Raw genomic sequence first — 57,671 nt, forward strand, 5'->3', positions numbered from 1 at the left:
ACCCATCGGGGAAAGGGTTCCTCGACCATCGGGGAAACGGGCTCCTCGACAGTCGGGGGCTCCTCGACCAGCGGGGGCCTACTGTGCGATCAGCTTGTTGACGGTGCGGTTCAGGAAGTTCGGGATGAACTTGGCGGCGTTGTTGAGGAACAGCGTCTGGGTGCCGACGGAGTAGCTGGTGCGGTGCAGCAGGCGATCGATGCGATTCGGGTTCACCGACTCGTAGACCTTCTCGGCAACCTCCTCGGGCGTGATGCGCACCCCGAGGGTCGTGGTCGACTTGGCGTCGTTGTCGGCGAGGGCGGTCTTGGCCCACAGCGGCCAGATGCCGACGACGCGGATGTCCTCGTGCTCCCACTCGAGTTCGAGGGCTTCGGTGAGGCCGGCGACGTAGAACTTGGTGGCCGAATAGGTGGCGATGCCGGGCTGGCCGTAGATCGCCGACGCCGAGGCGATGTTGACCAGGTGCGCGCCCGGCGTCCTCTTCAGGTACGGGTAGGCGGCCTGCGCGCCGAGGGTCACGCCCAGGGCGTCGATGTCGATCTGCGCGCGGATCGCCTCGGGGGTGATCTCGTCGAGGCGTCCGGCGACGAGGATGCCGGCGTTGTTGTCGAGGACGTCCAGGGTGCCGCCGCTGTGTTCGGTGAATGCGGCGAGTGCGTCAGCCCACTGTTGTGGTTCGCGGACGTCGAGGACGCCGGTGATGAAGTCGGGGTGATCGGCGGACACCTTGTCGAGTGCTTCTGGGTTCACGTCGTAGACGCCAACGGTCCATCCTTCGCGCTCGAATCGCTCGGCCGTCGCCAGTCCGATGCCCGACGCACCGCCGGTGATGAAGATGGAAGACATGTGCACTCCTCGGTGTGACCTGCGCAAACGTGGTACCACTCAGAACTTACTGGTGAGTATAGTAGCGAAGCTGTTTACCAGGTCACACGGGACTGCTATCTTGACAACAAGCGTTGATATGACATCAGCCGTTGTCATAGAAAGACCCGACCGAGACGGAGGCACCGCGACATGACCGCCGCAATGGACCGCACAGCTCCTCACACCCCCACTGACGACGACGGAGTCGTCGTCAGCATGCACGACCAGGGAACCGACGAGGTGTCGACGCGCCTGCTCGCGTCGGCGGCCCGGCTGTCGCGCAATGCGATGACCGAGATCGACTGGTCTCTGCCCATGGACCCGACGAAGTACGGCTGCAGCCCGGAATGGTCGTCGCTCTACGGCACCGCCTACTGGGACGAACTGACCGAGGAGCAGCGCATCTCGGTCACCCGCCACGAGTTCGCGTCGATCATGAACATCGGCATCTGGTTCGAGATGATCCTGCAGGAAATGGTCGTCCGCGATCAGTACCTCGGCGCCTACCACAGCCCCGAGTTCCAGTTCGCGCTCACCGAGATCGCCGACGAGTGCCGCCACTCGATCATGTTCGCCAAGGCGAGTGAGAAGATGGTCGGCACCTCCTACAAGCCGACCAAGTGGGTCGGTCGGCTCGGCAGGTTCTTCAAGGGCACCGCCAAGAACGAGGTCGCCTACGCCGGCATCCTCGTCGCCGAAGAGGTCCTCGACGTCTTCCAGCGTGGCTGCATGCGCGACGAGCGGGTGCTCCCGTTCATCCGTACCGTCAACGAGATCCACGTTCTCGAGGAATCGCGGCACATGAAGTTCGCGCGCGAAGAGGTGCGTGAGTCGATGCGGGGCATCAGCTGGGCCCGCCGCCAGTTCAGTGCGCTGTACGTGTCGGTTGCCGCGTACATGATCGTGTCGAGCCTGGTCCAGCGCAAGGCATTCGAGGACGCCGGACTCGACGCCGACCGTGCCGTGGAGGAGATGAACCACAACTCGCACTTCCAGTCGATGATCCGCAGCAGCTGCGCGCATCTGATGGAGTTCCTCGACGAGGTGGGCCTGCTGACCCGCCCGGCGATGCACTACTACCGGAAAGTGCACATGCTCTGATGTTTGTCATCACCCAATCCTGTTGCAGCGACGCAGCATGCGTGTCGGTCTGTCCGGTCAACTGCATCCACCCGACTCCTGAGGAGCGGGGCTTCGGGACCTCCGACATCCTGCACATCGACCCGCAGGCCTGCATCGACTGTGGTGCCTGCGCCGACGCCTGCCCGGTGGACGCGATCTTCCCCGCCGACAAGCTCGGCACCCGCGACAAGGTCTTCGTCGAGATCAACGCCGACTACTACAAGAACAACCCGGACGTGACCTCGGGGTGGTCGGACGTGGTCTACCCGGAGATCCCGAAACTCCCTGCGGGACTGCGGGTTGCGCTCGTCGGCACCGGACCGTCGGGTGGATACGCCCTGCGGACCCTGCTCGACCGGACCGAGGCGGACGTGACCGTCATCGACAAGCTGCCCACCCCGGGCGGTCTCGTGCGTGCCGGTGTGGCCCCCGACCATCCGGGTACCAAGGGCGTGTTGGGCGGCTTCGACCTGCTCTACCGCGATCCCCGCGTCATGATGGCCACCAACGTCGAGGTGGGGGAGGCGCCGGGGCAGATCACCCCCGCCGAACTCGCCGACCATTTCGACGCCGTGTTCTACGCCGTCGGCGCGAGTGAGTCACGGCGCCTGGGGATTCCGGGTGAGGAGCTTGCCGGCTCGACGTCGGCGACCGAACTCGTTGCGTGGTACAACGCGGTGCCCGGCGCTGACGCCGCACCCCCGATCCGTCGCGATCACACCGCGACCGGCCGGGCCGTCATCGTCGGCACCGGCAACGTCGCTCTCGACGTCGCCCGTATCCTCATCTCGCCGCCGGAGTTGTTGGCCACCACCGACATCGCCGACCGTGCGCTGCGCATCCTCGAGGAGCAGAACGTCCACGAGGTCGTCGTGCTCGGCCGTCGTGATCAGGCGTCGGCGGCCTACACCTCGGCCGAATACCGTGCGTTGTCGACGATTCCGGGTGTGGAGGTCGTCGTCCACGACGATCCCGACGCCGAATTGCCGGACTTCACCGGTCCCGCCGACCCGCAGCACCGTCGCATCGTGTTCCTCTTCCACTCCGCCCCGGAGCGCATCCTCGGCCAGACGCAGGTCGAGGCCGTCGACGTCCGAACCGGATCGCACACCCGTCGCATCGCTGCCGATCTCGCGGTGCGCTCCGTCGGGTATCGGTCGGTGCCGATCGCTGGACTGCCCTTCGACGACGCGCGTGGCGTGTTCCCCAACGACGAGGGCCGGATGCTCGATGAGCACGGGCAGGTCATCCCGGGCGTGTATGTCCTGGGGTGGGCCAAGCGCGGCCCGAGTGGTGGTATCGGTGCCAACAAGATGTGCGCGCAACGCACCGTGGAGGACTTCATCGACGACGCCGTCGCGGGTGTCCTGCCCCGATCCGGGCGCGCGGCCGAGGAGTTCGGAGCGTTGTTGCGCAAGCGAACCCGCCACGTCATCGGCTACCGCGGCATGCGCGCCATCGACCGCATCGAACGGCGCCGCGGCGAGGAGCAGGGCCGCCCGCGCGTGAAGTTCACCCGTATCCCCGACATGGTCGGCGCGGCGGGATGGCGCAAACGATGACCGCGGCAATCGAATCCCCGCGGCCGGTCTGGTATCGCCGATCCCTGCTCGCGGTGTTCATCGCGTCGTTCTTCACCCAGAATGCGATTGCGCTGCCGTATGTGGCGCGCAACGGGGCGTCGTCGGCGAAGGACTTCTTCGTCGGGGACATCCTCAAGACCACCCCGGGCCGGTTCGCGATGGTCGATCTCGGCTACGTCGTGCTGGGCTTTCACCTCTGGGCGTTCGCCGAGGCGCGACGGCTGAGCATCCTGCGGTGGTGGATCGCCTCGGTGGTACTGACCTTCGGCGTCGGCATCGCCACCGCGATCCCGTTCTTCCTGCTGGCCCGCGACCGGGCCCTGTCCCTAGGAGACGGTAGCCCGCTGCGAGAGCGGTGCAGCGGGGCCAATGGGTCAGTCAGCTGACGTGCGCGTACCGAATCCTTGCATATTCCTGGTGAATTCAAGTGATTTGTTGTCCGCGAAAGTGTCGGGTGAGAATGCCGGGTCGGTCATCACACCCCAAGCTCGACGGCGTTGCATCGCGAGGTTTCCGGCGTCGTAGAGAGGGAAGACGATGGCTTCACGGTAGAGCTTGGCCAGCGGAAAGCGGCGGTCGAGTGCGTTGACGCCGACCACGCGCATGCAGTCGTAGACCACGCTTTGCATCAGGTCGCCGCAGTAGGTCTTGTTCATTCCGGCGATGGCATGGCCTTGCCCGGGATGGGTGTCCATGTAGTGGGCGGTCTTCCAGCTGAAGTATCGGCCGGCTTCGATGCGGGCTGCGATTTCGGTGAGAAGGTTGCCCACTGCTTGATGATGGATGATGGGCGCGGTCCCGCCGCCGGTGTAGGTCCTCGCCCACTTGAGTGTGAAGTCGTATGCGCTGCGCGCTACGGCCACTGCGGCGATACTCGCGATGGGTGCCGACCAAGTGAAGTTGCGATGTATGAGCAGGTCTCCCTGGGTGCCGGTCAGCATGTTCTCTTCGGGGATATGAGCGTCGCGAAAGGTCATGGTGACGTTCTGGCATGTGCGATGAGCCATCTTGTCGATGACCTCGTAAGTGATGCCTGCGGTGCCGCGCTCGACGACGAAGGCACCGAGTGCGTCGACGGCGCCGCGGGTGGTATCGGTGCGTGCGACACACACATTGATGTCGGCACCTCGAAGGTCCCATCCTCCGGCGTTGGCGGGCCAGTGTTTCTCGCCGTTCACCACAAACTCGCCACGGCGTGGTTTGTGTTCAGCGAGAAGTTGTATGCCTGCCATGGGATTCGGATGGTCGAAGTTGGCGGTGCCGCCGCGTTCGCTGACGACCCAGCCGGCGAGGAAAGTGCCGGTCGTGTCCTCGGTGGCCTTGGTAATCCAGCGTTCGCGTTGTTCTTCGGTACCGAGCCACAAGATCGGCATGAGCGAGAGTCCGTTGACGAGCAGAATCGTGGGGAATCCTGGGTCGGCGGCGCAGAGTTCTTCGATCGCGATGAGGAAATCGACGTTACTTGCGCCACCACCGCCGTACTGGCGAGGCAGAAACATTGTGGTGAAGCCGTTCTCTGCGGCGAGCCGATAAATCGGCTGCATCGCGCGGAACGCCTCATGCGGATCGCCGATCGCGTCGGCGCGCTCGGCAGCAGGACGCAGCACGTCGATGGCGAATTCGCGCGCACGCGCTTTCAGCCGCTGTTGCTTCTGTGTCAGGTCGAACCCGATAGCCACTTACTACCTCCGAAGGAAGCCAGCACAACACGGACGGAAGCTAGCCGAGCAGACGGGCCGGGGAGCAGGCCCGATGACGCCTCGGTCAAGCGGTCATGCGACCGGGGGTCCACTGTGCGTCATGCCGAGTGCTCCCAGCAAGCCGTAATCATTGGTGGCGATATCTGCCAGCGTGGCTTGATCGAGGACCTCGAAATACGCATCGAGAGCTTGGGCGAAGACATTTCGAGCCCCGCACACCCCGGCGATCCGGCAGTAGCGGACCGGTCCGAGGCACTCCACAACGGCGAAGTCGGACTCCATGATTCGCATGATCTGACCCACCGTGATCGTGGACGGATCTCGCACCAGATGCACTCCGCCGCCCCGGCCGCGCGTCGTCTCCACAATGTCGGCCCCGGCCAACTTCTGTACCACCTTGTCCAGGTGGTTGCGCGAAATACGGTGAGCCGCTGCGATTTCGGCGACTGATCCGCGCTGTTCCGGCGCGACACGCAGGTACAGCAGCACCCTCAGGGCGTAGTCGGCGTGGCTCGTGTGCTTCATGGTGGCCTCCAGCGGCAACGTGTTCACCGATCGTACCGGCCTTCAACGGTTGCCGCGGTTCGCGCGAGTGAGGGTGTGGCCGCATCTGTTACGGACTGATCGAGCCACACCCTCGTCCGCGTCAGCCGGCGATGGTGCCGATGCTTTCGTGGTGCTTGTCGAACTGCACGTATTCGTCCTCCATGATGGCGCGCGGGTTGAAGGCGGGATCTGCGATGATGCCGTGGACACGTCGACGCTGCATGCCCATGTTGCCGCCGTCGTAGATCGGCAGGACCGCGGCTTCGCGCAACAGTTTTCCGAATCCGTTCTTCGTCTCCAGGCTGTTGACGCCCACGATCTGCATGCATTTGTAGACGCAGTCGAACATCAGCTCGGTGACCTGGATCTTGTTCATGGCCCCGACCAGCTCCGCATGCTGTTCGTGCTTGTCGAGGTAGTCGGCAGCCCGCCACGAGAATGAACGTGCCATCTCGATCTTCGATGCCACGTCACCGAGCACGTAGCCGACGTTCTGGAAGCCGATGATCGGCTTGAGTCCACCTGCGGTGTTCGTCTTGGCCCAGTTCAGAGCGGTTTCGTATGCGGCGCGGGCCATTCCGACGGCCGCGATGGCTGCCACCGGACCGGACCAGGCGAAGTTGCGGTTGATGACCAGATCGCCGTTCCCCGCCGCGCCGGGCAGAAGATTGGCGGCGGGGATTCGCGCATTGTCGAAGACGATCTCGGCGTTGGAGGCGAGTCGATGGCCGATCTTGTCGAGATGACGGTAGCTGACACCCGGTGTGTTGCGCTCGAGGATCAGGGCGGACAAACCCTCGGTTCCGCCCTTCTCCGAATCGGTGCGGACGATGAGTGTCCCGGCATTGGTGCCCTGTTCGTCCCATCCGGCAGAAGACGGCCAGTACTTGCGGCCGTTGACAAGGTAGTCGTCACCGTCGCGCACCGCGGTGAGCCCCACCCCGGCCGGTCGCGGCAGCTGGATATCGAAGTTCGCTGTGCCGGCGGGGTTGCCGGGCGGCTCGCTGGCTGTCCACCCGCCGAGGTACTCGCCGGTCGGATCGGATGTCGCCGCAGTGAGGAACTTCTCCTTCTGTTCATCGCTGCCGTACCAGGCAATCGGCATCAGTCCCAATCCGTTACACAGCACCGTGCAGGCGAAGCCGGGATCGACTACGCAGATCTCTTCTGCGGCGATGACCAGGTCAACGCAGGACACGCCGCCTCCGCCGTACTCGGTGGGCAGCATGCACATGGCAATCCCGGCCCGATAGGCCTCGATGTACGCAGGCTTGGTCAGTTGAAATCCCTTGAGCGGATCGGGCTCCGCGTCGGCTTCGACGATGACGGGTGCCAGTACGTTCTCGGCGAATTCGCGAACCTCGTGCTGCAGTTTGCGCTGCTCCGAGGACATTGTGAAGTTGATGGACATTGGGTGTCTCCAGTTCTTCAGGGTTTTCACAGACGACCACTGCTTGGCCCCGTTGCTCGAGCTGCGATCGACCATGAGAATCCCAAACCGGTATGTCAGATACCGGTTTGGTTCTGTTACCTGCGGGATACCGCTCATTGCTGATTCCTCACCGTGCCGCCGGCCGACTGTGAGATCCGCACCGGTCGTGCTCGACAGTGTCCAGATCTTGAACACAGCCGTGGCTGCGATCTTCCTAGCCCGAGACCTCCCGGCCGCCAGGTCGGGACGTGAGCGCCTGACAACGCCCTCGTAACACGGCAGCAAGTCGTATTTCACGCGGCGTCGGGATAGTGGCCCCATGGCCAGTACCCCGCACTTCCTTCAGGGCGTCTTCGCGTTCACCGGCTCCGGACTCGCCAAGCCCGCGCCGATCGATCCGGGGCTGTCGTATGTGGTGCCCTCCGGACTGACCGCGCAGCCGTTGTACTTTCGCGGCGGCAACAGCTCCGGCGAACTGATCTCGGTGACCCTCATGCGTGACGGCGCGCCGATGCGGATCTTCCCGATGGGCGCACGGGGTGCGGTCAACGTGCCGCTGCGGGTGGTGCAGGACGTCGACCCGGATTCAACCCTCGAACTGCTGCTCGCCGCACCCGAGGGATGCATGGGCGAGGTCGTCATCGACTTCGGCATGGTGCTCATCTGATGGCGGACCAGGTGCCGGGGGATGAGGGTGCGGTCGCGACGCGTCGCCTCGTCGTCGTCGGCAACGGCATGGCCGGCGCTCGTACGGTCGAGGAGATCCTGGCACGCGGCGGCGGTGAGCAGTTCTCGCTCACCATGATCGGCGACGAGCCGTACGGCAACTACAACCGGATCATGCTGTCGCACGTGCTCGCCGGGGAGAGCACCGTCGATGACGACGACCTCATGCTGAACCCGATGTCGTGGTACGCCGACAACGGCGTCATCCTGCATGCCGGCGACCGCGCGGTCGCGGTGGATCGCTTCGCCAAGACCGTCACCTGCGAGAGCGGCATGGTCATCGGCTTCGACGTACTGATCATCGCGACCGGATCGCACACATTTTTCCCGAACATGGACGGACTACGCGAACCCGACGGCCGGTTGGCGCGAGGGGTTTTCGGATTCCGCACGATCGCCGACACCAACGGCATGCTGCAGATGGCCTCCTCGCGCGATCACCTGCACGCGGTGGTCATCGGCGGTGGGCTCCTCGGGCTCGAGGCCGCCCACGGCCTGAGCGCCCAGGGCGTCGCGGTGGACGTGGTGCACTCACCCGGACACCTGATGAACCAGCAACTCGACGAACGCGGCGGAAAAGTTTTGCGCAACACCATCGAAGCGCTCGGGGTGGGCGTGCACACCGGCAAACGCACCACCGCCGTCCTGCGCACCGACACCGGAACCGTTGCGGGCGTGCAGTTCACCGATGGTGACACCCTGCCCGCCGACATGATCGTGGTGACCGCGGGTATTCGCGCCAACGTCGAACTGGCGCGCCGTGCCGGTTTGGTCGTCGAACGCGGGATCGTCGTCGACGACCAGATGCGTTGTGAGGATGAGGCATTCATCTACGCCGTCGGTGAGTGCGCGCAGCACCGCAGCGAGGTGTACGGGCTGGTCGCACCGCTGTGGGAGCAGGCGGCGGTCCTCGCCGATGTACTCACCGGCGCCGATCCGCGTGCGGAGTACCACGGTTCGCGTCTGACCACCAAGCTAAAGGTGGCGGGCGTGGACGTCGCGGCGATGGGTGTCAAGGGCCCGGAACGTGAGGACGACGAGTTCGTCCAGTTCTACGAACCGCGCAACGGCATCTACAAGTCGGTGGTGGTGCGCGATGACAAACTCATCGGCGCGATGCTCCTCGGCGACGTGTCCAAGGTCGGCTTCCTCACCCAGGCCTTCGACGAGAAGGTACCGCTACCCGCCGAACGCATCTCGATGCTGTTCGACATGGGAACACCCAGTGCGGCAACAGGTGCCGCGGAGCTGTCCGACGACGCGCAGGTGTGCAACTGCAACGGCGTCACCAAGGGTGATCTCGTGGCGTGCGTCCGCGGCGGTGCCACCAGCGTCGCCGAGGTGTGTGCGGCCACCCGCGCAGGCAAGGGGTGCGGCTCGTGCAAGGGGCTCGTCGCCGACGTCGTCGAGGTCGCGGCCGGTGACGCATTGACCTCCGATGCCTCCGCCGACTGGTACGTCCCGTGCATCCCGTTGGCGAAACCCGAACTGATCGAGGCGATCCGGCGCCAGGATCTGCGGTCGGTCAGCGCGGTGTTCGCCGCGCTCGCACCCGACGGGGAAGACGCGACGGCGAAAATGCCGTTGGCGTCGTTGCTGCGGGTGGTGTGGGGAGCCGACTGGCAGCGTGAACCGGGCGCGCTTTTCGTCAACGACAGGGTGCACGCGAACATCCAACGCGACGGCACGTTCTCGGTGGTGCCGCAGATGAAGGGCGGGGTCACCTCTCCGCAACAGCTGCGCCGGATCGCCGATGTCGCAGAGAAATACGACATTCCGATGATCAAGGCGACCGGCGGGCAACGGCTCGATCTGCTGGGCGTCACCAAGGAAGACCTCCCCAAGGTGTGGGCCGATCTCGGCATGCCGTCGGGCTATGCCTACGGCAAAAGCTTCCGGACAGTGAAAACCTGTGTGGGCACCGACTACTGCCGGTTCGGCCTCGGTGACTCGACGGCGCTGGGGATCGCCATCGAGTCGCGATATCAGGGACTGGAATCGCCGGCCAAGCTCAAACTGGCGGTCACCGGATGCCCCCGCAACTGTGCGGAGGCACTGTGCAAGGACTTCGGGGTGGTGGCCATCGGCAACGGACTCTGGGAGATCTACGTCGGCGGCGCGGCCGGCGCGCACATTCGCAAGGGTGATCTGCTGGCGACCGCCGACTCCCCGGAGGAGGTGATCCGGCTGTGCGGCAACTTCATTCAGTACTACCGGGAAAATGCCAAGTGGCTCGAACGCACCTATGCGTGGGTGCCGCGGATCGGGATCGACGAACTGCGCGCGATCCTCGTCGATGATCGCGACGGCCTCGTCGCGGGTTTGCAGGAACGTATCGACGAGGCCGTCGCCGGCTACGTCGACCCGTGGCTCGACCGCGAAGAGCCGAAGTCACCCGCCCAGTTCTCCTCCGCCCTGCCGTTGTTGCCGCTGCCGCAGGTGCCGGTCCGGTGACCGCGGTCGAGCGCCGAGGCCCCGAGCCCGTCAGTCCCGAGTCCGTCAGCTCCGAGTCCGTCACCGCAGAACCGGTGGAGATCGGCGAGATGGCCGACCTCGCACTCGGGGAAGGTCGCGCATATGTGCTCGGCGACAAGCAGATAGCGGTGTTCCGGATGACCGACGGCACGCTGCGCGCCACCTCTGCGGTCTGCCCGCACAAGGGCGGCCCGCTCGCCGACGGACAGTTCGACCTCGGCACCATCGTCTGCCCGCTCCACCAGTACGCGTTCGGCTTCGCCGACGGTGCATGCACCACAGCGGGGATCGGTACGATCGAGGTCTATCGTGCCCAGGATCGAGACGGACGCATCGTGGTGTGGGTGTAGCGGCGACCCGCCGTCCCGCGTCAGCCTTTCGCCACGTCCTGCGCAGCCACCTCGGGCATCGCCTCTTCTTCGGCCTGCACCTCGGCCTGCCCGGACATGGCGTCGATGTCCTCGAGCGGGGGCACCGGACGGCCGTCGAGGACGAGTCGCATCCGTTCCTTGTCCAGCTGGCCTTCCCAATTGGCGACGACGAAGGTGGCCACGCAGTTGCCGAGCAGATTCACCGACACGCGCATCGAATCCATGATGCGGTCGGCACCGAGCAGAAGGGCCACCGCCGCAACGGGAATGCTGCCGTGGCCGATGGCGGTCACCGTCGCAGACAGGGCGAGAAACGACGACCCCGGCACCCCGGCCATGCCCTTGGAGGTCAGCATGAGGACGAGGACGGCCGTCAGTTGTTCGCCGAGACTGAGATTCACGCCGAGTGCTTGCGCGAGGAACAGCACGCAGATCGACAGGTAGAGGGTGGCGCCGTCGAGGTTGAACGAGTAGCCGGTGGGTACCACGAGTCCGGTGGTGGTCCGCGAACATCCGGCGTAGGTCAGTTTGGTCATGATGCGCGGCAACACGACCTCGGTGGAGGCGGTGCCGAGCGCGATGAACAGTTCATCCTTGATGTAGCGCAGGAACTTCCAGAGACTCACTCCGGCGAAGACACGGACGACCGCAGCCAGCACGAGGATGAACAGCACTGCGGCGAGGTAACAGCACGCGATAAGCTTTCCGTAGCTCGCCAGCGACGACAGTCCGTATTGGCCGACGATATAGGCCATCGCGCCGAAGGCGCCGACCGGCGCGAGTTTCATGATCCAGCCGATGATCAGGAAGAAGACGTGGCTGGACTGGTCCACGAACGAGACGATGACGGGGACCTTGGATCCCAGTTTCGCCAGTGCCAGCCCGAACAACACGGCAAAGAACAGCACCTGCAGGAGCTCGTTCTCCGCGAACGCCGAGATCACCGACGTGGGAATGATGTTCGTGAGGAACTCGACGGTGTGCGGCAGCTCGCCGTTGCCGGTTGACTTCGCGACGGCGTCGGCGCCGGTGGCCAGGGTTTGCGGGTCGATGCTGAATCCGCTGCCGGGCTTGACGATGTTGCCCACCGCCAGGCCGAAGATCAACGCGAAGGTGGTGACCACCTCGAAGTAGATGAGTGCCTTGACACCGATGCGGCCCACCGACTTCAGGTCACCGACGTGAGCGATCCCGAGCACGACGGTGCAGAAGATGATGGGCGCGATGAGCATCTTGATGAGCTTGATGAAGCCATCTGCCAGGGGTTTGAGCGCCGATCCGGCATCGGGCCACAATGCTCCGAGGACGATACCGGCGATGATCGCCACGATCAGCCAGGTGAACAGCGAGGTATACCAGGCGCCCCGGGGTGAGCGGGCGGGTCCCTCCGACGGCACGGTGTTCTCTATAGTTAAACGGCCATTACGGTGGGGTGAATTCACCTCTGTGCATGATCCGCGGGATGCCGGCCCGTGATCTCCGCTCGGTCAGTACACGTCGCGCACATAACGCTTGTCGGCGGCGAGTGCCTTGACGTACTGCTCGGCGCTCTTCTCCGACAGCTTTCCATACTGGGCGACAACACCTTTGAGCGTCGCATCGACGTCGCGCGCCATCCGGCTCGCGTCACCGCACACATAGATGTGGGCACCGTCGTGCAGCCATCGGTAGAGCTCGGCGCCGTGTTCGGCGATGCGGTCCTGCACGTAGATCTTGCGGTCCTGATCGCGCGAGAAGGCGACGTCGAGGCGGGTCAGCAGGCCGTCGGAGAGCATGTCGGTGAGCTCGTCGCGATAGTAGAAGTCGGTGGCGCTGTGTTGTTCTCCGAAGAACAACCAGTTGCGCCCACCGTGCCCGAGCGCGCGCCGCTCGTGGAGGAATGCGCGAAATGGTGCGATCCCGGTGCCGGGCCCGATCATGATCATCGGGGTGTCGGGGTCGGTGGGCGGGCGAAAGTGGTTGGTGGGCGTCACGAAGACGCCCACCTCGGCGCTCTCGGCGTGGTCGGCGAGGAAGGTCGAACACACGCCGTGTCGTGGGGTGCCGTGTACGTTGTAGCGCACCGCCGACACCGTCAGGTGGACTTCGCCCTGTGCGGTCAGGGGTGAGGACGAGATCGAGTACGAGCGTGGTGCAAGGGGTTTGATGCGGTCGACCCATTCTTGCGGGTCGGCGTCGACGCGGGTTGTCGCCAGCACGTCGACCGATTGTCGTCCCCACGACCATGCACCGAACTCGTCCTTGTTGCCGGGTGCTGCGAGTGTGGACAATGCCTGATCGCCGCTGCGTTCGGCCATGAACCGGACGAGATCGGGTGTGAGGCGTGCGATCTCGAGGTGGTCACGAAGCGCCGTGTCGAGGGTGGTGGTCCCACCTGGTCCCGACGGGCCGTCGGGGATCTCGACTCTGGCCTGCGGGTCGAGGCGGGTGTGATGCAGCCACTCGTCGACCAGGCTCTCGCTGTTGCGTGGGTAGACGCCGAGCGCGTCGCCGGCCCGATAATCCAGGGTGCCCGGCGGAAGGTGGAAGGCGAAGTTGCGCACATCCTTCGCCGAGCCGGAGGTGTTCAATCGTCTGTTGTGGATCAGGCTGGTACGCAATGGCTTCTTGCGTGAATACCCGGGCGAACTGACCTGCGCGGAGGGTTCGCGAACCTCGACGCGTGCGGCGGTGACGTCGGTGGGCGTCGGGGCCTCGGGTGTGAGACGGGTGAGAACGCGCTCGAGCCACACCCCGGCGGGCTCCTCGAAGTCCGGCTCGCAGTCCACCCGGTCGGTCAGGCGCGTCGCCCCGAGCTCGGCGAGCCTTTCGTCGAGTCTGCGTCCGTGGCCGCAGAAGTCGTCATAACTGGAATCGCCGAAAGCCAGTACCGAATAGGCTAATTCGTCGAGTGCGGGCGCGTCGTCGGCGTTCAGGCGCTCCCAGAAGCCGATGCCGTTGTCCGGTGGTTCACCGTCGCCGGTGGTTGCCGTGACGAACAGTGCGGTGCCGGACAAGGTACTCGGATCGCACTCGTCCATCGCCGTGGCCGTCACCGGATGTCCGCCCTCGCGTAGACGCGCGACCACGGTCTCGGCGAAGTCCTCGGCGTTGCCCATCTGCGACGCCCACAGGACGCTGATCGCTGCGCGTGACGGCGCCGGCGCCTCGACGGATGTCACGTCGGCATCGGGGTCGGCGCGGGCCGAGCGTGAGAACGTCCCGGCCAGTACTCCGTTGACAAAGGCAGTGGTGTCCGCCGCCAGCGGCGCATCCGCGGGCAGCACCGGCACCGCGCCGTCCGGTGGTGCGGCACGGAGTCCGGCCACGAGGCCGGCGAGGTAGATCCGTTCGGACTCGGTGAAAGACGGTGCGGCGATGGCAGAAACCCCGAGGGCCGCCGCGAGCGAGTCCACGAGCGCTGTCGGCGCGGTGGCGAGCGCCGTCGCCGGGATAGCAAACGCGGTCGGCGCGGTGGCGGGCGCTGTCGACGGAAGCGAAGGCGCTGTCGGCGGTTCGGCGGCACCGACTCTGGTGAGGGCGACGGCACACACCTTGAACTCCGGTTGCTGGGAGGCGGGGTCGATGGCATCGGAGGTGACCGCGTTGATCGCGAGGTGCTCGCCCCAGAGGTCGTTCCAATGGAAGGGGACGAAGACGCTGCCCGGGCGGACGCGGTCGGACACCTGTGCGGGCAGTACCGCACGCCCGCGTCGGGAGGCCACCTCGACACTGTCGGTGTCGGAAATCGCCAGCCGGGCAGCATCATCGGCGTGGATCTCGACGAACGGTCCGGGCGCGAGCTTGTTCAGCTTGGCGACCCGCCCGGTCTTGGTCAGCGTGTGCCACTGGTGTGGGAGGCGTCCGGTGTTGAGCAAAATCGGGTAGTCGTCGTCGGGCATCTCCGCCGGATCGACGTGCGGCCGCGCGAAGAATTGCGCGCGACGCGTCGGTGTGGCAAACGCCAACCGAGGGCGGGTGCCGTCGTCGAGCTGGTGCAAGGTCTGGCTGTGACCGTCGTTGAGGTAGCGGACGGGGTGCCGTCCGTCGGCGTCGGTGTCCTCCGGCGGGCACGGCCACTGGATGGGGGAGCGGCGCAACCGCTCGTAGGTGACCCCGCGCAGGTCGTAGCCGGTGCGCGGGTTGTGAAAGCGGCGGATCTCATCGAAGACCTCCTCGGCGCTGGCATAGGTGAAGGCATCGGAATATCCCATGGCGCAAGCGATCCGGGCGATGATCTGCCAATCCGGTAGCGCCTGACCGGGTGCCGGCATGGCCGGGGAGAACAGGGTGATGTTGCGTTCGGAGTTGACCATGGTGCCGGTGGATTCGCTCCACAGGGCGGCGGGCAGGATCACGTCGGCGTAGGCGTTGGTCTCGGTGGCGGTGAAGGCGTCCTGGGTGACGACGAGCTCGGCGCGGCGGAGACTGTCGATGACGGTGCTCCGATTGGACACCGAGGCAACGGGATTGGTGCAGATGATCCAGCATGCCTTGATCTGTCCGTCGGCCATGCGGGAGAACATGTCGATGGTGCCGCCGCCGACGTCGGTGCGCAGGGTTCCGGAGGGCAGGTCCCATTGTTCTTCGACGAAGGCTCGGTCCTCATCGGAGGTGACGGCCCGCTGACCGGGCAATCCTGGTCCCATGTAACCCATCTCGCGGCCACCCATGGCGTTGGGCTGACCGGTCAGCGAGAACGGCCCGCTGCCGAGACGGCAGATCGCGCCGGTGGCGAGGTGAAGATTGATCAGCGCGTTGGTGTTCCACGTTCCGTGCGTCGACTGGTTGAGACCCATCGTCCAGCAACTCATCCAGTTGCCTGCGGTGCCGATCAACGCCGCCGCGGCCCGCAGGTCCTTCTCGTCGATCCCGCAGATCTCGGCCACTCGCTCCGGTGGGTACTGCTCGGCGAATGACGGCATCTGCTCGAAGCCGTCGGTGAACTCGGCGATGAACTCGTCGTCGAGATGGCCGCCGACGATCAGCAGATGCAGGATTCCGTTGAGCAGTGCGAGGTCGGTGCCGGAGCGGACGGGTAGGAAGAGGTCGGCTTTGTCGGCGGTGGCGGTGCGTCGCGGGTCGGCGACGATGAGGGTGGCGCCGGCCTTGACGCGGTCCATCATCCGCAGGAACAGGATCGGGTGGCAGTCGGCCATGTTGGCGCCGATGACGAAGAAGACATCGGCGTTGTCGAAATCCTGATAGGAGCCCGGTGGGCCGTCGGCGCCGAGTGACTGCTTGTAGCCGGTGCCGGCGCTGGCCATGCAGAGCCGTGAGTTGGACTCGATCTGGTTGGTGCCGATGAAGCCCTTGGCGAGCTTGTTGCTGAGGTACTGCGCCTCCATCGACATCTGACCGGACACGTACAGGGCCACCGCGTCGGGGCCGTGCTCGTCGATGATGGCGCGCAGCCGGCCGGCGGTGTCGAGGAGAACGTCGTCGAGGTCCGCGGACTGCGGCTCGGCGTCGCGGGAAGAACGCACCAGCGGGGCGGTCAGCCGGCCGCCGGAGTTCAGCATGTCGGCGGTGGTGGAGCCCTTGGTGCACAGCCGACCGAAATTCGTCGGGTGATCCTTGCGCCCCGTGCTCTTGAGCACCCGCACCCCCTCGTCCGATTCGCCGGACACCGTCAGATCGAGCCCGCAGCCGACCCCGCAATAGGCGCACAGCGTTGCGGTGGTCGACGGCGAAGTACTCGGCGGGCTCACCGTCCCAGCGTCGGTACCGCGTGTTTCACGACCCGAATGCCGCGGTTACACCGCAATCAACTTGGCCTCACACAGGTGGCCGGTAGATGTGCGGGCATCGTCACTCCAGCGGACCGCACCGCGGCGCTGGTACCGGCGCAGCCCCGCACCACGGGTCCCACGCTCGGTGCGAAAGTTCGCACGACCTGCGCGTTGCTCAGACACCTCTCAGTAGTTGTGGATAAGACTAGTACCCATGCGAATACTCGTGGTCGACGACGATCGGGCCGTGCGTGAGTCGTTGCGCCGATCGCTCACCTTCAACGGCTACACCGTCGACACCGCAGGTGACGGCATCGAAGCCCTGGAGAAGGTGGTTGCCGAGCGACCCGACGTCGCCATCCTCGATGTGATGATGCCGCGCCTCGACGGTCTCGAGGTGTGCCGGCGATTGCGTTCCACCGGTGATGACCTGCCGATTCTGGTGCTGACCGCACGCGATTCGGTGTCCGAGCGGGTGGCCGGCCTCGACGCCGGAGCCGATGACTACCTGCCCAAGCCGTTCGCGATGGAGGAACTCCTCGCGCGTCTGCGTGCCCTGCTGCGCCGCGCGTCTCCCGAGGACGGCGCCGACTCGGAGACCCTGACGTTCGCGGATCTCTCACTCGACCCGGTGACCCGCGACGTCTACCGCGGCGAACGCCAGATCAGTCTGACGCGCACCGAGTTCGCGCTGCTGGAAATGCTGATGGCCAATCCGCGGCGGGTGCTCTCGCGCAGCCGGATCCTCGAAGAGGTGTGGGGCTACGACTTCCCGACCTCTGGTAATGCCCTCGAGGTCTACGTCGGCTACCTGCGCCGCAAGACCGAGGCCGACGGGGAGACCCGCCTGATCCACACCGTGCGCGGCGTCGGATACGTGCTGCGGGAGACGCCGCCGTAGTGGCCAACCCCGGACATTCCCCGGTGGGCGCCGATACGGATTCCGCGTCGCCGTCGCCCTTCACAGAGGGACACACCACGTCGGACACACCGACGTCGCCACTGCATGAGTCGACTCTGCACGCGACGACTCCGCACGCGTCGGCGATGAACCCCGGCAGCTCGATGCCCCTGCGGATTCGTCGAGGTGTCGCGCGCCGGTGGTTCCGCCTGCGCAAACACGGCGAGCGCGAGATGCGGGCGCCGATGCCGTTGACGCGCTCGGTCTCCCTGCGAGTGCGCGTGACACTGCTCTCGGCGACGGTGGTGCTGCTCGCGGTGAGTCTGATGGCTGCGGCCGCCTACTTCGTGGTCTACCGCGCGATGTACAACGAGATCGACACCGGGCTGGAGAGCCGTGCCGACGGCATGACGTTGCTGGCCAAGAACGGCACGATCAACCAGCGTCCGGCGGCGCTGCTGACCGGAACCGTGTTCTCCACCAGCATCTCCATCGGTCTCGTCCGCCCCGACGGTGTCGCGCTGACCGTCGGTGAGGTGCCGTTCGGTGATGCCGAGCGGTCGGTGGCGATGTCGCCGACGCGGCCGGGCAACAACGCGCAGAGCCTGCGCACGATCAACAACCAGCGGGTGCTCGCCCGCAAACTCGACGACGGCAGCACCCTGATCCTGGCGCAGTCGTTGCTGCACACCGATCGCACGCTCAAACGGTTGGCCTGGGTGCTCTTCGTGGTCGGCTGCGGTGGGGTGGCTCTGGCCGCGCTGGCCGGCATGACCGTGGCCCGAGCGGGGTTGAGACCCGTCGCCAGACTCACGCGGGCCACCGAACGGGTGGCCCGCACCCAGGACCTCACGCCGATCCCGGTCACCGGCAACGACGAGTTGGCACGGTTGACCGAGAGCTTCAACACGATGTTGCGTGCGCTCGCCGAATCCCGGGACCAGCAGGCGAGATTGGTCGCCGACGCCGGGCACGAATTACGCACGCCGTTGACGTCGCTGCGTACCAACCTCGAACTGCTGATCGCCTCGAGCGAACCCGGAGCACCACCGGTGCCCGCTGCCGACATGGTGGAGCTGCGCTCGGACGTGATGGCCCAGATCGGCGAATTGTCGACGCTCGTGGGCGATCTCGTCGACCTCGCCCGCGAGGATGCGCCGGAAGTGGTGCACGAGGAGATCGACCTCGGTGAGGTGGTCTCCGGAGCGCTCGAGCGGGTGCGTCGTCGCCGATCGGATGTGGAATTCACCACGACGCTGATGCCGTGGTTCGTCTTCGGCGATCAGCACGGCCTCGCCCGCGCGGTGCTCAACGTGCTCGACAATGCCGCCAAGTGGTCGCCGCGCGGACGCACGGTGGAGGTCACGCTCACCCAGCTGACCCCCACCACCGCCGAACTGGCCGTCGCCGACGCCGGCCCCGGCATTCCGGAGGAGGACCGGGCGCTGGTGTTCGAGCGCTTCTACCGGGCCACTCAGTCGCGGTCGATGCCCGGGTCGGGACTCGGGCTGGCGATCGTGCGTCAGGTGGTGGCCCGCATGGGTGGCACGGTACGTGCCGAACAGTCACACCTCGGCGGAGCAATCATCCGAATGACCTTGCCGGGGCATCCGGCGCCGATGGAACCAACGCCGCAGGTGGTTCGTCAGTAGAGAGATGACTCGACTGCGATGCTCAGGACGGTGTTCGCGCGCAGGCCAGGTACTTGATCGCCTAGGGTTGTCTGCGCCACGACAACGGTGACGGACACCCGCGGTGACAACCACGGCGAGCGACACAGGACCGGTGCCGACGACACGACTGGCGGACATGCGCCCGCCGGCAGGGATTCTCGACGAAAAGATGTGGGGACGACGATGACGGGTGGAGGTTCGCACCGCGGGCCGTACGGTGATGACGCGCAGAACCCCGGTGACGCGCCGAACTCCGGTGAGTCCGGGTGGACGGGAGCCTATGGCCGTCCGGGCCAGGAGTCGGGTGCGCCCGGATATTCGCCCGGTCCCTCGACCGGCCCGATCCCCACCTATGGTTCGCCCCAATACGGCTCTCCCCAGTATGGGTCACCCCGCTACGGCTCGTCGGGCTCGGCGCCGTGGGAACGGACCTCCACCTACGGCGACAGCTCCGGATCGAACCCGGAATCGCAGTCGCAGACACCGGGTTTCGGTGAGGGCGGTACTGCGCCCACGCAGTCCTTCGGAGCCGGAACCCACGGCGGTGGGGAGCCGTACGGCGCATACGGTGCAGGATCGGGTCCGATCGGGCCGTCGGGACCGCCGCCGGGAACCGGTTTCGGTGATCCGCAACCACTACCGGAGCCGCAGGGCCCCAAGAAGAAGTCTCGTGGCGGATTGATCGCGGCGCTCGTCGCCGGTGCCCTGGTGATCGGCCTGGTGGCCGGCGGCGTCGGCGGATTCGTCGGCTCCCAGCTCAACGACGACTCGACGTCGACGGCGGCCAACAACCAACCGTTGGGCGGTGACCCCAGCGCGCGTGACAGCGGCTCGGTGCCGGCGCCGGAGGGCTCGGTCCAGCAGGTGGCTGCCCAGACCCTGCCGTCGGTGGTGTCGATCGACGTCACCACGGGCACCGAGCAGGGTGAGGGTTCGGGCGTCGTGCTCAGCGCCGACGGCGTCATCATGACCAACAACCACGTGGTGAGCGGCAGCAATGGCCGCCCCGCCACCGACGTCGTCGTGAACTTCCAGGACGGCTCGCGTTCCGCGGCCCGCGTGCTGGGCGCCGATCCCATCTCCGATATCGCCGTCATCAAGGTCGACAAGTCCGGCCTGACCCCGATCAAGGTCGGGACTTCCGACAATCTCGCGGTCGGCCAGGACGTCATCGCCATCGGAGCGCCGCTGGGCCTGCAGGGCACGGTTACCACCGGCATCATCTCCGCGCTGAACCGCCCGGTCTCCACGCAACGCGAGGGTGACACCACCTCGGTGATCGACGCGATCCAGACCGACGCGGCGATCAATCCCGGCAATTCCGGTGGCGCACTGGTCAACGCGCGTGGTGCACTGATCGGTGTGAACACCGCGATCGCGACCCTTGGCGGCGGCAGCGGTGGCGAGGAGCAGCAGAGCGGCAGCATCGGACTCGGCTTCGCTATCCCGATCGACCAGGCGATTCGAGTGGCCAACGAGCTGCGCGACACCGGCAAGGCGACCCACGCCGGTCTCGGGGTGTCGGTGCGGCCGAGCACCGATCCGAACTCTCCCGGAGCCCTGATCGCCGACGTGCAGGCCGGTGGCCCGGCCGCAGCGGCCGGAATTCCCAAGGGTGCGATCGTCACCAAGATCGACGACCGCAACATCGCCACCGGTGACGCCCTCGTGGCGGCGGTGCGCTCACACAACCCCGGTGATCGAGTCCAGGTCACCTACACCGCAGGCGGACAAACGAAGACGGTGACGGTGCAATTGGCGACCCTGCAGTCGAACTGATCGAACAGGTGGTTCGTTCGGCTTCACTGCGACGAATCACCGTGCAGGGCCGACGACGACCATGCCGCATCACCACGAGCACGCCGTAGGCGCGCTGAACGCAGAGAGGACAGTGGCCATGATGACCAGCGACTCCGATTTTCAGGTGGCTGAGCTCCCGATGACCGAAGGTACCGAGGTGGATCCGGCCGACGTGGTGGCCGCCGATGCCGCTGCGCGCGCATTCGCAGCCCGTCAGGGCGGTTCGGCACGCGAGTCCGCGGGCGACGAGGTCGGTCGAGCGTTGGTCGTGGTGGTCGACGACAGGGTGGCCCACGGCGACGTCGACAGCCCACTCGGTCCGCTGGTGGGCGAGTTGCTGGAGGAAGCCGGATTCCACGTTGACGCGACGATTCTCGTCCCCGGCGACGAGGTGGAGATCCGTAACGCCCTGAACACCGCGGTGATCGGCGGGGTCGATCTGGTGGTCTCGGTCGGTGGAGTGGGTGTGGGCGCCCGCGACGTCACCCCGGAGGCCACCGAGCCGCTTCTGGATCGGCGACTTCGTGGTATCGAGGAAGCGGTTCGCAGCTCGGGCCTGGCCGCGGGCGCAACCGACGGCGGACTTTCGCGCGGGCTGGCCGGAATCTCAGGGCAGACCCTCGTCGTCAATATCGCCGACTCACGGGCAGCGGTCCGTGACGGGATGGCGACCGTGGCGCCTCTCGCAAAACATGTGATCTCGAATATCAGGGATTTCTGACCCTGTCGGATTCACGTACTCGGACGGGGTGAACTGTTGTCCGGAGATGAGACTCACGGCGCGGGTGACGCGGCACACGAATGCGCTCAGGCGCATGGATCGTCCGATCCGAATTCGGCCGATGAGCAGTCGGTTCATGTTCGTGATGCCGCGCGACGTCGGCGTGACCTGGACGCGATCTTTGGTGATTCGTTGCCCGAAACAACTCGCGATGAACGTGATCTACGTCATACCGACGAGGGGCGTGCTCGCTACGACCATGAGCGTCCGCCGCACTACGAATAGCGGCCACAGCCCCAGCAGCAGCCAGTTTTCCTGTCATTAACATTCGGCATTGTTCCGATTGCTGAGGGCAGATGCATGATAGTGAATGAATTTCCTGAGACATGACTGATTCCAGCTGTTGCTCTCTTTGTGACCTCTCAGATAGCGTTCGCACGGACTACACCGGTACCCAGCGTGGAGGACCGGTAGCGGGTCCTGCGGAACCACGCGAGTGGCGATGCAGTGGTGGCGAGGGCGGTTCACCTCTCGTTAACCCTATCGATGAGATCGGGTTACACGAGTCGGACACTATGCCTTCGACCGCCGAGGTCAGGACGGGACGTGTGGGTGCATGTCCTGCGAGATTTAGCCGAATCCTGTGAGAGGGAACGAATGAGCAAGTTCAGCAAGCTTGGGCTGCGCCGTGCTGCGGGGGCATGCGCCATCACCGCGGCCGCGGCGATCGGTCTGGCAAGCATGGGTACGGGAAACGCTGCGGCGGCTCCCTTGGCGAACGGATCGAAGGTTGTCACTGGCCTCGAGGGTGAGTCGATCACCACCTCGAGTACCGGCAACTCGCAGTTCTCGGTCGCGCGTGTCGCCAACAACGGACTCGGCCGTACCGCGCTCCTGTCGGGCACCTTCGCGGCGAAGGGCAGCGACGGCGTGAACGGTAACCTGACCATATATGTCCTCGCGGGCTGCCAGATCGACGTGAGTGGATTCTCAGCTACGACAGGGGGATCCCTTACGGTCCTCCCTGCACCGCCCAGCGTCACCCTCACCGGTGGTGTGTCCCTTCCGATCGCTCCCGGCGAGGCTGCTATCCAGGCGGTCTCAGTGAGTAAGAGCTTTAAGGCGGGTAAGGCCGCGGCTGTCCAGCTTGCGGATTTCGAGATCACCTTCCCGAACTGCGGCGGATATGCCTCAGCGCGCACTATCGCCAAGGCGTGGGGCGGTAAGGGCTACGACATCAGTGACGACGACGACACCGTCACCGGCTCGGGTACGTTCCTGCAGTCTTCGCTCTACGGTCAGCCCTTCTTCGTCAGCTGATCGAAGCAGATAACACTTTCCACGACTTATCTGCTCCGGGCAGATCTTTATTTCCACGAAGGGGAATCATGAACAAGATCATCACGCGCCGCGTGGCGGCAGGTGTCGGTATCACCGGCGCCGCGTTGATGGCGATCACCGCTACCGGTACCGGCGCTGCGTCGGCCAGTCCGGTGGCCAACACCACGTTCACCAAGACGCTCGTCGATGGCACACCGGTCAAGATCGAGCTGTTCGGCCAGAATGTCAACTACCAGACCTCGATCGTCGAGTCCTTCAACTTGTCCCGTGAAGTCTGGGTGTCGGGCAAGGTACGCGTCACCGTCGGCGGTGAGGCCACCGGAGGCACTATCGCTGCTGGCTACATCGTCGGTTGCCAGGTCGATATCGGTCTGGGTGGCGGAGTCACCGGAGATGACGACGGAAACAACGTTGTTGTCCAAAGCAACGGCACCAACACTCCGACGACTACGACATCCGCGGGAGTGGGAACGACCTTGAAGCTTGGGCCCGGTCAAGCCGGTTATTACCCGATCATCTCGACCACCGACAGTGATGGCGACGGTGTGACCGACTACACCTTCACCGGCAGCCAGGGTGGTGTGGCCTACAGCCAGGAGCAGTTCAAGTTGGAGAAGTGCGGGGGCTACGCCGAGGCCAAAGCTAAGGTCACCGTCACCGTGGACACCGACGCAGTGAAGGGTGTCATCACGCTCTACGGCAAGCCATTCTCCATCGGCTGATCGCGCAGCGGAAACGCATCAAAGATCGTGCAAGTAAGGGCGGGATACCGAGTTTCGGTGTCCCGCCCTTACTCGTCGCCATAAGCAGGCCGTGTCCGTCGTGGTCGTGGCCTACGTCGGGGCTGTCACGCTCGGCAGGTCTCTGCGGCCTGATCAATGGCGGCTTCTGCGGCATGGCGCTCCGCTTCGGACCAACCGTGCACGCCGAGGAAGATCTGGCGATTGTCGGCGTCGAGGAGGTGGACTTCTGCCCAGTGGTCGGCTCGATCGGATGGGCTGAGAGCGAGCGCATCTGCGAGGCCTTGCGCTGAATCCGGGTACTGCATGATCTTCTGGTAGATCGCCGGATTCTGTGCCGCCAGAGTGTTTTCGGCTTGCGCCACTGTGCAGTTGGTTCCGGGCACAGGAGTTGTCGGGCCAGCGGCGTCGGCCGATGCCAAGCCGGCTGTTGCCGTGGCGAGAACGCCTGCTCCGATGAACGCTAGTGTGAGCTGCCGAATGCGAGGGCGGGTAATGAGTTTCATGGGCTGCCTTTCGTTGAGCACCGACCAACCCTGGTGGTCGGTGACCTGCTCAAGAATCTAGTGAGCGCCCTTGTAAATTAGCTGTGAGCCACCTGGCAGTCTGACTCTTTTCGTGCAGGTCAGCGCCGTTTATGCCGACTATGTCGTCGTTCTGACAAAGGCCAGAATAGTGTGCTATCGGCTAGTTGTCGGTCGATTATTGCCGATATGCAACAAGGGCGGGAAACCAGAAATGGTTTCCCGCCCTTTGTCGTTCCTTCGGTCGCGGCATAGGGGAGGACCGCGATCCTGGCGGAACGAGGTGCGCCGTGTGAGTTGTGCGCGGGTCGGGGAGATGCGCACTTCCCGCACGGCACCACGGTTGCTCGATTAACCGTGAGCCGGCCGGGTGTTGCCGACGGGACCGACATTAGGCCCGCGACCTTGGGAGTCGTTCGGGGAAACCTGTGAAAGCGCTGGCCGGTCGATCGCACCGCCCGATATGGCCGCGTTATCCGTTGTCAGTGCGCTGCGCCAGGATTCGGCGCGTGCTCGCCTCGGGTGAGATGTCGACCCGACGCAGCAGTTGGGCGTTGAGTGCGACGACGACGGTGGACGCCGACATCAGGATCGCGCCGACGCTCATCGGCAGCACGAAGCCGATCGGCGCGAGCACGCCGGCCGCCAGCGGCACCGAGATCAGGTTGTATCCCGCTGCCCACCACAGGTTCTGCTTCATCTTGCGATAGCCCGCACGCGACAACTCGATGACCGACAACACTGAGCGGGGATCGGACGATGCGAGGATGACTCCGGCGGAGGCGACTGCGACGTCGGTGCCTGCACCGATCGCGATGCCCACATCGGCTTGTGCGAGCGCTGGGGCGTCGTTGACCCCGTCGCCGACCATGGCGACCCGATGGCCCTCGCGCTGAAGCTCAGACACTTTGGCGGACTTGTCTTCTGGACGTACACCTGCATACACGCGGTCGATGTCGAGTTCGGCGGCGACGCTGTCGGCAACGGCCTGCGCGTCCCCGGTGACCATCACCACCTGCACGCCGAGGCGGTGTAGGGCGTCCACGGCCTGCCGTGATTCGGGGCGGACCTCGTCGGCGAGTCGCAGTGCGCCGATCACCGCGCCATCGGCGACCACGTGCAGGATGATCGCGCCCTGCGCGCGCCAGTCGTCGGCGACGGTGAGCTCGTCGAGTCCCATCTCGTCGAGCATGCGCGGACCGCCCACATGGATTTCGTGGCCGTTTACCGTCGCTGTGACGCCGACGGCCGGAGACGATGAGAAGTCCTGTGCGGGTGCGATGTCCAGCTCCTCGGAGCGAGCAGCCTGCACGATCGCGCGGGCCAGTGGATGCTCGCTGCTGGATTCTGCGGACGCCGCAGCGGCGAGAACGTCGTCGGAGGAATGGTCCGGTGTCGGCACGACAGCGGTGACCGCGGGCTCGCCCTTGGTCAGCGTGCCCGTCTTGTCGAACAAGACCGCGTCGACGGTCCGCATCGACTCGAGCGCCAGGCGGTCCTTGATCAGCACTCCGCCGCGCGCGGCCCGTTCGGTGGCGATCGCGACGACCAACGGGATGGCCAGTCCCAGCGCGTGCGGGCAGGCGATGACGAGCACGGTGATGGTGCGGACGACCGCATCGTCGGGCATGCCGAGCGCGACCCACGCGATCGCCGTCAGAACGGCTGAGCCCAGCGCGAACCAGAACAGCCAGCCGGCGGCAGTGTCGGCGAGACGCTGTGCCCGCGAGGATGACGCCTGTGCTTCGGCGACGAGTCGTCCGATCCCTGCCAGGGCCGTGTCGTCGCCGATCGCCGAGACCTCGATCCGCAGACCGGAATCGGTGGCGACGGTGCCTGCCACCACCGAATCCCCGACGCCACGTGTGACCGGCGTGGATTCGCCGGTCACCATCGATTCGTCGAGGTTCGCCGACCCGTCCAGGACGACACCGTCGGCGGGTATTGACCCGCCTGGGCGTACGAGCACCACGTCACCGACGACGAGGTCGGCCGGCCCGACGCTCACGGTCTGCCCGTCGACCACCTTCTCGGCGGAGTCCGGGAGCAATGCCGCGAGCGAGTCGAGTGCTGATGTCGCCTGCGCCAGCGAACGCATCTCGATCCAGTGACCGAGCAGCATGATGACGACGAGAAGTGCCAGCTCCCACCAGAAATCGAGCTCGTGGTCGAGCAGATGCAGGGTCGATCCCCAGGATGCGACAAACGCGACGGTGATCGCGAGCGCGATCAACAGCATCATCCCCGGAGCGCGAGAACGGATCTCGCCGACCGCGCCGCCGAGGAAGGGTCGACCTCCCCACAGATAGATCACGGTCCCGATCACCGGCGATACCCAGCGCACCCAGCCGGCGGCGGGGAGCGAGTAGCCGATCAGGTCGGCGAACATGCCGCTGAACACCACGGTCGGGATCGCGAGCACCAGCGTGATCCAGAAGAGCCGGCGGAACACGGCGACATGATCTCCGTGCCCGGCGTGACCACTCATCGCACTGTGACCGGAATGACCGGCGTGTGCTGGGTGCGTGTGGTCCGGGTGATCGGTGGTGTTTCCATGCTGGTCGTGCTGCTCCATGCCGCCGACCATATACCCCTGGGGGGTATGACGCAACGATGCTCTGGACCGTGGGAATCGGGTTCGGTCAACGGCGAAGGCCCGCATCCCTTTCGGGATACGGGCCTTCGATGGAGGTGTGAGCGACTCAGCGGGAGTGGCGGCCGGGGCCGTCCGGCGGATAGTCGCCGGGGTACTGCTCCCCGGGGTACTGCTCGCCCGGATACTGCTGACCGGGCGGCGGATAGTTACCGGGCGGGTAGTTGCCGGGCGGCGGGTAATTGCCGGGCTGTCCACCGGCAGGCGGGTAGTTACCCGGTGGAGGATAGTTGCCCGGCGCGGGGGACGGCGTCGGCGAGCCCGGTCCCGGATACGGCGTGGTGCCCGGGCCCTGGCTGGGACGCTCGGGCGGCGTGAACGGTCCTGACGGTGCCGGATCGGAATACGGTGCGGGCGGCGTGCTGATTCGCTTGGTCGTGGTGTCGACGGCACTGCCTGCGCCGGGATCGCGTTCGGACGGTCCGCCGGGGACGCCGGTGGGCGGCCCGGACGGGTCACTGAGGTGCGGCGGGAGAATCGACTGCGCCTGCTCCTTGGCTGCCGAGCTCGAGCCCTCGGGAGCCAGGTAGTCGCGGATCTCGGTGAGCAGCGAGATCTCGGTGGCCTCGGCCTCGTCGGGCTTCTTGCCCAGCGATGCGAGCTTGTTGTACGGAACGATGATGATGAAGTAGATGACGGCGGCGACGATCAGGAAGTTGATGATCGCGGCGATCAGCGCGCCGAAGTCGAGGAAGGTCGCCTGGTTGTCGGTGATCTTGAAACCGAGCCCACAGACCGAGACCGGGTTGTTGACGGCGGTCTCTCCGGCCTTTGTGGTCGATGAGCCACAGTCGCCCTGCCCGGTGGGGATGGCCGCCAGCAACGGATTGATGATGCCGGTGGTGAACGCCGTGACGATACCGGTGAACGCGGCGCCGACGATGACCGCGGTGGCCAATTCGACGACGTTGCCTCTGAGTATGAAATCCTTGAAGCCCTTGAGCACTTCCGGTCCTTCCTGATCGGTCTTCGGTGCCGGGTATTCATGCCGTGTCGTCCATGGGTGGGCACGGACCTTTAGAAAACTCTATCCAGGATCGTAAACGAGACTGAGTATTTCGCTCAGTGAGTCGACAAGACGCGCGCCAGTAATTGTGTCCAGTGGGTCGTGGTGCCGCCCGGGATCCAGGTGTCCCCTCGGCGTCGGAGTGGCCTGATCGGCCGGTGCTGACAGCGCGCGAGGTCAGTGCAGGACCACCGCGAGTGGCACGTCGAGCCCTGCTCCCGCAACTCGATGAGCTGCGGTTTCGGTCATCGCGAGCAAGATCGGCGGGTTTGTCGTTGCGCGCGTCGGTGTCGTCGGGCCCGCACCGGGAACCAGTGCGACGATGGCACCCGCGGCCAGGATCTGTGCCTGGGCGTTGAGCACGTCCACGAGATCCCCGGCCCGTAGCAATGATGCGACCGTGTCGTCGGCGAGTCGGACCGGCACCAACCGCGCATCGGCCCGTCCGGTCAACTCCATCGGCAGGCGCGGCGACAACAGCCGCGACTCGGTGACGATTTCTCCGGCGCGTACCGGGCCGGTCACCGTATGCGACTCGCCGTCGGCGGTCAGCCGTAGCGCTCCGTCGGGCACGAGGTCCACCGGAATGCGGAGCTCGCGCAGGTCGGTGCCGGTCACGGTGTGTCCCGGAAGCAGATCGCGCGCCGCCACCAGGACCGGCGCATCGTTCTTCGCGCGCTGACCGGTGACGCCGATGGCCACGGCCACCGCCACGAGTAGCAGCGCTGCGCTGCGCCTGATCATCACCGACCGCGCCCAGCCGGGACGCAGGGCGTGAGCGACGCGATCCCGCAGTCGCGGCCCGAGTGCCGAACCACCTCCGAACACGTTCATGAGGGGCAAATTAGCGGTTCTCGGCGCCCCCGATCCGGATCGAGGGGCGCCCTGTGGACAAAAGGCTTGCGGGCCTTGTTCTTCCACAGGGTGGACCTCCCGGATTGGACGTGGGCCCTTGTGAACTGGGAGAATGGCACCCGGTGTGCCGGGAAGTCTGGTCGGCTCCGCGCTCGTGACGAGCCGGATTCTTGCCGACGACCGATCAGGAGCCGCCCGTGACGGACCCCGACAACACCTGCACCGACCCCCACGCCGAGTCGGATCCCGCCAAGACCGGCCACACACCCTGGCGCGTTGCCGACCGACGAGCACGCCTGCTGCGGGTACTCGCCCTCGACACCACCAGCGGCATCCTGCTGTTGGCCTTCGCGGCAATCGCGGTTGTCTGGGCCAACACACCCTGGCGCGAGGCCTACCACCACCTGCTTGCCATCGAGGTCGGGCCGGAGTCACTCCACCTGCACCTGACGCTGGCGCAATGGGCGGCCGACGGTCTGCTCGCGATCTTCTTCTTCGTCGTCGGTGTGGAGCTCAAACACGAGTTCGTCGCCGGGGGACTGCGCGATCTGCGACTCGCCGGTGTGCCGATCGCAGCTGCGGTCGGCGGCATGGTCACTCCTGCCCTGGTGTATCTGCTGGTTGTGGGCACCACCTCGGACGATCCGTCGGCGCTGCACGGCTGGGCGACGCCGACGGCCACCGACATCGCCTTCGCCCTGGCGGTCCTCGCCATCTGCGGGCGTGGCCTTCCGCTGGCGCTGCGCACCTTCCTGCTGACGCTGGCCGTCGTCGACGACCTGCTGGGCATCATCGTGATTGCCACCGTCTACACCGACACCATCGATCTGCTGATGTTGGGTGCCGCGGTGCTCGTCGTCGTAGTCTTTGCACTCGCTGTGCGGGCGCCGCGAACTCACTGGTGGTTGCTGTTGCCGCTGGCGTTGGTGGCGTGGGCGTTGATGCACGCCTCCGGGGTACACGCCACGGTCGCCGGCGTGCTGCTCGGATTCGTGGTGCCTGCCAAGCCGATTCGTGATGAGAAGCTCAGTCGCGCGGAACTGTTCGACGAGACGGTACGGCCCTGGTCGTCGTCGGTGGCGCTACCGGTGTTCGCCTTCGCGGCCGCCGGGGTCTCTCTCGTCGGCGCCGGCGGTGCGCTGGTGGAACCGGTCTCGCTCGGCATCGTGGCGGGCCTGGTGCTCGGAAAGATCGTCGGCGTGCTCGGCGCGACCGCGGTGATGACCCGATTCACGCCGCTACGGCTGCCTGATGCCATCGGTCTCCGTGACCTCGTACCGATCGGCATGCTCACCGGTGTCGGATTCACCGTCGCCTTGCTGATCTCGGAACTGTCGTTCGAAGACGGTGAGCATGCGGCGCCGGCCAAGGCCGCCATCCTCATCGGCTCGGTGATCGCCGCAGCCCTCGCCGGGCTGCTGTTGCGCTGGGACGCGCGCAAGACCCGCGACCCCGACATGAACCGCGACGGCATTCCCGACCGCGACATCGAGGTCATCGGCGGATAACCTTCCTGACCAGCACAAACCGCGTCTACTGGCACTCGGAATGTCCGAGTGCCAGTTTCGGTTAAACTGATCGAGGTTCCTACGTTCCTGTGGAGGTTTTCGGTGCCCACTTACTCGTATGCGTGCACGGAGTGTGACAACAAGTTCGACGTCGTGCAGTCGTTCTCCGACGACTCGCTCACCGAGTGCCCTCAGTGCACCGGGCGGCTGCGCAAACTGTTCAACTCCGTCGGGATCGTGTTCAAGGGCAGCGGGTTCTACCGCACCGACTCGCGCAACGGCTCGTCGTCGTCGGAGAGCAGCAGCTCCTCGGAATCCAAATCCGACTCGTCCTCGAGCTCGTCCTCGGACTCCTCGAGCAGCAGCACCAGCTCGTCGTCGAGCAGCGACTCCAAGTCGTCGTCGAGCTCCTCGAGCAGCACCAAGGCAGCGACACCCGCGTCGGCCTGACGGGTCCGGCAGCTCGCTCACCGCAGCCGCGTGAACCCACCACCCGGCGTCAACACCCACCCCATCGGCACGTCGTAGGCGTCGGCGGGTAGGTCGTCGACCAGCTCGTGGTCGTAGACGATGCCGACGAGTGTTGCCCGAATCCCGTCGATGCTGCGGTCGTAATAGCCTGCGCCACGGCCCAATCGGACACCGGTGCGAGCGACCGCCAGCGCCGGCACAAAAACGATGTCGGCTGCGGAGACCGCGTCGACGCCCAGCCGCGAGCCGGTCGGCTCGAGTAGCCCGAACCGGCCCCTGACCAGTGAGTCCCGCGCGTCGTAGCGCACCCAGTCCAGCGGCGCCGGCGGTCCGGGCGGCACCACCGGCAACAGCACTGTGCAGCCGTGGCCGCGCAGCGCGTCGAGGAATGCCACCGACCCCGGCTCGGCGCCTACGGGAACGTATGCCGCGGCCGTCACCGTGTCGTCGAGCAGCACAGGGCTCGATGCGAGGTGGGTGACGAGCCGAGTCGCCGCGCGGTCACGATCCTCGAGGGTCAATGCTGCTCGCCGGGCTGCGAAGCCGGCCCGCAGTTCGTTCTTGCCCGCCACGGGTTCTCCTTCGCCTCGGATCGCTGTCGCCGCGCGTATCGTAGCGCTGACCAGGTGTGACACCGGTCTCGGTAGCGGCGATCTCCCAGCGTTCGCGCATCGCATCTGTGGCTGCTTCCCGGCAACCGACATTAGGGTGTTTCTCATGACCAGCGTGAGTAATTCGACGACCGAGATTCCCGAGTACCACGACGTACCCGACACCCCGCCGATCCCACGTACCGCGGTGGTCCCGGCCGCGGGCCTGGGTACACGATTCCTGCCGGCAACCAAGACGGTGCCCAAGGAGTTGCTGCCCGTCGTCGATACCCCCGGCATCGAACTCGTCGCCGAGGAGGCCAAGTCGGCGGGCGCCGAACGGCTGCTGATCATCACCTCGCCCGGCAAGGACGGCGTGGTCGCGCACTTCGTCGAAGACCTGGTGCTGGAGAACACCTTGGCCAAGCGCGGTAAGGCGGCGATGCTCGCCAAGGTTCGCAAGGCGCCGTCGTTGCTCGATGTGGCCTCGGTGATCCAGGAGAAGCCGCTGGGCCTCGGCCACGCCGTCGGGTGCGTCGAGGACTACCTCGACGACGACGAAGACGCGATCGCGGTGCTGCTGCCCGACGATCTGGTGTTGCCCGGCGGGGTGCTCGAGGTGATGGCCCGAACCCGGCAACGGCGCGGCGGATCGGTGCTGTGTGCCATCGAGGTCCCCGGTGACCGGATCAGTGCCTACGGCGTCTTCGACGTCGAGGACCTGCCCGACGCCAACAACCCGAACGTCAAGCGACTCAAGGGCATGGTCGAAAAACCCGCACCGGAGGATGCTCCGTCGAATCTCGCGGCCGCCGGCCGATACATCCTCGACCGCAAGATCTTTGACGCGCTGCGCCGCATCAAGCCCGGTGCGGGTGGCGAATTGCAGCTGACCGACGCGATCGCCCTGCTCATCGAAGAAGGCGAGCCGGTGCATGTGGTCGTCCATCACGGCACCCGTCACGACCTCGGCAACCCCGGCGGCTACCTGAAAGCGGCCGTCGACTTCGCCCTCGACCGCGATGACTACGGTCCCGACCTGCGCGAGTGGCTCACCGAGCGCCTCAAGCAGGACTGACCCGCCCTCTGGTGTCGGGTATGCGGCCCTCCGCGCGCCTGACACACGTGCGCCTGCCCGACGACTAGCCTTTACCCGAAGGTCGACCGGCAGGTACCCCGGCCGATGAGAGTGCGCGCGGGCCGGCGGCGGAGTGAGGTGAGATGCGTTCGGTTGAGGATCATCTGTCGTTGGTGACGGCCGCGGCGGTCGCCCCGCGCCCGGTGCGTGTGGCGATCTCCGAGGCCCAGGGTTTGATGTGCGCCGAAGAGGTCGTCACCGAACACCCCATGCCCGGCTTCGACCAGGCCGCCGTCGACGGATACGCGGTACGTGCGGTCGACGTGGCACTCGCCGGGGTGCCCGCACCCGAGGATCTCGACGAGTTCGACGCCGGCGGTGCCGACCTCGTCGATCTCGAGGCGAACGAACCGATGATCGTGTCGTTGCCGGTGGTCGGGGAGGTCTCACCCGGTGCCCGCACCCCGACCCGTCTGCAACCGCGGCAGGCGGTGCGCGTCGAAACCGGTGCTCCCATGCCCACTCTCGCCGACGCGGTGGTGCCGCTGCGGTGGACCGACGGCGGGGAGTCGAAGGTCAAGGTGGGCCACGGCGTCGAGAGTGGCGACTATGTGCGACGCGTCGGCGACGACGTACAGCCCGGTGACGTCGCCGTCCGTGCCGGGTCGATCATCGGGTCGGCGCAGGTGGGTCTGCTCGCCGCCGTCGGGCATGCGCGCGTCATGGTGCATCCGCGTCCGCGACTGTCGGTGATCTCCATCGGCTCCGAACTCGTCGACATCGACCGCACTCCCGGACCCGGCCAGATCTACGACGTCAACAGCTACGCCCTCGCCGCGGCCGCCCGCGACGCCGGCGCCGACGTCAACCGAGTCGGCATCGCCGAACGCGACAGCTCGCGCATGCGGGAAGTCGTTGAAGCGCAACTCATCCGGTCGGAGATCGTGGTGATCTGCGGTGCGATCGGCGGACAGGCGGGCGGCGCGGTCGTCGATGCCCTCAGCGATCTCGGAGACCTCGAGATCGTGCGCGTGGCCATGCACCCCGGCTCGGTCCAGGGCTTCGGCCGGCTCGGCCGCGACGAGGTACCCACCTTCTTGCTGCCGTCCAATCCGGTCAGCGCCCTGGTCTCGTTCGAGGTGATGGTGCGTCCGCTGATCCGCATCGCGCTGGGTAAACGGCAACCGATGCGCCGGGTCATCAAGGCACGCACCATCGGCCCGATCGCGTCGGTCAAGGGCCGCAAGGGATATCTGCGCGGACAGCTGATGCGTGACGAACGCTCCGGTGAATACCTCGTGCAGGTGCTCGGGGCGTCGCCGACCGGATCGAGTCATCTGCTCGCCGAACTCGCCGAGGCCAACTGCCTGATCATCGTGGACTCCGACGTCGAGGAACTCGGGATCGGCGACGAGGTGGAGGTCGCCTTCCTCGCCCAACGCGGCTGACACCGACGAGTCGGCGCGCGTACCGGTTACCTCCGCGCCGGGCGATGGTCACCGCATAGACTCCCAGATGTGTTCAGGTGGCTGAGTGGCGAACCCGTCAGTCCGGGGTGGCCCGCGACGCTGGGACCTCTGGGGACCAGGGCGGGTGCGGTGACGATACGGCCGGTGAAGTTGCGAGACGCCAAGGACTGGAGCGAGTTGCGCATCCGCAACCAGAACTCGCTGATGCCGTGGGAACCGACGGGTGTCGGATCGTGGGCGTCGCGTCATCAGGTCTCGTCCTGGCCACCGCTGTTCGCGGTGCTGAAATCCGAGGCCAAGCGAGGGACGTTGTTGCCGTTCGTGATCGAACTCGACGGCGTCTACATCGGCCAGCTCACCGTTGGCAACATCCAACGCGGCGCGGTGCGTACCGCTTGGATCGGCTACTGGATCGACGCCGGCCACGCCGGACAGGGCATCACCACCGCGGCCGTCGCGCTCGGCGTCGACCACTGCTTCGGTCCGGTCGGTCTGCACCGGCTCGACGCGACCGTCCAACCGGACAACGTTGCCTCCCAAGCGGTGTTGAGCAAGATCGGGTTCCGACGCGAGGGGCTGCTCGAGCGGTACATGGACGTCAACAAACGCTGGCGTGATCATTTCCTCTATGCCCTCACCGCCGAGGAGATCACCGGTAGCGCCACCGAAACCCTCGTGCGGTCGGGGCGGGCGGCGTTTCTGTAGCCGATTTGCCGCTGGCCTGGGTCGACGGGCACCGGTCAGCCACCGAAGAACTCAGCCACCGAAGAACACCGCCAGAGCCTGTGCTGACTCAGCGGCCGAGCTGATGTTCCCGGCGCAGACCACTCCGGTGGTCAGCGCGACGACCGTCAACGCGGCGGCACAGGCGAGCGGCCGTGTCCGGGCGCCGCGGCGTGCAACCGCCGCGGCACGAAGAGCGACGCCGGTCGCGCCGAGAACACCGACGGTGAGCACGCCGGCGATCACCGCGAATACCGTGTGGTACCGGGCGAAGTCGTCGACGAGAACCTGCAGGGGTGCAGTGAAGCTGCCGTCGACGGATGCCATGAGTTCGGTGCGCGCCTGACTCGCGATGGCGAGGGTCGTCGGGTCACCGCTGCCGGAGAGGAAGGGCAGTAGCGAGGACAACGGTGCGATCGCGCCCTGGATGTTCGCTGCCACGATGACGAGAGCGATCGCGGCGACGGCAGCAGCCGGTAGCGCCCGCAAGGGTCGGCGGCGCGTGGGCTCGCTCGTTCCCCGGTAGAGGGCGATGGTCAGTCGACATGCGACGACGAGTAACGCCAGGCCGATCACGGATTTCGCGATGTGAAAGCGCCGCCAGTCGTCGACAAGAGCCGTCAGATCAACGGGTGGTGTGCTCGACCCGCTCTTCCAGAAATGGGCGAACGCCGAGCCAAAGGCCGTGGCCATGCCGTCGGGACCGGGACCGGTGAGCAACCAGGGCGCGAGCATCGTCGCCGCAGCGAGCGCGACGGTCAGCACGCCGAGGGCGACGATCCGGGCGGTATTGGTCGTTGGAGTCGGGTGGTGGCGATGAGTGTGCATGACGGGCAATGACTTTCGTTCGGTGATCGCGGACCGCACCATGGTGGACCTATCGGCCGGTGCGGCACATCAGCAGTGGGAACGATGTGTGGGTCCTCCGCGCGGACGAGTTCGGAACCGTTCGCGAGGAGGACGCCTCCTGCGGACTCGGGGTCTACAGTTGGCTCCGATGCCGACCCAGATTGCCGAGACCGCGCGTCGCTGGCGCGCGTGGTGGATGACCGACGCCGCTCCGGGTGCCGCGGCATCCAACGGCTCGCTTGCCACGCGCATCGGCCGGTGGTTACGGATCGGTGCGACGTCGCCGGCGGCGTCGGCGATCGTTCCCTTCGCGGTTGTGCTGGCCTGTGCCGCAATCCAATTGAGTCAGCGCGGCGGCCCGACTGCTGCTCATCCGGGGGCCGCGCTGCTCGTGAGTGTGCTGCTGGCGCTCCCGCTGTTGGTGCGGCGTCGTCTTCCGGTGACGGTGTTCGCGGTGCTCGCGCTCGTCGCTTTCGTGCAATGGGCCCTCGACCTTCGGCTGGTGGCCGACATCGCTCTGCTGATCGCTGTGTATACGGTGGCGGCGGCGTATCCGGCGCGCACGGCCTGGGCCGCGGCCGCCGTCGTCGAGGTGGGGGCGGTGTTGGCGGTGCTGCGTTGGCAGGCGAGTGGTGACCGCGTCGAATCCCTTGTGCTGTTGACCGGGCCGTTGATCGCCGCGGTGTGCGCCGGGATCGCGGTGCGTAACCGCCGCAATGCGATCCTGGCCGCCGCCGACGGTGCCCGACGACGCGAGCATGAACGGCATCAGACCGAACTGCTCACGGCCGCGCACCACCGGCAGCAGATCGCTCGGGAGATGCATGACGTGGTGGCACATGGTCTCTCGGTGATGGTCACGCTGACCGAGGGGGCGCTGGCCACCGGGGATCGCGACCCCGCCGCCACGCAGGACGCGATGAGGCGCGTTGCCGACACCGGGCGCGAGGCGCTCGACGACATGCGCGACCTCGTCCGGGTCCTGCGCGCCGATGAGCTGCCGCGCCGACCACAACCCGGTGTCGACGACGTCGAGACCCTGGTGGATGAGTGTCGGCGCACCGGAGTCGACATCGAATTCATCGTCGCGGGAACCGCGACCGATGTATCCGCGCCCGAGGGACTGACCGTGTATCGCATCGTGCAAGAAGCCCTGACGAACGTGCGAAAACACGCTGACGCGAGCACGGTTCGCGTGAACCTGGTCTATCGCGACGACGCGATCGACGTCGAGGTCGTCGACGACGGGCGCAGCTCCGGGGGCTCAGCCGAGCCGGGGTTCGGACTGACCGGGATTGCCGAGCGTGCGGCATTCCACGGCGGTCGCACGGAGTCCGGACCCCTGGTAGGCGGTGGTTGGCGGGTCTGGGCGTGCATCCCGGCACGATGCGTCGCGGCAGGCGCCGACCGATGACGATTCGGGTGGCCATCGTCGACGACCAGGAACTCGTCCGGCTCGGGCTGCGGATGGTCCTACAGGCCGCCGACGGCATCGAGGTGGTGGGGGAGGCCGCCGACGGCGACGAGGCCGCGGCGCTCGCGGAGTCGTGCGCTCCCGACGTGATCCTGATGGATGTGCGGATGCCCCGGATGAACGGTGTCGAGGCGACCCGGCAGGTGGTGGCCCACCGTCCATCGGTGCGGGTGCTGGTGTTGACGACCTTCGACGTCGACGAGTACGCCTTCGACGCCATCCGCGCAGGAGCGGCCGGGTTCTTGCTGAAAGACGTGCGTGGCGCGGAGTTGGTCGATGCGGTCGTGGCCGTCGCCCGAGGTGACGCGGTGATGTCCCCGCGTATCACCCGAGCCCTGGTCGATGCGTACGCCGCGACTCCGCCCGCACGCACCGCACCCGACCCGGTTCCCGTCGATGACCTGACCGAACGCGAACGGCAGGTGGTCGTCGCCGTGGCTCGTGGACTGTCGAATCGAGAGATCGCGTCGGAGTTGTTCGTCTCCGAGACGACGGTGAAGTCGCACGTGGCCAACATTCTCGCCAAGCTCAACCTACGCAACAGGATTCACGTGGTGATCTACGCCTACGAGCGTGACCTGGTGCGACGCGTTGGATGAGCAGACGGCGTCGGGTTCCGTAGCATCGGGCCATGACGCAGCTGGAGATCATCGTCCGCGGCAACGCCGACGGGAAATACGCGCCCGAGCGGGCAGTGGTGCACCTTCGGGTGGCAGTGTCGGGGAGTGAACGGGAAGCGGTGTACCGCGACGCGATCGAGGTGCATGCGCGTCTGATCGCGACGCTCGACGAACTGGCCGGTACCGACGCTGTGGCGATGTGGTCGAGCGACACCGTGCATGTCTACTCCCATCGGCCCTATGACGCGAAGGGTAAGCTGCGAGACCTCGTGTACTCCACCAACATCGGCGTCGACATCGAATTCGCCGACGTCGATGCGCTGGGCGGGTTCATCGACGTGTGGGCGCAGGAATCCGGGGTCGATATCGCCGGCGTGCGGGGGGCGCTCACCCCGGAGAGTCGTCGTCGGCACGAGGCGGAGTTGCGTCGCGCGGCCGTCGAGGACGCCGTACTCAAGGCGCAGGCCTACGCTGATGCGGTCGGGCGCGGACCGGTCACCCCGACCCAGCTCGCCGACCCGGAGATGCTCGACGCCCACCAGCCGATGCCTCGGGCGCTGCTGGCTGCCGGCGCGCCCCCCGGTGACGGCGGCTCGCCGTCCCTCGACCTGCGATCCCGCGACATCGAGTTGGCGGTGACCGTCGACGCGCGCTTCATCGCCGAATGACGGTGCGCGTCCGCTGAGAAGTGCATGTGAACTGGACTGATTCGGGTGTGCCCCGGCGCGTCTGCGCAGGATGCGGCGCGTCCGCACCTAGATTGTGAAGTGGCCCGGTGTAACCAGAGTGAAGAAAGGGAGAGCCATGCCGAACTCCGTCCTGTGGATCTGCCTCGTTGCGGTGTGGCTCTTCGTGTTGGTGCCGATGGTGATCAAGGGTCGCCCGCAGACCAAGAAGACCACCGAGGTCGCCAAGGCGACCCGTCTCCTCCATCGTGGTGGCACCCGAACCCGCAGCACCCGGCGGCGGCGCGCGGCCGGTGCACACCCGCACGATCCGAGCTACGTCGCCGAACGCACGACCGCTCGTCGCTCGGCGACCGCGGTTCTCGACGCCGAGGACGACGACACCGTGAATGACGACACCGTGGGTGGCGACGCCGAAGACCGGACTGCAGAATCGGTTTCGTCGGTTCACTCCGACGCCGACGAGGTGCTCACCGGTGACGTCGAGACCGACGAAGTCGACGACACCGAGGACACGGTTGCCGAGAAGGTCACCATCACTCGTGTCGAGGTCGATGTCGTCGAGGTCGAGGTGGATCTGCTCGACGAGGACGACGACGCCGAACTCGACGACGAGTCGCAGTACGAGGACGCCGAACTCGAGGACGAGTACGACGATGACGAGAACGCCGAGTACGACGATGACTACGACGAAGACGACGAGTATGACGACGAAGGCGCCGAGTACGAGGACGACCTCGACGGTGACTACGAGGATTCCGAATACGACGAGTATGACGATGACGATGAGGACTACGACGACGAAGTAGATCTCGAAGACGAGGTCGACGAAGAACTCGAAGGTCTCCGGAAGCGTCGCGAGGCAACACCTGTCCCAGTGAAGGACTCGGATCCGGAGGTCAAGCAGGACAGGAAGTCTCGTCGTCGGAGCGCGTACACGATCGATGCGACCGGCGACGCGTTGCGCTACAAGGAGCGCCAGCGGGTGACCCTGGCGCTTGCGGCAATGGTCATTGCGGCCATTGTCTGCGGTGTGCTGTTCGGCCAATACGGCTGGATCGCCACCGGGCTGACGGGTGTGCTGTTCGTCGGATACCTGTTCTACTTGCGGCGAACCGTCAAGGCAGAGCAGCAGATTCGGGCCCAGCGCATCGCCCGCGCACGTCGCGCCGCGAAGGCCGACGCGGAGCGTGAGCGGCGCGAGATGCAAACACCTGAGTTCGCTGCCGCCCCACCGCCGCCGCGGCTACGTCGTCCCGGTGGTGCGGTGGTCCTCGAGATCGACGACGAGGACCCGGTGTTCGATCACCTGCCGCCGTTCCAGCGGCGTCGCGTCATGCGCGAGGACGAGGACTTCCGGCAGGCCGCGGCCGGCTGACATCCAGCGACTCCGGGTGCGCGACAATCCATTCGCGTCCCGATCGGACGGCGCGGCACAGCGCCAGCCGTTCCCCGATGTAGAGCGACGGCGCTCCCAGCAGCGGAACCCACGACAGTGTCGAGAACGGTCGGGGCGGCTGGGGGCGCCTACTCATCTGTGCGTCGACCTTGCGCAGGATCTGCGCGATGTCCCACAGCAGACGCAAGGCCGATCGCTTCGAGGTTGCGTTCTCCGGGCCGACCGGTGTCACCGATGCCGGGAGAGCGTCGTCGGGGAGATCGCGGTCGCACAGCACTGACGCGAGCAGGCGGATCTGCCACGCGCGGTCGGTGACGCCGTACTCGCGGGCGATCGCGACGAGGACCGTGGCCTGATTGGCAAAGCCCAGCGGAGTTGCCAGGGGCAACACCTTGGCCCACGCGCCCAGCGCGCCGGGATAGGCCACGGCGATCGTGTTGACGGTGCCGAGCCGACTGATCCACCAGTCGGCGCGATCCTTCATCGACAGCTCCGTCCAGCCCTTGGTGCCCGGCCAGTCGGCGACGTCGAGCGCCTTGGCGACGGTGTGCTGGACCGCGGCGATCCCGGAATGGTCGCCCTCGTCGAAGGTGTGTGCCTTCAGTCCCAGCGGGTCCCGCTCGGCCAGAACGTCAAGGAGCGGATCGATCACCGCGATCGCTGCGTCCAACGCTCTTGCCAACTGCTCATTCGTCATCTCGGCCACGAGGTGCAGGGTAGCGGCACGAGGTCACGACATGGTGTGACCTGGCGTTTGTGAGGTGCGCGGGCGGTGCTGCTAGAGTGTCAACGGTCGGTTTCCGGACCGGCACGGGGCTATGGCGCAGTTGGTAGCGCGACTCGTTCGCATCGAGTAGGTCAGGGGTTCGATTCCCCTTAGCTCCACCATTTGTTCCGCACTCAAAACGTCGTCCTCAGAGATGCGAAGTGCGGGCTTACTCAAACAAGACGCATCAACAGCGGCCGGTCCTCCTTCGGGAGGGCCGGTTTGCGTTTGGTCGGCGGTGGTGTCGGCCATCCATTCTCTCTGGACCTTCATCAGGCCGTCGAACGCGTCGGTGAGTTCGTGACTCGTGACTTCGTCGTCGTCGATGTAGAGCCGTGTGAAGATGGCCTGGTTGAGTTGTCGGCGGACCTCGTCGGAGGTTGCCGTGTACAGCGCTCGAGGGTTGGCGAGGACGTCGAGGCATGCACGGATGTGACGGGCACCTGCTTCGAGGTCGACGTCTTGCTCGCTCTGGCGAGTCAGAAGTTCGTCCCGTTGTTGTTGAAGCTTGGTGATGCGCTGGCGAACGATCTTGGTCGCCAGGTCGCCCTCGGCGGCGAGATCGACGAGGTTCGCCTCCTTGGCGTCGATCGCGGCGAGTTGAGTCTTGAGCTGGCGGGCGAGGAGCCGCTTGGTCTGCGTGGTGTCGGCGAGGACTCTCTCGATCTGACCGCGCATCGACTCAATGAATTCCGGAGCGAACTGCACGATGTTGTAGTGACGTTCGACGGCTTCTTCAATCCGGTCAGTGCTGGTGAACGGAGCGTCGCACGTGTGGTCCTGGATGCCCATGCAGAAGTAGTAGAAGTACTCGGTGCCGTTGCTGCCGACTGCTCGGTGCAGCACCATGCGCCGCCGGACGCCGCGTTGCTTGTAGCACCGTCCGCAGTAGAGTGTGCCCTTCAGTAGGTGATGGTGGATGCGGCGGCGCTCACCCGATGCGCGCCGCGATTCGAGGAGCCGCTGAACAGCGTCGAATGTGTCCTGATCGACGATGGCCTCATGTCGTCCCCGATACTGCTCCCCTTTGTACGTCGCGACGCCGACGTAGTACGGGTTCCGCAAGATTCTCGAGAACGCCTTGCCTGGGATCGGTTTGGACGGTTGTTTGGCTGTCCGTCGCGTCATAAGGCCGCGCTGTTCGCAGTCTTTGGCGAGTTCCTCGACGGTGACATCGCCTTCGGCATACTTCTCGAAGGCGTAGCGGATGAGCGGTGCTCGCTCGGGATCAATGGCGACGGTGCGGATTTCTCGGCCCTCGGTGCGGTCGATCACGTTGAGATACCCAACGGGTGCTCGCCCCAGCGTTCCGCCCTTCCTTGCCTTCTCACCCATTTTGTAGGCGATGTCGGCGCCGTCTTCTCGGGAGCGGTATTCGTTGAAGGCGGCGAGGATGCCGTGCATGAGTTGCCCGACGGGGGTGTCGTCGATTTGCTCGGTGGCCGAAATCAGTGTGACCCCTCGTTTCTGGAGGTCGGCCATGACGACGGCGTCGTCGATGCGGTTGCGGGCGAACCTTGAGAGCTTGTACACGATGACGAAGTCGACGTCTTTGTCCTGGCGGATGCGGGCGAGCATCTCCTGGAACTTGATCCGTTTGGTGATCTCGGTAGCCGATCGTCCCGGTTCGACATATTCACCGACGATAGTGAGGCCGAGCTGGTCTACCTTGCGGACGCAGGCGACGCGTTGGGCGGGGATGGAGATGCCTTCGGGGTCGTAGTCGGTGTTGACTTGTCCGCTGGAGGACACGCGCAGGTAGACGACCGCACGGGTGCCAGGCGGTGCGGTGAGGCCGGCGATGGCGTCCGAATCTGCTGGGTCGTCCTGAAGGTCCTCCACGGGTGTTTCGGCCTCGTAGACGGCAGCACGGCGTTCGGTGGTGGGCAGGTAAGCGCTAGGCATCGAGTGGTTCCTTTTCAGTGGTCACCGCGCGCTCCCGTGGTCGTTTGCGGAAGTAGTTGCGCTGGCAGGTGATGCGTGGTCACGCCGTAGTGCTCAAGCAGTGGTGCCAGGAGGGTTAGCAGTGCTGGATTTGTCGGTGTCGCGTCCCCGTCTGCTATGTAGCAGTGCTGGATTTCGCCGGCGTGAGCCAGTCGGAGGAGGTCTGCGACTCCTGGTGGGATCGCTCCAGTGGCGGACTGCCCCACATCGACGAGGTCGATGAAATGTGGTGAATCGTGCCGGGCGGCTATCTCGGCATGGAGCAGCTCGAGCTGCGTGGAAAGCTCTTGTTGCGCAGTGGCCGGGTTGCTGGCGATGCTTCGCGCATAGCACGCGATGGGGAGCGCGCCCTTCTTACTCTGGTCTCGTGTGTCTGTCATTTCTCACCTCCGTTTCTCGTATTATGTTGCAGGACAACGTATTACTGTCCGATCTGTCTGGATTATAACTCTCTTCGCCGCTTCTGCCGATACCTCATTCGATGCGGAATTTACCTCACTCGCAACGGATTTCGTGGTGTCAGTCGAAGACGTGGTAACGCCCGGCGTCCGGGATGACGTCCCAGGAGTTGATGATGTGCTGGATGAGTGCGGTCTCGTCGAAGCGGACGTAGTCGCGGCAGCCGTGCTCGTCGGCCACGGCGTAGATGGCGGTTTCCCAGTCGTCGAGGGGGCTCATGCCGCGCACTACGGCCTCAGCGTCGGGAAAGCCGCCGCGGTAGATCGCGGCGAAATCCACGAGACGCTGGTCGGTGTCGCCGGGCTCAGGCATGTCCGGGCGGATGTGCGTGAGGTAGACGTGCAGGCCATCGCCGTCGGTCGGCAGTTGTTCGGACAGTGCGGGGTCGGCATGGGCGTGGTGCAGCAGCAGCCAGCACGCCCAGCGCGGCAGTGGATCAGGCAGGTCACCGCCGTCGAGCTGGTGCAGGAGCTCTTCGCGAAGCTGTGGTGCCCCTTCGGCGCCGAGAAGGATGAAACGCAGGAGCTGGTCCTGGCACGCCGGCGCGGTCAGGTCGTGCATTGCGGCGGCGATGGCTCGAGCGATCTCGTGGTCGATCGACCGGCACTCCCTGATGGCCTCGCCGATGTGGCGATCGACCAGGGCGCGCAGCCGTGCTTCGCTGTCGAGCACTGGTGGTTCCTGCTCCTCGGTGGAATCGCTGCCGTGGCGATCGTCAGGGTGCTCGTGGCTGCGGGGGTGTTCGGGTGGCATGGGCTTGGGTTCCTCCTTTCTGAGGTGGTGATGGTTATGGGTGTGGTGGGTCGGTGGTGACGACGCCAGGTAGCGGGACAGTCTGGGGGCCAAGGGTTTCGGCGGTCACGATGTCTATGAAGGCATCCGGTAGGCAGTAGCGGAAGACGTCGGTGGGTAGTGTGAGTCTGCTGGTGAGCCGGGTTAGTTGTCGGAGACGGTCGGTGGTGGGTGCGACCCACAGAACGGTGGGAAACAGGTCGTGTGCGGCTTGGTAGGCGCCGGAGCGGTAGTACGCGGCGTAGGTGTCAAGTTTGCGGTCGAGGTGCGGTGTGTGTTCTGTGGCTCGGTCCAGCTCGATGAACCAGTGGTGTTCGAAGTCGTCGCCGGCGGTGACCGCCCGCAGATCGGGGCGCAGCCAGACGGGCGCGCCGTGGGCGCCGAGGAAGCGTTGCCAGGCGCGGCGTTCGGCGTGGAGCTCGGTCACTTCGATCTGTCCGGTCCGTTGAGTTTCGCGTAGGCGCACACCGAGTTCGGCGGCCTCGAGCGTGTGCGCGACGAATGTCGTCGTGGGTTCGGTAAAGCGGCGTCGGTGACCACCACCGTGTATCGCCCGTAGTAGCCGTTCGCCGGTGGCGGCGAGTTGCCAGGTCATGGCGGCTGAGCCTTGCCGGACGCCGCCGATGCGCCTGGTCAGGTGGGCAATCAGGCCGAGGTCGGCCAGGCGGGAGAGCACGCGGGTGCAGGCGCGGGTACCTGCCGAGGTGGTGCGGTGGCCGTCGGCGAAGTGCAGCCTCTGGATCTGTCGGGTGGTCAGGAGCCGGAAGTTCTCGAGGTCGTGCAGGATGGCCAGGTCCCGGTCGGACAGCTTGTCTTTCAGCTCGGAGAGCCGCCGCATCATGGTGGTGGCCTCCGCCTGCCGTCGTGGCGGGTGCCGGGCGAGCCCAGATCGGCCGGTGCGTGACCGCTGGAGCAGCGGTCAGTTCCATCCCGGATAGGCCGATTGAGGCGGAATGTCCTGCGATAACGAAAATGTGTGAGCAACTTGGCCGGATGGGCGGTCGGACATTGCTGCCCTCGACTACTGCGGTCGCCACCATCAGTCATTGTCTCCGTCATTCCTGTCCTCCTTCTGCCTGCTCCGCCTCGGATGTGCGCTCACTCTTCTTTTGGCGTCGCTTACGGCCAACTGCCGGTGACGGTGGGGTGCCTGCGGACGAGACGCTGCTGCGGCGCGGAGCCGTCGGGTTCGGGCTCGGTACTGGAGTCTCGTTACTGCCGTAGCGGTCGCGGCTGGCTGCGCGGATACGGTCGGCCAGCCCGGTTGGTGGTGGGGGCGGCAGGGTGGCGATCATGGTCCAGCCTGAGGATTCGCCGCCGGTGACGATGCGGGCGTAGGCGGTGTGGCGCGGGAGTTGCTGGAAGTCCTCGGCGGCGAGGTGGCCGTGGGTGAGCTTGGCGGCGTCGCTGGCGTCTTTGCTGCTTTCGAGGCGGAAGAACATTTTCGAGCGGGCGTTGGTGTCGATACTCTCGCGCAGCTCTGCTGGCAGCTGGGCACGGGACTGGTGGGCCAGAATCCAGCCGACGCCATAGCTACGGCTTTGGCTGAGCGCGTCCCCGAACGAGGTCGGGAGGTTGACGAACCGCTGGCACTCGTCGACGACGACGAATCCTGGCCGGTCAGTCGGCCGGTCCTCGCTGGCGCGTTCCTGCGTGGCGTTCCAGGCTTCGCCAACCAGGAGTGAACCGACGAGTTGGGCGGTAACCGGTCCGATCAGGCCTTCGTTAAGGGGGACGAGGACAATTTTGTTGTCTCGGAAGATGTCCCGCAGCCGGAAGACCGGCTCGGCCTGCCCGAGCATGCGGCGCACCGCCGGGCGCATCAGGTAGCGGCGTAGCTTGTTCAGCGGTGCGGCGATCATGGCGGCCTGGGCAGCGGGTGACAATTCGCCGTAGGTCGCCCAGAACCCGGCCAACGTCGGGTCGCCTGCCACGTGGCCGATCAGGCGCAGCCGGAACGGTTCCTCGGTCAGCAGACGCGGGAGATCGACAAGGGTGAACGGTGTGCCGATGGCTTGTCCGGCACGGACGAGTGTGAGCAGGCTGGCCAGGAAAATGTCCTCGGTCCGCGGGCCCCAGCCGTCAGCGAAGACGACCTTGAATACCGCCAGCAGGCTGTCGACGACGACATCAGGGTCGCGGTCACCAGCATCGAGCGGATTGAATCCGGGGACGTGGGGGTCGGCCAGGGAGATGATGACGACGTCGTCAATGCGGTCTTCGCCGACGGCGTGATCGAGGATGTCGTCGATCAGCTGTTGTTTGGGGTCGATCACGAGTAGGGGCCGCCCGGCACGAATGTCGGCCGCGATCTGAAGAAGGAGCACGTTACTTTTCCCGGACCCCGTCGGGCCGAGCAGCACCTGGTGCATCAGGGCGTCGGCGGCGTTGACGCCGACCCGAATGCCGCTGCCGGGCAGTGCAGTTTCCCCGATATCCCGCCCCTCCGGCGTGGGTGTGCGGGCCAGGAGGAGCTGGCGAGGGTGCAGCGGCGGGATGCCGGGGAGGTCGTGCTCGCCGAGTGGCCAGGCCAGCAGCCCTGTCAGCTCATCGGGCGTCAGGTTCAGCCGCCAGCGGCGGGGCAGCCGTGGTTCGGTGATGGCGGCCGGGCGCTGCGCGGTCAGTGATAGCCGGACGCCGGTTGCGCGGGCCCGGCCCAGTGCGCCGAAGATGCCAAGGATCAGGCGCCGCCGCCGTTCGGTAGTGCTGGCAGTCGCCGCGATCCGCAGGCTGACCCGGAAGCCATGCAGGGCAATCCGTTCGGTGATCGCCCGCTGCACCGGTTCAGGCGCTGGCATCACGCCGCGGGCCAGCAGACTGCCGATCGGCTGCGCGGGGTCGGCGACCGGCCCCCTGGCGATGCGTCCGGCGATCCGGGGCCCGAGCACGATCTGCAGCACCATCACCTCGCCCGCCGACAGGTGCGCGCCCAGCGCCGAGAGCAGCGCGGTGGTGACCTCGAGCGGTGGCTGCCCCAGCCCGAGCACACCGGGCGTGGCCTGCAGAGCCACCGCCGATTCGACCGGCGCGCGGCTGGCCGCGTCGGCAGCCATGATCGTGATGCCGGGCAGCAGATCTCGCAGAGTGCGCTGCACCCAGCGGACGTGCTCGGCCGGTGTGCCGAGCAGCCAGGTGATGCCGTCGGCGTCGGCGCGTGTCTCCAGCACGACCGTGGGACTCGACGGGTCGGCAGCCAGCCGCGTGAGGGCACTCGTCAGCAGCGCGGGGTCGAGCGGCCGGGCCGGCCAGACGCGGCTCCAGACCCACTCGATTCGTGGGGCGCGGCCGATCACGATCCCTCCTCCCGGGCCGTGCGGGATCGTGTGGCCGAACCCGGTTCGTGGTCATCGGACTTATCAGCTTGCTGGCGCCGAGCGTCGGCTTCGGCCTGGGCGGCGTCGAGTTCCCGGACGTGCTGGAGCAGGGCGCGGGCCAGCCGTAGCTGATCGGGTGGGTCGCGGCGATCATCGGTGACGACGATGCGTCGGTCGGCGTTGCGCCGGTAGGCGCGGGTGGGTCGGCGTTTTGGGTGACGGGAGCGGCTCATCGTCGGGGTCCTCCTTTCTGGGTGGTGTGGCGACTGGCAGCGATCGCGGCACATCCCCACACCAAAAGGAGGGCGTCTGTCTCTTCTATGCGCCTGCCGTGATGAAATGTCAATGCACGGTGTGGATTTGACAACATCCCACCTCTGGCTGATGGAAAGATGAAATTAGTCTGAGGGCGCGGCGCGGCCGGAATGGGCATCACCATGGCCGACTCCTCGACCGCCACCAGAGCACGATCATCCAGACCGCGGCACCGGCTATCCCGATGATGCACAGCCACAACCAGATCCGGGCCAGCAGATCGACGGCGATGGGCAGGGCGACCGCGCCGAACAGCACGACCAGGCAGAAGCGCCGGAACCAGTCCAATGGGCTCTTGGTCGGTTCGGTGCCGCTCATCGCCGGCCTCCGTTCTGTGTGCGGTTGGAGGGGACCGGGTACCCGGGAATGGTGATGTCGGAGTCGATCTCGTTCCCCCACGCGTCCCAACCGGGCTGGCGGCGACGGGCGAACAGTTCCAGGTACGGCCCATCGGAGATCCGCTCGATCACGGCGTACTGCTCCTCGGGTTTATGGCTGTGATCCTGCAGCGGCGCGAACATCCAGGTGGGTTGGGCCCGGAACTTGACGGGCGCCTTACCTCGGGTGCCGAGGATGAGGTGTTCGGTGGCGTTGCGCAGGTAGTTGCCCAGCCCGAGGCGCGGTTTGACCCAGGTCAGTGGTGAGCGCGGGATGAAGCCCCACCGCTTCATGACCTCGTAGCCATCGGGAAGCGTCGCATTGGTGACCCACAACCACAGATGCGCGTCGTCTTCGGCCAGATCAGCCACGGGCATGGCCATGATCCGCGGCAACGTCATCAGCGAGTAGTGCCGGGACGCGCCCAGTTTCCCCTTCTGCTCCACGTCCCAGGGAGGGTCGGCCATGATCGTGCGGTACTTCATGGGCGCGGGAGTGGGAGTGGGAGTGGGCGTTGCGGTGCTCATGAGTGAGCCTCCTGGTTGGTGTCGTGGGTGTGGAGCGCGGTGATGACCTGGCGGGCGACGGCCGTGGCAACCGAGACGGCTACCGCGTTGCCGATCTGCGTGAGTGCCCTCGCGCGCATCGCGGGAAGCAGGAAATCGTCCGGGAAGCCCTGTAGGGTAGCCGCCTCGCGGGCGGTCAACCGGTGCTCGCGCGAATCCACCAAGTAGGCATCGACATTGGACTTCTGGCCAACGTGCTTGTTGAACCCGGAGGCGAGCAGGGTGTAGGCCAGTTCGCGGTCGCAGTGGCCACCGAAGAGATCGCTGAGCGTGAATGCCAGTGGGGTCGGTTCGGGAAACGCGAACGGTGTCGACGGATCGCGGAAGCCCACCATGAATAGCCGGGGCCGCAGCTGCGGCAGGCCGAAGTCGCACGCGCGCAGCACCGCGGTGCGAAAGGAGTAACCGAGCTGGGTGGTCATCGTCTCGCGAATCGCCGCGAACGTCGTCCCGTGATGGTGAAAGCGCAGTCCGGCACCGTGTTCAAAGATGAATGCCCGCGGCCGGGTGTGCATGATCAGCCGGGCCAGCTGGTAAAACATCACACCACCCTCATCGTCGAGTCCGCGCTGACGCCCGGCAAAGGAGAACGGCTGACACGGGAAGCCGGCAGTCATGATGTCGTGGGCCGGCACATCGGTGGGATCGACGTCGGCAATGTCGCGGGCGAAGCGGCCCGCGGCGAACAGCTCTGGGCACCGTGGCCCGAAGTTGTTCTCGTAGGTCGTCCGGGCGAAGCGGTCGCGCTCGGTCGCGAACACACACTGGGCGCCGAGACTGTCGAGGGCGAGATGGAAGCCGCCGATCCCGGCAAAGTGATCGACGAACCGGATCGGCTGGCCCGGCCCGGCGCCTCGGGACGTCGGCAGCTCGAGCGGCCCGGAGACCGCAGCGGCGCCAAGGTGGCGAACCGCCGGGACGACGGTGCCAGGCTCTGGCAGGAGGTCGAGCAGGCTGGTCTGGCGCAGCTCGGGTGGGGTGATGGTGGTCATAGCGGGTGGATTCCTTTCCGTCCCGGTGTTTTAGGGCGCACGAAGCTACGGCGACGACCGTGATGGTCGTGTCCGGAGTGGGTGCGGGTGGTGCCGGGAACTGCCCCTATTACGGGCCGTGCGGCCGATGGGCTCAATCGTCCGACCGGGTGACGCGTCGCCCGGTCAGACGAGCGGCCGGACACGATACGTCAGGGGTCAGCGCGGCGATTCTGGCAGTAGGTGTGGCAGTCTGAAATACGTTGTGAAATAGACAATGTGAGTGGAGTTCAGTGCTACTGCGGGACGGCATCACCTGCCTGCCGGGCATCAAGGAACGCGTGAGCGAGTACCTGCGCAACCGCACCAGGCTCGGAGGCCGGCGTGATCGTTGACACCGCGACGTCACTGCCGGAGAGCGCGCCCGGCGGCCGGGCACCGAGGACGACGGCATGCCGGACCGCCTCAAGACCGGAGAACCGGGCGAGCACGCGCTCGGGGTCGGTATCGGTCAGCAGGAAATCCGAGAACACCACGACGACAACCGGTCCGGGAGCCCGTCCGGCGAGGTGTTCGGCGACATCGAGGCCAGGGCCGAGATCACTCGACCCCGGCTCCGACGGCATCCGGCCCAGCGAGGCGTACAGCCGGCGAACTCCGGTACGGGTCAGCGGCTGGCGCAGCACGCTGGCCCGTCCCGGCTGGTCGAACGACAGCAGGCTGACGCGTTCGCGGCGGCACCGGCACGCCGCCGCCATATGGCCGATCGCCTGGCGGGCTTCTGCCAGCCGGTTGGCAAGCGGATCGGTACCGCCCGAGAGGCTGACGCTCGGCGAATTGTCAAAGAGCGCGACGACCTCCACGGCGTGCGCCGGGCAGGGACCAAGATCGGGAAGTGCGAACGACCTATGGTCATGGCCGGCACCGTGCGCGGGTATGACGCCGCCGTCGCTGGTCGGGATGACGCTGTCCGGTAGCGCCGCCGAGGGCAGCACCACGGCCACCGGTTGCCAGAACTGCCGCGAGGTCATCGGGTGTCACCCCGGCCTGCGGGACGGGGCTTACGCCCAATCGGTGCGCCCGGTCGGCCATGGCCAACAACGTCCGGGCTTTCCATCAGGGCACGGTTCATGTCGGCAGTGAGATGCTCGCTCGCCGCCGAGCCCAGCGCCCCATGCACGCGGCCGATCGAGGCCGCGACCTCGTCCGCGCGCAGTCCGGCAAGCAGCCGCAGTCCCAGCGTCAGGCGCAGATGGCGGCGAGTAGCGCGCCGGTAATCGCGCTCGGCTGCGTCGAGCAGGTCGGCTACCGCGTCGGCGTGCACCCACGCGTTGACGAAGGACGCCAGCGCGATCCCTGAGGATAAAGCCGCAAACGTCCACCCGGACGCCGATCCCTCGATCGCCGTGCGCAGCGTGAAGATGCCGGCGCCGATCAGGACCACGATCGACGTGGCGAGTAGGAGCAGCCCGGCCAGCCACAGCGTCGCTATCCGCCGCCCATCGAGTAGGTGGCGGTACGGCTCAAGCGCTGTGGGCACTTCGTCGGGCTGCTTGCGAAGCCCCGCCTGCGCCGCTCGGCCCAACTGCTCGCCCGCCAGCCCCGCCGTGACGCAGGCGACGCCGGCCGATCCGCCCTGGATGACCGCCAGCATCGGGATCTCACCCAGGCTGATCACCGCCATCGAGGTGCCGACGATGTCCCCGAGCAGCAGGCCGATCATCCGCGCCAGGTAGCCGACCTGCGAGCGCGTCGAACGCAGCACCAGCGGCGACAGGGCCTCCTCGATGGCCACAAGGCGATCCCGGGCGGCAACGACCAGCGGATCGTCACTGGCGACGAGCGTCCGTACGCCCTGGACGTGCAGGTCGAGCGCCGCGGCGAGTGCCCGTGCGCGCCGTGACCGGGATTCTCCTTGGGCCGCGTGCAGATGTAGCTGCTCGCGTCCCTGGGCAAGGTGCGCTTCCTCGAGATACGTCGCGCCGGTCAGCGCCTCAGGACGGGTGACTGCGCTGGCGCCGTCGACACGCGGCAGCCGGCTCCTTCCGGCACCGGCGCTCTGGACAGCCCCGCGGCGCGGCGTCAACGCCGGCCGGCTCATTTCGCACCCGCCCCTGCATCGGTCACGATCAGGCAGGAAGCAGCGTCGGTCTTCGCGCAGACCGCTGACTGGAAAGTCTTGACGGCGTCGACGTAGCTACTCGGGAGCTGCTCGCCATCGGCTGTCCGGCCTACGCCGATCATTCGCACGTTGACCCCCGGAATCTTTGCCGGGGTCTCGGTCTCGGCCAACTGTTGTGCCCTTGCAACTGTGAGCCCGGGATTGGCCACCTCCGCCGGGACCGTACTGATGCCGTCGGTCAACACCGAGAAGACCCGCGTCGCCCGTCCGGAAGGACTCTGCTGCGCGAAGTACTCCGCCGCCACCTCGTACTGCCCCGTGATATCTGTGCCATCACCCGGCAACGACGCCCGCGCCGGCGGCAGCCTACGGCCGATCGTGGCCATCGTCTGGTCGACCAGCTTCGGGACCTTGCGCAGCCGCGACGTCTCCGTTGCGCCCACCGTCGTCAGATCGCCGTCGAAGACCACCTGGCCAACAACCGACCCGGAAAAGACCGTCACCCGAACGTGGCCACCGCAGACGGCCGTGCGCGCCACCTCATCGCGGATGACCTGCAGGCGAACGGGCTGAGACGTCGCGCCGCGCGAGGTCCGTGATTCGTCCGAAGCGATGAGAGACGAATGCCGGGAGTCGGCACAGCGCGACAGTACGGTGGTCAACTGAGCAATTCCATCGGGCTGCGTCGGCGAGGCGCAGGACGCACACGCTAGCACGGAGGTCAGACACAGCAGGATTGCTGTTGCATGTGCGAACATTCTGAACATGGTTACGAGGTCGTCTCGATCGCTACTCACGGGATCACGTCATGTTCGATGTTGAGCGCATCACCAAGCCCGAATACGATGCAATGGCGACGAAAGGCCTTCGAGTCGTGCACCTGGTGTCCGAGTGTCTTTACGGCAATCTGTTCCAACTCGTCCAGCGTCAGGCCCCTTGGGCACATGCCTTGATTCTTGGCCGAACTTCTCTTCTTCACGAGATCCTTCCAGGTAGTTGTGCTTGTGCGAACACGCACCTTTGTGCCTGGTCAGGGGTACAGTCGACAAGCTCGCTTGGAGTACACGAGGGGTACAAACGCTGGGGTAGCCGGGGTGCGGGTCACCTTGGAGTCCGTCGATGACAGACACGGAGCCCGGACGGATCGAGCAAATTGTTGAGCAACTTAGCGAGATCCGTAGTCGCTCAGTTTGGAAGGTCAAACGGTGGCAAGACTATGCCGATTTACTGGAGCTACTCGGACTATCTCTCGATGATCGGCCAACGTCGGTGGTGGTCGCACAGCTTTTGTCAGAACGAATGGATGAACTTAAGGACAATAAGACAAAGAATGTAGCGAGACTCCTCTTTGGACTTGAGCCAACGGGCGCAAGAAACGGATATAAGGCAGCGAGTGAGGCCGCCAGGGAGTATCGATACCCAGGCCAGGGATATAGTCGGGCATTGGGTCAGCATTTAAAAAGAGAAAACAAAGAGATCATTCGTCAACTAGCAGTGCTACTCTTGACCCAAGACGCCAGCGTCGGGGAAGAGGGTATCCTAGTCGCTCGGACGGCCTATGAGAACGAAGTGCTCAACTGGCTAGCGGGAAACGCTACGACCCTGCTGGTGGCGGGCGACACAGGAAATGGAAAATCCACGTTAGCGAGGAAAGCGTTAGAGTCCAGGTCCATTGGAATTGGTTTCAAAGTTGTTCTATTAGAGTCGAGTTCGGCACTCTCCCTCATTCAATCCATCTCGGAATTTTCTGGAACTGGCGCTTCATCTATACAAGAAGCAAGTTCTCTACTCTTCGAATCAATTGGCGATGAACCGCGATACGTAGTCATACTGGATAACGCGTCTGACTGGTCGGCGGTTGAAGCTATTGTTTTCAGATCGACAAAGTGCCTAATCACCTCTGAATCTTTACTAGTACCCCGGGATGTTGAACACGATCTATTAAGAATAGATCCGATGGATATCCCCCAATCAGTTGAGCTAATCCGAACATTTAGACAATCTGCGGAGACCGGAGACGCGGTAGTGTTCGCACAGCTCCTGGGCGGAAGACCCAGATTGATTAGTGATGTCCTCGGTATGTTCAATGAGGATGATCTATCTATGCGAGAATTAATCAACATTCTTCGCCCAGAGTCGGTCGATATAATTGCGCAGGCCGGCGATACGATGAGCGCTCGCGCCGTTCATACTCTCTATCGGCGATATATTGAGAGCCTAGAAGACGACAGTCCAGGAGCCGCCCTGTTATTGGGTGTGATTGCATGGATCGGAAATTCTAAAGTGCCTATGGCAACTGTCGAAAGCTTCTTCTTGGCGGCTCCAGGTCGATTCTCTATAGATCCCTTACTCGTAAGTAAGCCGCTAATTTCAGTATATCTGAAACGCCTTCAAAAGAGGTGTCTTGTGGATGTGAAAGAAGGGCTAGTTGAATCCCATTCGGTAACCCTGCGGATAATTCGAGATTGCACGCCTGGGTATCGATTAAACTTCGAATACCTCACAGTCGAAAGGTACCTCAGGGCTGATCTGATTGACGACTTTCGGGACCCCGATAGACACCACCTTTCGATTTCTGCAATAGAGTGGTTTTGGCCAATGGTTGTTATTCTAGTCCGAGGTAACCTTAAGGCGCTACAAGGTGAACTACTGAACGCTTTTGTAGCGTATGCTTACTCCGCCATGCTTCAAGTGGGCGACTTTATCAGCCTGGAGCCCCTTGTTCATAGGTTAACCTCTGAACAAGACAAACCGTGGTCTGCCTCAGCACTGAGTTCGATAGGGCAATTGGCATACGAGGCGGGTATAGTTGGTCGACAATTGCAAGGTGAGAGAATTCTCGCCCTTCTTGAATCAGATGAGCTGGAAAGTGACATCGTTAGAACTGAGGCTAGGATATTCCAGTACTTGCAGTCCGGGCTCCATCAGCATTCTAAAGCACACACCGGATTTGTCCAGGTCATTCATGAATTAGTAGAAAACGGATGGGACACCAATATGTCGATGGCTCTCGTTCGCGGTCTGGAATGGTTAGGCGAGGATGAGATCGCCATTCTCGTTTGCGAAGAAACATACAAAAGAAGAACGAACTTTGTCCAGCGCCTTTTTGTAATATCTTGCGCCATTCGTATCGCGACAAAGAACGGTATGGTCGAGACGGTAGATTCTTGGTCAGATCGACTTTACTTGGAGTCACCGAAAGTCAAGACACAGATTGCCTTAGCGTACGTGGATGAATGCCGTGCTTGGATTTCAGTCTCCGAAGGTAACCTGGATGCTGCGATCGCCTGGTTCGGACTAACGGCAAACGGTTTCGAGTCAATCGGATTTCGCCGCCGTGCCGGACTACTTCGTCTTATGGGCTGGGGATTGCAAATGTCTGTTAACGAAAATTCCGGAAATGACCAGCAAGGCTTATACTGGATATCGGATGAAAGTCCTATTCTAGAACCTATCCGGTTGTTCTATGAAGGCATCTCCAGCGCATACAGAGGACTCAGGTTGGCAACCAATAACTACTACTCAGCGCAAGTGACGAAAGATGACCTGCCAAGCATGGAGCAGCGACGGTTACAGTTAAAGATGAAGTTTCTACAGGTCTTTAACACTACTGCGGTTGTGAACGACAGCGACTTAATCGAGCTTGCAGAATTGCACGCCAGCTGCCCCAACAAGCGAGATCCGGAGTATTGGCGTCGGCTGGTTGCGCTGATAGATAAGGGAAATTATCTGCATTTTTGGTTATACTAAGACGAAATTCGGAAATTTAGCCTTGATAGTCGCCAAATAGCGACTGAAATTCGACAGAACTGAGCTTTTCTTGAGATACGAAGTCCTCGATGTGCTCTAGGCTGTCGAGGGCGTCGCCCCGGGTTAACGGATCTGACAACAAGTCGCGCCACAAATCGACTGCGTTGTCCACTGTGCCACTAAGATAAGGTAAGATCCCGATGACTTCGCGACGAATTTCTGCATCGTTTATGGTGTTGGCGATCTTGATTTGAGATGCAACTGCATCAGGTGAACTCGCGCAAATGACGAAGTATACGTGAGCTCTAAGCTCGTCAAGCAAGGTCATGCTGAGTCCGCGGTCTCGTTCAAGACCGCCAAAGATCTCGGCGATTCGTCGGGTAGAGCTCATAATTTGATTTGGAGGACTGCGTTCAGATTCTTCTTTAAAAAACTCGGTCATACATTTTTACAATAACCGATTTCAAGCTATCATTCAACACTATTTTCAATATTTTCCTTGAGAGAGATTATTACTTCTCGGAAGTTGGTTCGTGCATATGGAGTCAAACTCTTGAAATCGAATGTGGATGGTCTGCCGTAGCGGTCGCTTAGGGGGAGTACCGCTCCAAGTAATTCCGCAGCTTGATCGAAGTACATCTGACGGAATCTCTGAGCATATCTACCGAAGGATAGAAATGAGGATATACATGCCTGGCCGAGCGGAATAGCGGTGGCGGCCAGCCCGTAATCTCCACTCTCGGTCTGATCAAATCTAAAGAAGTTTGCCGGAACAGCTATCTCAAACTCTTTTGTCTGACCGAGGAATCCTGATGTCAGTAGGTAGCTAGGCTGGCTGTCAGTTACAAGCTTTCGGAGCAGGTATCTTCCGCCAAGAAAAGTTCTTTGGTCACTCATTGCGATGAGGGCCGAAGTTTTTAGTGCCCACCTGACTAAGGCGGCTTGCTGGACTGCGGATAAAACTATGGAATGTCGGGTTTGGATCAGCGGAGCAACTTCTCTTGCTGGCCGATCAATGTCCGCCTCAACTATCGTCTTACACTTGCGGCAAAAGCCGCTAATGGACCTGTTGTGTCGTGTTCGGCTCGTTATCGACCCATCGCCCTGAATATGGTCGATAACGAAAGAGCCTGTTCCCAATCGCTCAGCGAAGGGTGGCGTAATAGGCAAACGCATATCTTGGTTTCTTCTCAGACGTCGGCCGCAAGCATTGCACCGTGAGTCATCGTTCACTCGCTAGATATTACACAAGAGCTGCTTGGCGCGCCGGTCGCAGAGCGAATCCACGATATCTGCAGCCCAGACTTGCTTAGGAGCTTCCCGCAAGTTATTCGGTGCATTTCGTCGCGAAGTTGCGACATAATCGAAATTTGATCCGAGTCATCTGTTGACAGGGTGGATGCTTCCTATGGGAGGAGTCTCGGACTTGAAGCCATAGCTACGTATAAGTAGCATAGTGCTGTAACGCGAGAAGGGAGACGCTCATGGGCGGCGGCGAGTAGACACCATCCTGATCAGGCTGCCTCGGAGCGTTCGTCGCTGCGGGGCAGTTCTTCTTGGAGCGTCCAGGTGAAGGCGAACCCACTGCGTGGCATCAGCCAGCCGCGGGCCTCCACCTCGATAACCTTGCCGGCGACCGCTTCCGGGCTGCGCGTGATCTGAGCTGGCTTGGCGGTGCCGACGGTGTCGCTGACCCGCATGTCTGCGATTGAGGTAGCGGTGTAGTCCATGGTGAGGCCCATATTTCGCCCTGGTTGCGGGAGTTCGAAGAACAGGCGGTGGCCCCACTGTGGGGTCACGGTTCTGAAGACCTGCCGTATGCGGACAGGTTCCCTGCTGGTGGCCGCTGCGGAGAGCCGAACGGTGTAGGTCTGGCCGGTCTTGCGCGTGCTGCGGGTGATTTGCTGCGGCGCACCATCGACTGTCAGCTCGAGTAGTTCGTAGCTCTCGCGGCTCGACGCGTCCATTCCAGGGCGAGGTTTCATGAACCATGGCGAGGTGGCGGGGACGTCGAGGAGCAGGTCGTTGTATTCGTCGCGGTCGGAGACGCATGCGAACCTCCGCACGCGCGCGGAGGGGACGGTGGTGTACTCCCATTCCACGACCACATCGAACAGGGGAGTGCCTGCTGCACTCTGCTCTGATGCATCAGAGAGGCGGATTCGGACTTCGACGTCGTGCCACCGCTCCGCCGCGCGGATGGCCTGGTCGCGGATCTCGGAGTAGATCTCGCGGGCAAACTGCTCGTCACCGAGACGGAGGCTCATCGCGTTGGCGGCGATGTCATCAAGCAACTCGGGCGTGGCCACTCGCTTCAGATCATCCGGCTTGATCGCGAAGGCTTCAAGCACCGCGTCGCGGATCTCGGGAATCTGCTGGCGGTTCACTTCCGCATACTGGGCGACGGCCGACGCAGTTTGTGCCCGGCGAGCGCTGTAGTCCATGATGCTGCCGATCACGCCGGCCGCGAGGAACGTGCCGCCAACCTCGCCCAGTGCTGCGCCGTGGAGCCAGTTCCACAGTCCGAGGTCAACGCCGTTGATCGAACCGTCAATGATCGTGAGAACCCAACCAACGAGGGTGAACAAGACGGCAACCAGAATGGTTCTCGTTTTGAGGAGATCGGAAGCCAGTGATTGCGAGTCTTGTTGTGCCATTGCTTATGGCTATTGTAGCA

Annotated in this window: 50 protein-coding genes, 1 tRNA gene and 1 pseudogene; 24 read left to right on the forward strand and 28 right to left on the reverse strand. The window is 64.9% G+C overall.

Translation table 11 applies throughout. From position 1 onward, the window contains the following. Positions 1-78: 78 nt before the first annotated feature. Positions 79-849, reverse strand: a complete 771-nt coding sequence (locus tag GOPIP_RS22280; RefSeq protein WP_006372077.1) for an SDR family oxidoreductase — start codon at positions 847-849, stop codon at positions 79-81. A 171-nt stretch (positions 850-1,020) separates the two neighbouring features. Here GOPIP_RS22280 and GOPIP_RS22285 point away from each other — a divergent pair, with 171 nt between their 5' ends. Genes GOPIP_RS22285 through GOPIP_RS22295 form a run of 3 tightly spaced genes read left to right on the forward strand, consistent with a single transcriptional unit; the run spans position 1,021 to position 3,961 of the window. Then, complete coding sequence (locus tag GOPIP_RS22285) at positions 1,021-1,971, forward strand: AurF N-oxygenase family protein (RefSeq protein WP_006372078.1); 951 nt, start codon at positions 1,021-1,023, stop codon at positions 1,969-1,971. Continuing rightward, on the forward strand, positions 1,971-3,554 hold the full coding sequence (locus GOPIP_RS22290; RefSeq protein ID WP_006372079.1) for an FAD-dependent oxidoreductase: 1,584 nt from the start codon (positions 1,971-1,973) through the stop codon (positions 3,552-3,554). The genes GOPIP_RS22285 and GOPIP_RS22290 overlap by 1 nt, the downstream gene beginning before the upstream one ends. Beyond that, positions 3,551-3,961: a DUF2834 domain-containing protein gene (locus GOPIP_RS22295; protein WP_006372080.1), complete on the forward strand. Its 411-nt coding sequence runs from the start codon at positions 3,551-3,553 to the stop codon at positions 3,959-3,961. The genes GOPIP_RS22290 and GOPIP_RS22295 overlap by 4 nt, the downstream gene beginning before the upstream one ends. Here the strand turns inward: GOPIP_RS22295 and GOPIP_RS22300 are convergent. The 3 genes from GOPIP_RS22300 to GOPIP_RS22310 form a co-directional block, all read right to left on the reverse strand. After that, positions 3,950-5,254: an acyl-CoA dehydrogenase family protein gene (locus GOPIP_RS22300; protein WP_006372081.1), complete on the reverse strand. Its 1,305-nt coding sequence runs from the start codon at positions 5,252-5,254 to the stop codon at positions 3,950-3,952. The two genes, GOPIP_RS22295 and GOPIP_RS22300, sit on opposite strands and share 12 nt — an antisense overlap. Positions 5,255-5,347: 93 nt before the next feature. Next, complete coding sequence (locus GOPIP_RS22305; RefSeq protein ID WP_035728746.1) at positions 5,348-5,800, reverse strand: RrF2 family transcriptional regulator; 453 nt, start codon at positions 5,798-5,800, stop codon at positions 5,348-5,350. Between the two features lie 121 nt (positions 5,801-5,921). Further along, positions 5,922-7,232 (reverse strand): acyl-CoA dehydrogenase family protein, encoded by a 1,311-nt coding sequence (locus GOPIP_RS22310; protein WP_006372083.1) that lies wholly within the window; start codon positions 7,230-7,232, stop codon positions 5,922-5,924. A gap of 340 nt (positions 7,233-7,572) precedes the next feature. On the opposite strand from GOPIP_RS22310, the gene GOPIP_RS22315 reads away from it, so the two are divergent. Genes GOPIP_RS22315 through GOPIP_RS22325 form a run of 3 tightly spaced genes read left to right on the forward strand, consistent with a single transcriptional unit; the run spans position 7,573 to position 10,804 of the window. After that, a complete protein-coding gene (locus tag GOPIP_RS22315; protein ID WP_006372084.1) occupies positions 7,573-7,920 on the forward strand; it encodes a hypothetical protein in 348 nt (115 codons plus the stop codon). Then, positions 7,920-10,433: a nitrite reductase large subunit NirB gene (gene nirB / locus GOPIP_RS22320; RefSeq protein WP_006372085.1), complete on the forward strand. Its 2,514-nt coding sequence runs from the start codon at positions 7,920-7,922 to the stop codon at positions 10,431-10,433. Before GOPIP_RS22315 ends, nirB begins: the two co-directional genes overlap by 1 nt. Beyond that, positions 10,430-10,804: a Rieske (2Fe-2S) protein gene (locus GOPIP_RS22325; RefSeq protein ID WP_006372086.1), complete on the forward strand. Its 375-nt coding sequence runs from the start codon at positions 10,430-10,432 to the stop codon at positions 10,802-10,804. Before nirB ends, GOPIP_RS22325 begins: the two co-directional genes overlap by 4 nt. 20 nt (positions 10,805-10,824) lie before the next feature. Here the strand turns inward: GOPIP_RS22325 and dctA are convergent, their stop codons facing one another. Next, entirely contained in the window at positions 10,825-12,222 is a 1,398-nt protein-coding gene (gene dctA / locus GOPIP_RS22330) for a C4-dicarboxylate transporter DctA (protein ID WP_006372087.1), read from the reverse strand. Between the two features lie 90 nt (positions 12,223-12,312). Then, on the reverse strand, positions 12,313-16,515 hold the full coding sequence (locus GOPIP_RS22335) for a bifunctional nitrate reductase/sulfite reductase flavoprotein subunit alpha (protein ID WP_035728717.1): 4,203 nt from the start codon (positions 16,513-16,515) through the stop codon (positions 12,313-12,315). A 235-nt stretch (positions 16,516-16,750) separates the two neighbouring features. Here GOPIP_RS22335 and GOPIP_RS22340 point away from each other — a divergent pair, with 235 nt between their 5' ends. From GOPIP_RS22340 to GOPIP_RS22370, 6 genes are all read left to right on the forward strand, one after another. Next, positions 16,751-17,437 carry a response regulator transcription factor gene (locus tag GOPIP_RS22340; protein WP_006372089.1) on the forward strand — a complete coding sequence of 229 codons (687 nt, stop codon included), beginning with the start codon at positions 16,751-16,753 and terminating at the stop codon, positions 17,435-17,437. Between the two features lie 146 nt (positions 17,438-17,583). Beyond that, positions 17,584-19,089 carry a sensor histidine kinase gene (locus tag GOPIP_RS22345; protein ID WP_244421203.1) on the forward strand — a complete coding sequence of 502 codons (1,506 nt, stop codon included), beginning with the start codon at positions 17,584-17,586 and terminating at the stop codon, positions 19,087-19,089. Between the two features lie 204 nt (positions 19,090-19,293). Beyond that, complete coding sequence (locus GOPIP_RS22350) at positions 19,294-20,889, forward strand: S1C family serine protease (RefSeq protein ID WP_006372091.1); 1,596 nt, start codon at positions 19,294-19,296, stop codon at positions 20,887-20,889. Between the two features lie 118 nt (positions 20,890-21,007). Continuing rightward, on the forward strand, positions 21,008-21,631 hold the full coding sequence (locus GOPIP_RS22355) for a MogA/MoaB family molybdenum cofactor biosynthesis protein (protein ID WP_006372092.1): 624 nt from the start codon (positions 21,008-21,010) through the stop codon (positions 21,629-21,631). Positions 21,632-22,288: 657 nt separating this feature from the next. Beyond that, positions 22,289-22,951: an MspA family porin gene (locus tag GOPIP_RS22365; protein WP_006372093.1), complete on the forward strand. Its 663-nt coding sequence runs from the start codon at positions 22,289-22,291 to the stop codon at positions 22,949-22,951. 68 nt (positions 22,952-23,019) lie between these two features. Continuing rightward, positions 23,020-23,694, forward strand: a complete 675-nt coding sequence (locus tag GOPIP_RS22370; protein ID WP_006372094.1) for an MspA family porin — start codon at positions 23,020-23,022, stop codon at positions 23,692-23,694. A gap of 125 nt (positions 23,695-23,819) precedes the next feature. Here GOPIP_RS22370 and GOPIP_RS28880 read toward each other — a convergent pair whose 3' ends face one another. The 4 genes from GOPIP_RS28880 to GOPIP_RS22390 form a co-directional block, all read right to left on the reverse strand. Continuing rightward, on the reverse strand, positions 23,820-24,218 hold the full coding sequence (locus tag GOPIP_RS28880) for a hypothetical protein (RefSeq protein ID WP_006372095.1): 399 nt from the start codon (positions 24,216-24,218) through the stop codon (positions 23,820-23,822). 490 nt (positions 24,219-24,708) lie between these two features. Next, on the reverse strand, positions 24,709-26,811 hold the full coding sequence (locus tag GOPIP_RS22380; protein WP_373278852.1) for a heavy metal translocating P-type ATPase: 2,103 nt from the start codon (positions 26,809-26,811) through the stop codon (positions 24,709-24,711). A 127-nt stretch (positions 26,812-26,938) separates the two neighbouring features. Next, positions 26,939-27,835 carry a large conductance mechanosensitive channel protein MscL gene (gene mscL, locus GOPIP_RS22385; protein ID WP_006372097.1) on the reverse strand — a complete coding sequence of 299 codons (897 nt, stop codon included), beginning with the start codon at positions 27,833-27,835 and terminating at the stop codon, positions 26,939-26,941. 237 nt (positions 27,836-28,072) lie between these two features. After that, positions 28,073-28,729 carry an SAF domain-containing protein gene (locus GOPIP_RS22390; protein WP_006372098.1) on the reverse strand — a complete coding sequence of 219 codons (657 nt, stop codon included), beginning with the start codon at positions 28,727-28,729 and terminating at the stop codon, positions 28,073-28,075. A gap of 218 nt (positions 28,730-28,947) precedes the next feature. On the opposite strand from GOPIP_RS22390, the gene nhaA reads away from it, so the two are divergent. Together nhaA and GOPIP_RS28470 are read left to right on the forward strand one after the other, a co-directional pair. Continuing rightward, positions 28,948-30,258, forward strand: coding sequence for a Na+/H+ antiporter NhaA (gene nhaA, locus GOPIP_RS22395; protein WP_006372099.1), 1,311 nt, complete (start codon positions 28,948-28,950; stop codon positions 30,256-30,258). A 102-nt stretch (positions 30,259-30,360) separates the two neighbouring features. Beyond that, positions 30,361-30,708, forward strand: a complete 348-nt coding sequence (locus GOPIP_RS28470; RefSeq protein ID WP_081482552.1) for an FmdB family zinc ribbon protein — start codon at positions 30,361-30,363, stop codon at positions 30,706-30,708. 17 nt (positions 30,709-30,725) lie between these two features. Here the strand turns inward: GOPIP_RS28470 and GOPIP_RS22400 are convergent, their stop codons facing one another. Beyond that, positions 30,726-31,301: a 5-formyltetrahydrofolate cyclo-ligase gene (locus GOPIP_RS22400; RefSeq protein ID WP_006372101.1), complete on the reverse strand. Its 576-nt coding sequence runs from the start codon at positions 31,299-31,301 to the stop codon at positions 30,726-30,728. A gap of 145 nt (positions 31,302-31,446) precedes the next feature. Here GOPIP_RS22400 and GOPIP_RS22405 point away from each other — a divergent pair, with 145 nt between their 5' ends. From GOPIP_RS22405 to GOPIP_RS22415, 3 genes are all read left to right on the forward strand, one after another. Next, positions 31,447-32,397, forward strand: a complete 951-nt coding sequence (locus GOPIP_RS22405) for a UTP--glucose-1-phosphate uridylyltransferase (protein WP_035728732.1) — start codon at positions 31,447-31,449, stop codon at positions 32,395-32,397. Between the two features lie 143 nt (positions 32,398-32,540). After that, on the forward strand, positions 32,541-33,845 hold the full coding sequence (glp, locus tag GOPIP_RS22410) for a molybdotransferase-like divisome protein Glp (protein ID WP_006372103.1): 1,305 nt from the start codon (positions 32,541-32,543) through the stop codon (positions 33,843-33,845). Between the two features lie 69 nt (positions 33,846-33,914). After that, positions 33,915-34,571, forward strand: coding sequence for a GNAT family N-acetyltransferase (locus tag GOPIP_RS22415; RefSeq protein WP_014359199.1), 657 nt, complete (start codon positions 33,915-33,917; stop codon positions 34,569-34,571). A 51-nt stretch (positions 34,572-34,622) separates the two neighbouring features. On the opposite strand, the gene GOPIP_RS22420 is transcribed toward GOPIP_RS22415, so the two are convergent. Then, positions 34,623-35,417 carry a hypothetical protein gene (locus GOPIP_RS22420; RefSeq protein WP_210738850.1) on the reverse strand — a complete coding sequence of 265 codons (795 nt, stop codon included), beginning with the start codon at positions 35,415-35,417 and terminating at the stop codon, positions 34,623-34,625. A 169-nt stretch (positions 35,418-35,586) separates the two neighbouring features. Between GOPIP_RS22420 and GOPIP_RS22425 the strand changes: the two genes are divergently transcribed. The 4 genes from GOPIP_RS22425 (at position 35,587) to sepX (ending at position 39,596) form a co-directional block, all read left to right on the forward strand. Beyond that, on the forward strand, positions 35,587-36,852 hold the full coding sequence (locus tag GOPIP_RS22425; RefSeq protein ID WP_006372106.1) for a sensor histidine kinase: 1,266 nt from the start codon (positions 35,587-35,589) through the stop codon (positions 36,850-36,852). Further along, complete coding sequence (locus GOPIP_RS22430; protein ID WP_006372107.1) at positions 36,849-37,511, forward strand: response regulator; 663 nt, start codon at positions 36,849-36,851, stop codon at positions 37,509-37,511. Before GOPIP_RS22425 ends, GOPIP_RS22430 begins: the two co-directional genes overlap by 4 nt. Before the next feature lie 32 nt (positions 37,512-37,543). Further along, positions 37,544-38,200 (forward strand): SIMPL domain-containing protein, encoded by a 657-nt coding sequence (locus tag GOPIP_RS22435; protein WP_006372108.1) that lies wholly within the window; start codon positions 37,544-37,546, stop codon positions 38,198-38,200. A 136-nt stretch (positions 38,201-38,336) separates the two neighbouring features. After that, the gene (gene sepX, locus GOPIP_RS29195) at positions 38,337-39,596 is read left to right on the forward strand and encodes a divisome protein SepX/GlpR (RefSeq protein ID WP_006372109.1); all 1,260 of its coding nucleotides are present in this window, start codon (positions 38,337-38,339) and stop codon (positions 39,594-39,596) included. Here sepX and GOPIP_RS22445 read toward each other — a convergent pair. After that, positions 39,553-40,323 carry a hypothetical protein gene (locus tag GOPIP_RS22445; RefSeq protein ID WP_006372110.1) on the reverse strand — a complete coding sequence of 257 codons (771 nt, stop codon included), beginning with the start codon at positions 40,321-40,323 and terminating at the stop codon, positions 39,553-39,555. The genes sepX and GOPIP_RS22445 overlap by 44 nt on opposite strands. Before the next feature lie 106 nt (positions 40,324-40,429). Here GOPIP_RS22445 and GOPIP_RS22450 point away from each other — a divergent pair. Both GOPIP_RS22450 and GOPIP_RS29575 read left to right on the forward strand, forming a co-directional pair. Continuing rightward, positions 40,430-40,505, forward strand: a tRNA-Ala gene (locus tag GOPIP_RS22450). Positions 40,506-40,605: 100 nt separating this feature from the next. Then, positions 40,606-41,292, forward strand: a complete 687-nt coding sequence (locus GOPIP_RS29575) for a hypothetical protein (RefSeq protein WP_244421204.1) — start codon at positions 40,606-40,608, stop codon at positions 41,290-41,292. 96 nt (positions 41,293-41,388) lie between these two features. Here GOPIP_RS29575 and GOPIP_RS29940 read toward each other — a convergent pair. From GOPIP_RS29940 to GOPIP_RS29285, 12 genes and pseudogenes are all read right to left on the reverse strand, one after another. Further along, a pseudogene (locus tag GOPIP_RS29940) lies at positions 41,389-42,288 on the reverse strand (recombinase family protein); the annotation flags it as partial. A gap of 558 nt (positions 42,289-42,846) precedes the next feature. Beyond that, positions 42,847-43,539, reverse strand: coding sequence for a hypothetical protein (locus tag GOPIP_RS22465; protein ID WP_006372113.1), 693 nt, complete (start codon positions 43,537-43,539; stop codon positions 42,847-42,849). A 34-nt stretch (positions 43,540-43,573) separates the two neighbouring features. Then, entirely contained in the window at positions 43,574-44,419 is an 846-nt protein-coding gene (locus GOPIP_RS22475) for a replication-relaxation family protein (RefSeq protein WP_006372114.1), read from the reverse strand. Positions 44,420-44,633: 214 nt separating this feature from the next. After that, the gene (locus GOPIP_RS22480; RefSeq protein WP_006372115.1) at positions 44,634-46,871 is read right to left on the reverse strand and encodes a type IV secretory system conjugative DNA transfer family protein; all 2,238 of its coding nucleotides are present in this window, start codon (positions 46,869-46,871) and stop codon (positions 44,634-44,636) included. Then, the gene (locus GOPIP_RS22485; RefSeq protein WP_006372116.1) at positions 46,868-47,125 is read right to left on the reverse strand and encodes a hypothetical protein; all 258 of its coding nucleotides are present in this window, start codon (positions 47,123-47,125) and stop codon (positions 46,868-46,870) included. The genes GOPIP_RS22480 and GOPIP_RS22485 overlap by 4 nt, the downstream gene beginning before the upstream one ends. Positions 47,126-47,324: 199 nt before the next feature. After that, on the reverse strand, positions 47,325-47,525 hold the full coding sequence (locus GOPIP_RS22490) for a hypothetical protein (protein ID WP_006372117.1): 201 nt from the start codon (positions 47,523-47,525) through the stop codon (positions 47,325-47,327). After that, positions 47,522-48,112 (reverse strand): MT-A70 family methyltransferase, encoded by a 591-nt coding sequence (locus tag GOPIP_RS22495; protein ID WP_006372118.1) that lies wholly within the window; start codon positions 48,110-48,112, stop codon positions 47,522-47,524. Before GOPIP_RS22495 ends, GOPIP_RS22490 begins: the two co-directional genes overlap by 4 nt. Beyond that, positions 48,109-49,143 carry a DNA cytosine methyltransferase gene (locus GOPIP_RS22500; protein WP_006372119.1) on the reverse strand — a complete coding sequence of 345 codons (1,035 nt, stop codon included), beginning with the start codon at positions 49,141-49,143 and terminating at the stop codon, positions 48,109-48,111. The genes GOPIP_RS22495 and GOPIP_RS22500 overlap by 4 nt, the downstream gene beginning before the upstream one ends. 275 nt (positions 49,144-49,418) lie before the next feature. Continuing rightward, on the reverse strand, positions 49,419-50,153 hold the full coding sequence (locus GOPIP_RS22505; RefSeq protein ID WP_006372120.1) for a vWA domain-containing protein: 735 nt from the start codon (positions 50,151-50,153) through the stop codon (positions 49,419-49,421). Next, complete coding sequence (locus GOPIP_RS22510) at positions 50,150-51,223, reverse strand: hypothetical protein (RefSeq protein ID WP_035728740.1); 1,074 nt, start codon at positions 51,221-51,223, stop codon at positions 50,150-50,152. The genes GOPIP_RS22505 and GOPIP_RS22510 overlap by 4 nt, the downstream gene beginning before the upstream one ends. Then, positions 51,220-51,906, reverse strand: coding sequence for a hypothetical protein (locus tag GOPIP_RS22515; protein WP_138944162.1), 687 nt, complete (start codon positions 51,904-51,906; stop codon positions 51,220-51,222). Before GOPIP_RS22515 ends, GOPIP_RS22510 begins: the two co-directional genes overlap by 4 nt. 131 nt (positions 51,907-52,037) lie before the next feature. Continuing rightward, positions 52,038-52,223 (reverse strand): hypothetical protein, encoded by a 186-nt coding sequence (locus GOPIP_RS29285; RefSeq protein ID WP_211602030.1) that lies wholly within the window; start codon positions 52,221-52,223, stop codon positions 52,038-52,040. 140 nt (positions 52,224-52,363) lie between these two features. Here GOPIP_RS29285 and GOPIP_RS28895 point away from each other — a divergent pair, with 140 nt between their 5' ends. Beyond that, the gene (locus tag GOPIP_RS28895) at positions 52,364-54,994 is read left to right on the forward strand and encodes a hypothetical protein (protein WP_138944163.1); all 2,631 of its coding nucleotides are present in this window, start codon (positions 52,364-52,366) and stop codon (positions 54,992-54,994) included. Positions 54,995-55,010: 16 nt separating this feature from the next. Here the strand turns inward: GOPIP_RS28895 and GOPIP_RS22520 are convergent, their stop codons facing one another. The 3 genes from GOPIP_RS22520 to GOPIP_RS22525 form a co-directional block, all read right to left on the reverse strand. Beyond that, positions 55,011-55,436 (reverse strand): hypothetical protein, encoded by a 426-nt coding sequence (locus GOPIP_RS22520; RefSeq protein WP_006372128.1) that lies wholly within the window; start codon positions 55,434-55,436, stop codon positions 55,011-55,013. 29 nt (positions 55,437-55,465) lie between these two features. Next, positions 55,466-55,891 (reverse strand): hypothetical protein, encoded by a 426-nt coding sequence (locus GOPIP_RS28900; protein ID WP_138944164.1) that lies wholly within the window; start codon positions 55,889-55,891, stop codon positions 55,466-55,468. A 617-nt stretch (positions 55,892-56,508) separates the two neighbouring features. After that, the gene (locus GOPIP_RS22525; protein WP_006372129.1) at positions 56,509-57,651 is read right to left on the reverse strand and encodes a hypothetical protein; all 1,143 of its coding nucleotides are present in this window, start codon (positions 57,649-57,651) and stop codon (positions 56,509-56,511) included. Between the last annotated feature and the right edge of the window lie 20 nt (positions 57,652-57,671).

Origin of the sequence: Gordonia polyisoprenivorans NBRC 16320 = JCM 10675 (genome assembly GCF_000241325.1) — a bacterium.
Taxonomy (GTDB): Bacteria; Actinomycetota; Actinomycetes; order Mycobacteriales; family Mycobacteriaceae; genus Gordonia; species Gordonia polyisoprenivorans.

Excerpts from the sequence above, each read along its gene's own strand:
- GOPIP_RS22280 (WP_006372077.1), bottom strand. The coding sequence starts at position 849 with ATGTCTTCCATCTTCATCACCGGCGGTGCGTCGGGCATCGGACTGGCG.
- GOPIP_RS22285 (WP_006372078.1), top strand. The coding sequence starts at position 1,021 with ATGACCGCCGCAATGGACCGCACAGCTCCTCACACCCCCACTGACGAC.
- GOPIP_RS22290 (WP_006372079.1), top strand. The coding sequence starts at position 1,971 with ATGTTTGTCATCACCCAATCCTGTTGCAGCGACGCAGCATGCGTGTCG.
- GOPIP_RS22295 (WP_006372080.1), top strand. The coding sequence starts at position 3,551 with ATGACCGCGGCAATCGAATCCCCGCGGCCGGTCTGGTATCGCCGATCC.
- GOPIP_RS22305 (WP_035728746.1), bottom strand. The coding sequence starts at position 5,800 with ATGAAGCACACGAGCCACGCCGACTACGCCCTGAGGGTGCTGCTGTAC.
- GOPIP_RS22310 (WP_006372083.1), bottom strand. The coding sequence starts at position 7,232 with ATGTCCATCAACTTCACAATGTCCTCGGAGCAGCGCAAACTGCAGCAC.
- GOPIP_RS22315 (WP_006372084.1), top strand. The coding sequence starts at position 7,573 with ATGGCCAGTACCCCGCACTTCCTTCAGGGCGTCTTCGCGTTCACCGGC.
- nirB (WP_006372085.1), top strand. The coding sequence starts at position 7,920 with ATGGCGGACCAGGTGCCGGGGGATGAGGGTGCGGTCGCGACGCGTCGC.
- GOPIP_RS22340 (WP_006372089.1), top strand. The coding sequence starts at position 16,751 with ATGCGAATACTCGTGGTCGACGACGATCGGGCCGTGCGTGAGTCGTTG.
- GOPIP_RS22345 (WP_244421203.1), top strand. The coding sequence starts at position 17,584 with ATGAACCCCGGCAGCTCGATGCCCCTGCGGATTCGTCGAGGTGTCGCG.
- GOPIP_RS22350 (WP_006372091.1), top strand. The coding sequence starts at position 19,294 with ATGACGGGTGGAGGTTCGCACCGCGGGCCGTACGGTGATGACGCGCAG.
- GOPIP_RS22355 (WP_006372092.1), top strand. The coding sequence starts at position 21,008 with ATGATGACCAGCGACTCCGATTTTCAGGTGGCTGAGCTCCCGATGACC.
- GOPIP_RS22365 (WP_006372093.1), top strand. The coding sequence starts at position 22,289 with ATGAGCAAGTTCAGCAAGCTTGGGCTGCGCCGTGCTGCGGGGGCATGC.
- GOPIP_RS22370 (WP_006372094.1), top strand. The coding sequence starts at position 23,020 with ATGAACAAGATCATCACGCGCCGCGTGGCGGCAGGTGTCGGTATCACC.
- GOPIP_RS28880 (WP_006372095.1), bottom strand. The coding sequence starts at position 24,218 with ATGAAACTCATTACCCGCCCTCGCATTCGGCAGCTCACACTAGCGTTC.
- GOPIP_RS22380 (WP_373278852.1), bottom strand. The coding sequence starts at position 26,811 with ATGGAGCAGCACGACCAGCATGGAAACACCACCGATCACCCGGACCAC.
- GOPIP_RS22390 (WP_006372098.1), bottom strand. The coding sequence starts at position 28,729 with ATGAACGTGTTCGGAGGTGGTTCGGCACTCGGGCCGCGACTGCGGGAT.
- GOPIP_RS22405 (WP_035728732.1), top strand. The coding sequence starts at position 31,447 with ATGACCAGCGTGAGTAATTCGACGACCGAGATTCCCGAGTACCACGAC.
- glp (WP_006372103.1), top strand. The coding sequence starts at position 32,541 with ATGCGTTCGGTTGAGGATCATCTGTCGTTGGTGACGGCCGCGGCGGTC.
- GOPIP_RS22420 (WP_210738850.1), bottom strand. The coding sequence starts at position 35,417 with ATGCACACTCATCGCCACCACCCGACTCCAACGACCAATACCGCCCGG.
- GOPIP_RS22425 (WP_006372106.1), top strand. The coding sequence starts at position 35,587 with ATGCCGACCCAGATTGCCGAGACCGCGCGTCGCTGGCGCGCGTGGTGG.
- GOPIP_RS22430 (WP_006372107.1), top strand. The coding sequence starts at position 36,849 with ATGACGATTCGGGTGGCCATCGTCGACGACCAGGAACTCGTCCGGCTC.
- GOPIP_RS22435 (WP_006372108.1), top strand. The coding sequence starts at position 37,544 with ATGACGCAGCTGGAGATCATCGTCCGCGGCAACGCCGACGGGAAATAC.
- sepX (WP_006372109.1), top strand. The coding sequence starts at position 38,337 with ATGCCGAACTCCGTCCTGTGGATCTGCCTCGTTGCGGTGTGGCTCTTC.
- GOPIP_RS22465 (WP_006372113.1), bottom strand. The coding sequence starts at position 43,539 with ATGCCACCCGAACACCCCCGCAGCCACGAGCACCCTGACGATCGCCAC.
- GOPIP_RS22475 (WP_006372114.1), bottom strand. The coding sequence starts at position 44,419 with ATGATGCGGCGGCTCTCCGAGCTGAAAGACAAGCTGTCCGACCGGGAC.
- GOPIP_RS22485 (WP_006372116.1), bottom strand. The coding sequence starts at position 47,125 with ATGAGCCGCTCCCGTCACCCAAAACGCCGACCCACCCGCGCCTACCGG.
- GOPIP_RS22490 (WP_006372117.1), bottom strand. The coding sequence starts at position 47,525 with ATGAGCGGCACCGAACCGACCAAGAGCCCATTGGACTGGTTCCGGCGC.
- GOPIP_RS22495 (WP_006372118.1), bottom strand. The coding sequence starts at position 48,112 with ATGAGCACCGCAACGCCCACTCCCACTCCCACTCCCGCGCCCATGAAG.
- GOPIP_RS22500 (WP_006372119.1), bottom strand. The coding sequence starts at position 49,143 with ATGACCACCATCACCCCACCCGAGCTGCGCCAGACCAGCCTGCTCGAC.
- GOPIP_RS22505 (WP_006372120.1), bottom strand. The coding sequence starts at position 50,153 with ATGACCTCGCGGCAGTTCTGGCAACCGGTGGCCGTGGTGCTGCCCTCG.
- GOPIP_RS22510 (WP_035728740.1), bottom strand. The coding sequence starts at position 51,223 with ATGAGCCGGCCGGCGTTGACGCCGCGCCGCGGGGCTGTCCAGAGCGCC.
- GOPIP_RS28895 (WP_138944163.1), top strand. The coding sequence starts at position 52,364 with ATGACAGACACGGAGCCCGGACGGATCGAGCAAATTGTTGAGCAACTT.
- GOPIP_RS22520 (WP_006372128.1), bottom strand. The coding sequence starts at position 55,436 with ATGACCGAGTTTTTTAAAGAAGAATCTGAACGCAGTCCTCCAAATCAA.
- GOPIP_RS28900 (WP_138944164.1), bottom strand. The coding sequence starts at position 55,891 with ATGAGTGACCAAAGAACTTTTCTTGGCGGAAGATACCTGCTCCGAAAG.
- GOPIP_RS22525 (WP_006372129.1), bottom strand. The coding sequence starts at position 57,651 with ATGGCACAACAAGACTCGCAATCACTGGCTTCCGATCTCCTCAAAACG.